Origin of the sequence: Mangrovibacterium marinum, from assembly GCF_003046625.1 — a bacterium.
Lineage (GTDB): Bacteria > Bacteroidota > Bacteroidia > Bacteroidales > Prolixibacteraceae > Mangrovibacterium > Mangrovibacterium marinum.
This window is the reverse complement of sequence record NZ_QAAD01000005.1, coordinates 56,332-114,002: the sequence shown is the minus strand read 5'-3', so window position 1 is coordinate 114,002 and position 57,671 is coordinate 56,332. Positions and strand designations below refer to the sequence as shown.

Sequence of the window (57,671 nt, the reverse complement as noted above, 5' to 3'; positions counted from 1 at the left end):
CGGGCGATCCGGATTTGTTGACCTTGAAAGCAGTGAAAGTATTGCAGAATGCCGACCTGATCTGCGTACCCAATTCGAAAGGCCAGTCCAGTACGGCGCTGGAAATCGTCAGGCCACACCTGTCGCCCAAAGCCAGCACCCTGGCCATGGGCTTTTCCATGTCTCCGGATGTGGAAACACGCCGGGCAGCACGCCGCGAAAATGCGGAGCTAATTCAGGAGCACCTGCGCCAAGGGCAAAATGTAGCTTTTCTCACGCTGGGCGATCCCATGCTCTACAGTACTTACAGCTACATTCTGGATTATTTACCAACCGAATTTCAGGTGGAAACCGTGCCGGGCATCTACTCGTTTTCAGCCATCAGCAGCTTGCTTTCGCAGCCATTGGTGAAGGGCGAAGATAAATTAGCCGTGATTTGCTCTTTTGACGAGGCTTCAAAAACAATCATGCAGTCTACTGAAGCGGTGGTTTGCATGAAAGTTTCAGCCTATCACCAGGAGCTTTACAACTACTTATCGGAGCAAAACGACTACCAATTCACGCTAATGACCGATGCCGGGAAACCAAGCCAGAAATGCTATACCGACATCTCGATTTTACAGGAAAAGGTCCCCTATTTTTCAACGGCCATTCTACTTAAAAACGCAAACGAAGAACAATGTCAGAAGTAATTTTTATCGGTGCAGGGCCGGGCGACCCGGAACTCATCACCATTAAAGGACAAAAGGCGGTGCGCCATGCCGATGTGATTATTTACGCCGGTTCGCTGGTGCCCGAGGCTGTGATTGAAGATCGCAGAGCCGATGCCCAAGTCTTCAACAGTGCCACGATGGACCTGAAAAGCATCATCGAGACCATGCGCGAAGCCACTGAGAATGGCCAAACGGTTGCACGGGTTCATACGGGCGATCCGTCAATCTACGGAAGTATTCGCGAGCAAATTGAAGAACTCGACAAGCTGGGCATTCCGCATCGGGTAATTCCCGGCGTCAGCTCGTTTGTGGCTTCGGCTGCAGCCCTGCAACGCGAATTTACGGTTCCCGGCATTTCGCAAACCGTTATTTGCACCCGCATGGAAGGTCGCACGCCAGTGCCCGATCTCGAGAAAATTGATTTACTGGCGAGCCACCGTGCTTCGATGTCTATTTTTCTGTCGGTCGGCATGATTTCGAAATTGGTGGAAAAACTAACGAAGCACTATCCACTACATACGCCTGTGGCAGTCATTCAGCGTGCCAGTTGGCCCGACCAGAAGATTGTAAAAGGGATGCTGGCCGATATTGCACAAAAGGTAAAGGACGAAAACATCACCAAAACGGCTATGATTTTGGTGGGCGATTTCCTGGGCGATGAGTTTGAGAACTCACTACTCTATGCCTCGCATTTCACGCACGAGTACCGCAAAGGGAATAACGAACATCCCACGAATTAAAGTTCGGCCATGAAGCAGTCTGTCGCCACCATCTCCATCAGCTTACAGGGCAATCAACTAGCCCGGGAAATCAAACAGCATTTTCCGGAAGCCGATTGCTTTACCCTGGACAAATGGAAAGCCGAAGGGTTTCGTCCGATCGAAGGAAAGCTTAGCCAGTTTTGCCAACAACTGTTTCAGAACTACGACAGCCTGATCTTCATTATGGCTACCGGAATTGTTGTGCGCAGCATTGCCCCCTGGATTCAGGACAAAACAAGCGATCCGGCGGTGCTTGTGCTCGACGATGCCGGCAAACACGCCATTAGCCTGTTAAGCGGGCACCTGGGTGGAGCGAATGAATTGACAAACCAACTTGCCAACTTAATTGGCGCACATCCGGTGATCACCACCGCTTCGGATGTTAACCAATTGCCATCGGTAGATTTGTTGGCGCAACAGGCCGGGCTGGTCATTTCTTCGATGGAAGATGCCAAAGTGGTGACCGCTTGCCTGGTGAACCGACAAGCGGTTGAGCTTTGCGATCCGGACAACTGGCTGGGAGCGGTCGAACTTCCGCCTTTTGAAGGTGAACCGGCAGCAAGGATCATCGTCTCCAATAAAACGACGATTCCGGCTGATTTACCCACAGTGCAATTGATTCCCCGGAATATCTATCTGGGTATTGGCTGCAAAAAGGACAGTTCGCCCGAGGAGCTTTGGGCGTTCATTGAACAACAATTGGAGCAGTTGCAACTGGACAAACGAAGTGTAGCAGCCATTTGCTCGATCGAGCTAAAAAGCTCGGAACCGGCCATTCTGGAAGTGGCAAAAAAACTGAACTGCGACACAAAATTTTACGAGGCCGAGGCGCTGCAAACAGTCGAGCATTTGTTTGAAGGCTCCGACTTTGTGAAACAAATTACCGGTGTTCGCTCGGTGAGCAGCCCGGCGGCCTACCTGGCAGGCGGACAAGAAGGAGAATTTCTGCTTCAAAAAGCCCGGCAAACAGGCATGACATTATCTGTATTTGAAACAAAACAATACCAATGCAAGGAAAAATAATACTAGTGGGCACCGGCCCCGGCGATAAGGACTACATTTGTCCGCGAGCCCTGCTGGCGCTTGAACAGAGCGACATCATTGCAGGCTATAAAACGTACATCGAGTTGATTAAAACGCTTTTTCCCGAGAAACAATTTGCTTCGTCGGGCATGAAAAAAGAGGTGGATCGGTGCGTGGAAGTGCTGGAACTGGCTGAAGCCGGAAATGTGGTGAGCCTGATCAGCAGTGGCGACGCCGGGATTTACGGTATGGCCGGAATTATGCTTGAGATTGTCGCCGAACGCCAATCCGAAGTACCGGTCGACATTATTCCGGGAATCAGTGCGGCTACCTCGGCAGCATCTCTGCTCGGAGCACCGCTGATGAACGATTTCGTCACCCTCAGCCTTAGCGACCTGCTAACCCCCTGGGAACTGATTCAAAAGCGGATCCGGGCGGCCGGAGAAGGCGACTTTGCTGTTGCTTTGTACAATCCGCGCAGCAAAACACGCATCAAGCAGCTGGACACAGCCGTTGACATTCTTCTGCAATACCAAAAGCCGGAAACACCGGTGGGCATCGTGAAACAAGCCATGCGCGAAGGCCAGCAGGTGGTTCTGACCACGCTGGGCGAACTTAAAAATGCCGATGTAGACATGCTGACCACCGTGATTATCGGGAACTCGCAAACGCAGGTCATCAACGGAAAAATGGTGACCATTCGGGGATATCGCTTATGATTTGGATTATCGGGGGAACAAGTGATGCCAACAGGCTTGCAGAACGCATTCGCAGCGAAGGCCATCGGGTGCTGATTAGTACCACCACAGCCTACGGCTCGCAACTGGCGGCGCTGCAAAATTTTGAGATCATGGAGCAACAACTGAGCGAAAGCGACATGGAGCAACTACTGACCGATACAGCCATTTCGGTGGTGGTGGATGCCAGTCACCCTTTTGCAGAACTTGTTTCAACCCAGGCCATGGCGGTTTGTGCGCGCATGAAACGACCTTACCTGCGTTTTGAACGGGAGCAAGTTCAAATAGCCGGCGCTCACTATTATCCCGATTACGACGAGCTGATTGAAACTCTGAAACAAACCAGCGGCAACATTCTGCTCACTATTGGTTCGAAGAATGTGCATCGCTTTTGCCCCGAGCTTCTCGACCGGATTGTTGCCCGAGTTTTGCCGGTCAGCAAAAGTCTGGACGAATGTCAGGCCGCCGGACTACTGGCTCACCAGCTAATTGCCATGAAGGGGCGCATGCGTGTGGAAACCAACCGGGCTTTGATGGAGGAATACCTGATTACCCAGCTCGTATGCAAAGAATCGGGCGAAGCGGGCGGACTGCTCGAGAAATGCCAGGCAGCACAGGAATTGGGCATCGCGGCACATATAATAAGCCGTCCCCGACTCCATTATCCGCTTGTTTTTTCTGATCCGGAGGCGCTTGTGCAACAACTGAATGAAACATTGAAAGTATTACGAACATGATAAACGGACACGGTAACAACCTACAAGGAATACAACACCTGCTGAAAGCTGATTTCAGCACCAATGTATTCGATAATCCGCAAACTGACGGCTTGCTGGACTACCTGCAAACGCAGATGCCGACTATTCGCAATTACCCGGATCCTGAGTGCCGGATTTTACGTAAAAAGCTGGCCACTACATTCCATATAAGCCCGGAACAGGTGCTGGTTACCAATGGCTCAACGGAGGCCTTTTACCTGCTGGCCCATGCCTTTCAGCAGCAATGCTCGGCTATTCGCACACCGGCTTTTGCCGAGTACGAAGATGCCTGCACGCTCTACCAACATCAATTGGTATTTGTGGGCGATCTGAATGTGCTCAACAGCAGCACGCCGGCTGATTTGGTGTGGATTGGCAACCCGAATAATCCCGATGGTCGTTATCACAATCCGCAAGAGTTGATTGCTTTCCTGGAACAAAATCCCCAACGCTTGCTGGTGGTTGACGAAGCTTACATCGACCTTTGCGAGGGCGCTGAGAGTGTGGCTCCCCTGGTTAGTCAGTATCCAAATTTGGTGGTGATTAAATCCTTCACCAAGCTGTTTGCCATTCCGGGTATTCGGATTGGGTACCTGCTGGCCCATCCTTCGATTATTCAACGGCTTCAGGCCTGCCATATGCCCTGGGCGGTGAATGCCCTGGCTTTGAAGGCCGGCGAGTATATTCTGGATTTGCCCGAAAAGCCATCTGCTGCACTTCGACAACGGTTGGACGAATCCAAACGCCTGCAAACAGAATTGGCCCGCATTCCGGGATTACGGGTAAGCCCCTCGCCGACGAATTATTTTCTAAGCGAGTTGCAGCAGACAACGGCAGCCGAACTGAAAAAGCAGCTGCTGGAAAAGCACGGCTTCCTGATCCGCGACGCCTCTAATTTCCGCGGGCTCGGGCCCGGTCATTTCCGCATTGCTGCCCAAAACGAAACTATAAATAACGAATTTATCGCTGCTCTCAGAGCGAGCATTAATGTCTTACAACCATGTCTTTCTTACCCATCTCTTTAAATCTGGCCGGCAAACAAATCGGCCTGATTGGCGGCGGCCAGGTAGCTGCTCAAAAATTGAAAAGCCTGGTGCGCTACAGTTCCAACATTCGCGTGATAGCTCCCGAAATTCAGGCTGAAATTGAAGCGATTCCGGCTGTTCAGTGCCTGCACGAAGCCTATCAGCCGCAACACATCGAAGGGCTGTTCCTGGTGTTTGCCTGCACCGATTCGCCCGAAGTAAATGCCCAAATTCAGGCTGATTGCGAGTCGCGGGGCATTTTGTGCAACCGCACCGATGATGCCGAAGTGTCCGATTTTCATTCGTCAGCCCTGGTTGAAACCGACGACTTTGTGGTGGCCATGAACTCGAAACGCAAGGAGGTGAAGAAAACGGTGCTGATGGCTCAGGAGATCGAACATTTTGTGCGCGAGCGCGAGCAACTGCTGCAACAAAAAGAGCAGTTGGCTGGAAAAGTCTTTCTGGTTGGTTTTGGCCCCGGAAACCCCAACCTGCTGAGCCGACGCGGCGAGCAATTGCTCTTTCAGGCCGACATTATTTTTTACGACGACCTGCTCGATCACGAATTCCTGGCGCGCTACCGGGGCGAAAAACACTACGTGGGCAAACGCAGGGGCAACCACAGCAAGGAACAGGACGAAATTAACGAAGTGCTTTACCAGGCTGCCAGCGCCAGGAAAATGGTTGTTCGCCTCAAGGGGGGTGATCCGCTTATTTTCGGTCGCGGCAGCGAAGAGCGTTTCTACCTCGAAGAAAAAGGTATATCGGTTGAAATTGTACCCGGCATCAGTTCGGCCATTGCGGCAGCTTCGCTGGGCAACATACCGCTCACCCACCGGGGCATTGCCTCATCGGTGAGCTTTGGCACGGCGCACGGCAAAAGCAGCTACAAAATTCCCAATTCCGACACGGCCGTTTATTACATGGGTGCCTCGAACATGCACGAAATTGCCACCAACTACCTGGAGCAGGGCTACCCGAATGACTACCCGGTTGGGCTGGTGTACAAAGCCAGCTTCCCCGACCAGGAAGTTACCCGCACCACCATTGGACAACTCAGTCGTGGAGAAGTAGCGGCAAAAAGCCCGGTGATTGGTATTTTCGGCCATACGGTGAATTACCGCGAGCTATTGAAAGCGCAGGAGTAGCCTGTAAACAACAAAGGCTGCCTGAAAAAGACAGTCTTTGTTTAGGCACACCAGCTTGGTTTTCTTGTTTAGGACTTCACGATAATGCCGACTTCTTCGAGTTTTTGACGCTCGGGCCCCGTATAGAACAGGTCGAGACACTCGCGCAAATATTCATTAATGGCCGCAGAGAGCTTGTTTTCCCACGGGCCAGTGCTAAATTTCAATCGCTTTTAAAAACAAAGGGCGATCTCTTTCGCTTCCTGCGGGAAATGATAACTTTGTCGCCGATTGTTACACATCACGATTTATTGTTGCGAAAGAAGCAGCCTGCACCTGGTCCAAGACACGGACAGACTCCTTTTTTCCTGTTTTAGACCCGTTCCATTATGAAGCTCAAAAAGTTTATCCCAGGTTTAGTATCTGCCATTCAAGATGCCGGTTTTGATCAAACGCCCAAAGAAATTCAGGATCTGGCGATCCCCGCAATCCGCTCGGGGGCCGATGTAATTGTGCATGCCCCGGAAGGCACCGGCAAGTCAACAGCACTGGTGATCAGCCTTATCCAACAGCTGAAACAGGCTATGGAGGAAGCGCCCCGGGCCATTGTTGTTGTACCGACCAAAGAAAAGGCTTTTGAGCTGGAAGAACAGTTTAAGACACTCGCCAGGAATACGGACCTACGCACTTTTGTGGTCTTCGACAAGGGTATTCTGCAATATCAGAAAGACATGATTTATGAAGGGTTGGACATCCTGATTGGCACGCCCGCGCGAATCGACGAGCTGCTCAGTGCCACGGGAATTCCCATGGTGAAGGTGAAAATACTGGCTTTCGACGACGCCGAACAGGTTCTTGTTCCCAAATATCAGCACATTGTTTACCGCTTGGCGTATGCGCTGCCCAAGGTGCAGAAAGTGTTGCTGGCCAACGAATGGAGCGAGCGTTTCGAGGAGCTCGAAGAACGGGCCTTGACCAATCCGCTTGTGCTTGAATTGCCGGAGACGGACGAGCAGCAGGATTAGTCACAAGCAGAAGTGCCTCGCCAGCCGCGGCGGTTCTGTGGCCCCGATGCGATTTGGAGGATCAGCGCCTCCATGCGTTTGAAATGGGAACCTTTCCAAAATACTTTCCGGCAGTTTGCACAATAGTAAAACTCGTCGAAACGGGCCAGCGTCGGGGCATCAACCAACGCTGTAAGCTCGGCAGAAGCCTTCAACACCAACGGCTGGTTACAGGTCATACATCGCGAAAAGGGTTTAAACAGGCTTTTCAGGCCAAATCTGGCAACAACTTCAGTTAGCAGAGCATGCTTGTCGGTAGCCCGCAAGTAGTAGCCCCGCCTTACCCGCGTCGAATTGAGCAGCATTCTGTCGCGCGTCAGGATAATCCGCTCCTCATTTAGGGCGATGTGGATGATTTCGTCGTCACCAAAATCGTTGCGGTATAAGGTGTCGAAGCCCAACATGCGCAAATACTTGCTGAGTTTGCCCAGGTGCGCATCTGCGATGAAGCGCATTTCCGGCTCAGGCTTATCCCGACGACCTGTCAGCGGGCTAATGTCAATGGTTTCGAATGTCGGGTAAACCGAAACAAAATCCCCCTCCTTCAGTTTATGCCCCTCGTCAGCCCGATGGCTGTTCACCAGGATCAACTCGATCTCGGCACGGGGAATGCCCAACACCATCATGGCCTCGGACACCACAACCGGGGTTTTCAATTTCAGGCAAAATCAACGGGATCTCCATGGGGCGGGCAAAAAATCATTCAGGCCGGCATAACATCGTACACAGATCTCGATCTCAATTTTTTTACGCGCTGCTTTCATCTTTGGCGTTCATACAATTCGGGTTGAAAGCGGAGCATACTCCTTTCTGTTATACCTTTTGTGCCTGTTTTTGGTTGACATACCTGCCGATTTCTGAAAAATCGTCAACCACGATGAAAGTCGCGGCTGTTCGAATACCGGGTTGTCGTTGTTTTCTAAAGTTGGCGGATTGTCATTTTAGAATGGCCCAACGCATAAGAATGGCGTTCAATCAATGACCAAAAGTCGGGAACCGGTTGGCCTGGTTTTATCAAGGTCGAAATCAAACGAAAAGCTTCCTGCAATCCCGGAGGGATGCTATTTGGGTAGATGAACAACGACAATGGGAAATTCCGTCCCGTACGGGACGGGAGAATCTTCGTATTATCGTTTGTACTACCCAAATTATACCGTTTTGAAGGCTAATTTATGCTCTGAAATAGGACGGTATAATGCCGATAGACTGAAAAAGGAGCATTGGAACGAAGTGATACGATGCGACACTTTTGAAGCTAATCGGTATTGAATGGCTAAAGCCATTGCTGAAAAATGAAAACCCGTCCGGTAGGACAAAAGATCCGCTTTAATGGAGGGTAGAAATAGAAATCGCCATTCAATGCATTCCCGATGCGGTTGGAAACCTGGCCTACCGCAGGCCCGCGCATCACCCGAAGAGATGGAATCCCCCCACTCCTGCAACTTTTGTTGCTTTTTTGCCATCTGTTGATTGATCCATTCAGCTTCAACCCCAAATAATTTTAACGCCCAAAAAATTAATCCTAGTTTTGCAATCTATTCTGTATTGAATACAAACACGATACAGAAAGAACCGACAGGACCGACAACCGCTTTTACCCAAAGACGATTCGCCCCGAAAAAAGCATAAAGGAATTAAGAGAATGATAGAGAAGTATCTGAAGAAAACCGACTTTGAAAATTTTGACGATTTTAAAGCCAACTACGAATTGAACATCCCCCAGGATTTCAATTTTGCGTACGATGTTGTTGATGGCTGGGCCGCAAAAGAGCCCAACAAGCGGGCCTTACTCTGGACAAACGACCAGGGTGAAAGCCGTAGCTATACCTTTAGCGATTTAAAGGAAATTACCGATCGCACAGCTGGTTATTTTGCATCACTCGGCATTGGAAAAGGCGATATGGTGATGGCCATCCTGAAACGTCGTGCCGAGTTCTGGTTCACCATTATTGCGCTGCACAAAATCGGAGCAGTCATTATACCGGCCACTCACCTGCTCACCTCCAAAGACATTATTTACCGCGCCAATGCCGCTTCCATTAAAGCCATTGTTTGCGACGGCGATCCAATCATCATCGATCATGTGAATCAGGCTATGCCCGATTCGCCAACCATTGAAAAGCAAATTTCCATCGGCCCGATAATTCCGGAAGGATGGGACGATTTTCACGCTGGTATCAGCCAGGCACAGCCTTTTGAGCGACCGGCAGAACCAACAGCCAACCACGACCCCATCATTGTTAGCTTTACCTCGGGAACAACGGGCGATCCGAAAATGGTGATGCTCGACAGTGTGTACCCGCTGGCTCACATCGTCACAGCCAAATACTGGCAAAACCTGCACGAAAACAGCATCCACCTGACCATTGCCGATACCGGATGGCTGAAAGCTGTTTGGGGAAAACTTTACGGACAATGGCTGGTCGGAGCCACCGTTTTTGTTTACGATCACGAGAAATTCGCCCCCGCCGACATTCTGGAGGTTTTATCGAAATACCGCGTCACCTCGCTTTGTGCGCCACCAACCATCTTCCGTTTTCTGATTCGCGAAGACATGACCCGCTACGACTTGTCGGCCCTCGAGTGGTGTACCATTGCCGGCGAAGCGTTAAATCCGGAGGTGTACGAGCGTTTTTACCAGTTAACCGGCATTCAGCTGCGCGAAGGTTACGGCCAAAGTGAAACGACGCTTACCGTGTTTACTTCGCCCTGGGTGCAACCCAAACCCGGATCAATGGGCTTGCCCAATCCGCACTACGACATCGATCTGATGACCGCCGAAGGTGTGCCGGCTAAAGCTGGCGAACAGGGGCAGATTGTTATTCGCTACGGCGAAAAATATCCGGCAGGGCTGTTTAACGGCTACTACCGCAACCAGACGCTGACCGACGAAGCAATGTCGGAGGGGATTTACTACACCGGCGACCTGGCCTGGAAAGACGAGGACGGCTATTTCTGGTTCGTCGGCCGGGCCGACGATGTGATCAAGAGCTCGGGCTACCGCATTGGCCCGTTCGAAGTGGAAAGTGCCCTGATGACCCACCCCGATATTGTGGAATGTGCCATCACCGGCATCGCCGATGAGATCCGGGGACAAATTGTGAAAGCCACTGTCGTATTGGCGCACGACCGCAAACACAAAGCCGGCGAACAGCTGGCCAAGGAAATTCAGGACCATGTAAAACAAGTTACGGCTCCTTACAAATATCCGCGTGTCATTGAATTTGTGGAAGAACTTCCCAAAACAATCAGCGGTAAAATTCGCCGTGTGGAAATTCGCGCTCAGGATCTGAGCTAGTCGATATTTAAGCCATTGGCCAACCAATGCCAAACAGGGGAAGTTCAACTCACTTCCCCTGTTTTATTTTCATTCCTTAAAAAAATGAAGCTAAGCCATCCCCTGCTGCATATACACCGATGGCAGTACCCCGTAACGCTTTTGAAAACATTTTGAGAAATACGAAGGGCTTTTAAAGCCGGTGTTTCCGGCAATATCGCTGATACTTTCGCTCTTTCGTTGAATGCGCTTCAAGGCTTTGCGCAGGCGGTAATTCTTAATAAAATTATTGGGAGTATCGCCCAGCAGACTAACAATTTTACGATAAAGCTGCGACTTACTGTACCCCAGGCTTTTCTCCAGATCCTCGACCCGCAGATAGGGATTTTGCCAGGTGTCATCCAAATAATCCAACAGGGGCACCAGGAACTTCTGATCCGAAGGACTGAGGGTCAAAAACAGATCGTGTTCGAGATACACCTCGGGGTTTTCTTCCTCGTACAGGCTTTTCACCTCAGGAGCCACGGCAATATTGCCTTCCGAGATATAGTACAAAGCCCGGGCTTCTTTGCGGGCTGCTTCAAACAAGCCGGCACCACCAGCCAAAGGCAAACCCGCGCTTATTCCTGTCTTTAGTATGACAGCGTTGGATTGCAGAGCCTGACTAATTTGTGCCAGCTGGCTATGAATTTCCAGCGCACACAAAATACACTGCGTCGCGTTGGGAAAAGAGACCAGAATAGAACTGCGTGAAACTTTGACCAAACGACCGTAATAGCCCGGGAAAATATCCCTGAGCATCCCCATGCTGTCTTCAATTCGCACCGGGTTGGGCTTTACCGTACAATCGTCAACCCCGATCACCATCAGCACCCGAAAGGCTGATTGTTGAATCTGGTTCACGGTTTCATCGTCGGTCTCGGGAACTGCCTTTATTCGTCCCAGATAATCCTTCACCTCTGCCGGGTCGACCGGAATAATTTGATCCGGTAAGTCGCCGTGCGCCTCCAGATGCATATCCACAAGCGCTTGCTCGCAGGGTGCATCCACCAGGCAAAAAGCGGTCTTGTACTTGTCATCAAACCAGTGGGTTAATATTTTGCAGTGGTATTTATGCTGAACTTCCAGGTCCAGTTGGTGTAGTTCGGCAAGCTGTGTTGCCGTCACTTTCTCCGAAACATCGTGTCGATCCATGAAGACAGGCATAGTCGTAGTTTTTTGGGTTCACCAAACAATTTTCGGGCGCTGAAATTACAAGCACCGTCTATCCCCATATACATCGATAGGCTGTTTTTGGTTATCATTTGCGAGATAAAACACTCTGGGGCTGAAAATGCTGAGCCGGAAATCAGGAATAATCCGGATTGATCTAAAATGGTCTTTTTGCGAACTTCTGCTTATAATATCAAAAATCATTAATCATGAAAAAATCATTATTACTCATTGCCGGTTTATTGTTTTTTGCAATAGCCTGCAACGAACCGTATGAATACCTGGATGAAGCTCAGGAAAAGTCGGCATCGACAAAAACTTACCAATGGAAAGCAGAAACAGCATGTTTCATGCCTCTAATCTGTGACGGTGAAGAAATTGATATACTGGAGGGAAACCTGATGGCTCACTATCGCTGGCACGTTCAAAAAGGAGAATACAAATGGATCATTCTTAATTTCTCAGGCGAATTAACAAGTGAAGCAACCGGTGAAACCTTTGAAATTTTAGAAGTTGACAAAATTGAGTTCCAAGATGGTGCCTATGGTCAGTACGATCTGATGTGGAACGTTCGGGGAGATAAAGGAAGCCACTACATCGGTTCTGGTTATGTGGATCTTGTCACTTGGGAAGTAATTGCTGAGAAAACGGTATGTCCGCCATCTAACAATTAAAAAAAGTGATGCTCTGAAGGAACGACTTCTTCCTCTTTTGCAGGATTGTTAGTTTGATCCGTATTAAAAACTGAAGCGAACAGTCCGTTACTCGTTAAATCCCGGATAAAATATCCGGGATTTAACGGATTGTTACGACTGTTTTTTTTCCCGAACTTGCCATCATAAACATTTGTTCCCACGTCTAACAAATCATAGAATAGCAGTATTATTATTTTCCCTTAAAAAGAAGGCCCCCCGCCTTCTTTTTTTCTGTGAAAGTCTTACCAGCCAGAGGCGCTAAGTCGCAATGTCAATAACTGGTTTTGATTAGAAGTGGAACGACAACCCAACAACTTTTGAAAACAACGACAACAGGATCTCCGAGAACCATTGGCTTGCATTCCTGTTGGTGATTCTTTTGAATCATGTAGGTTTCTTTTGATCGCAGCCCGGGGACGTTAAACCTCGCCACCGGCTAATTGGCACACTAAAATACGACCATAAAGGGCCGTCGCGACTAACCGGCATCAAGCCTTGTACTTTCAACTTTTCGCTTAACAAGCAGGCTGAAAGGCAATTGCTATTAGCAGAACAAGTCCACCAACTCGTCAGCCTCAACAGGCCCAAAATAATCGCGTAGCGGAATTTGCCCCAGCAGCTGGCGGATGCTTTCGGTTTCGTGTTTCACCCCGTACAGGCGTTCTTCCAGCTCCTCAATCGGTTTCGAGGCAAAGAAATCGCCGAAGATTTTGGCTTTTCGGATCGTACCTCGTTGTACATCCAGGTGTAATTCAATAAAACCGGCCGGCAGCTTAATAGCCTTGTTAAAATCGTAGGCCGGCGACACACCAAAGTTCCAGTCCCACTGGCTGTATTTTTCGGCCGCCAGCTGTTCAATACCTTTAATTTCGGCATCGGTCAGCAGGTGAATACGCACCTGGTCGCCACCTGTTTGCAGCATCTGGTCGATCAAATGCGCTTTAAACAGCTTCAGGTTGCTTCCTTCGGGCAGGTATTCAATCAGGTTGGTCACCCTTGCCCGGTTCGATTTAACCGCTTTATCGCGAAATTTCAATGGATTCACCTTCAGCACTTCACTCAAAACAGCCATCTGCGAGTTCACCAGGATGGTACCATGTTGCACCATCTTGCCTTTTCGCGACAACTTGGCATTGCCGCTGAACTTCTTCCCGTCAACCAGCAAATCGTTGCGTCCCTCCAGGCGGGCCGGTACATCTAGGCTGTTCAGCAAATCGACTACCGGACGGGTGAAGCGCGAGAAATCAGAGAAATCGTCCGTTCCAAGGCGAGTATGAAACGAAAAGTTCAGGTTTCCCAAATCATGATAGACAGCTCCGCCACCCGACAGCCGGCGAACCACCTTAATGCCGTTTTTAGTCACATAATCGAGATTGATCTCGGCCAGGGTGTTCTGAAAACGGCCAACAATAACCGATGGCGCATTGACATACAACAGGAAAATTTCCTCGTCCGGGTAACAGTCCAGTAAATATTCTTCGGATGCAATGTTGAAATAAGCATCCTGCGAGGGAGAATCGATAATGAGCATTATTGTAAATTTTAAGCAAAAATAGTTGAAAATTACGTTTTCGCACTGATGCCTAAACCGAACAGCTGGCAATTTGTTTAGCCGCACCGGTCAAACGCCGATACGATGCTGGGCAGTATGGGCGAATATTCGTAATTTTGTCTTTGGAGGCCAAATCAGCAAAACCCGCCCTCCGCAAAAAAGCAACAACATGATCAGCAATAAAGAATTGGAACTAGCCTGGAATTTCGTGAATTTCACCAACCGCAACATCTTCCTGACGGGAAAAGCCGGAACCGGAAAGACAACTTTTCTGAAGCGGCTGAAAACAATTGCTTACAAACGCGTTGTTGTGGTAGCACCTACCGGTGTAGCGGCCATCAACGCGGGCGGAGTCACCATTCACTCGTTTTTCCAGTTACCTTTCGGTCCTATTTTGCCCGAGCGCGAGGGTGCCAACGAAAGTAAGCAGCTGAACAGTCACAAATTCACGAAACGGAAAATCGATATGATTCGCTCGCTCGACCTGCTGATCATTGATGAAATTAGTATGGTTCGGGCCGACTTGCTGGACGGAATAGACCGCGTATTACGGAAATACCGGAACCGTTTTCAGCCTTTTGGCGGGGTGCAGCTGCTCATGATTGGCGACCTGCAGCAGTTGGCACCGGTGGTTAAAAATGAAGACTGGAACCTGCTGCGACCATACTACAACAGCCTGTTCTTCTTCGGCAGTCAAGCCTTTCAGCAAGCGAATGTTATCAGCATCGAACTAAAGCATATCTTTAGGCAATCGGACGATACCTTCATTCAAATTCTGAATGAAATTCGCGAGGACAAACTCACCCGCCAGTCGCTCGACATTCTGAACAAACGCTATCAGCCCAACTTCAACCCCAAAAAGGAAGATGGCTATATCCACCTGACAACACACAACGCTTCGGCCGACCAGATCAACCAACGCGAAATGGAGAAGCTAAGCACCACCGAGCATACATTTAAGGCGACTGTTGAAGGAATATTTCCGGAACATGCCTTTCCAACCGCCGAGAAACTGAAGCTGAAGATAGGTGCTCAGGTGATGTTTGTTAAGAACGACAGCTCTCCCGAGAAGCTCTTCTTTAACGGAAAGATCGGCACAATTGAGTCTTTCGATGAGGATACAATTTTAGTGCGCTGCCCCGGCGATTATTACCCCATTCCGGTGGAACGCATGCTGTGGAATAACCTGAAATATGAGCTGAACGAGCGCACCAAGGAGCTGGAAGAAAAAATTGAAGGCTCGTTCCTGCAATATCCCTTGCGCCTGGCCTGGTCCATCACCATCCATAAAAGTCAGGGACTCACCTTTGAGCGGGCCATCATTGATGCACAGGCCGCTTTTGCACACGGACAAACCTATGTGGCGCTGAGCCGTTGCAAAAGTATGGAGGGACTGGTGCTGAGCAGTCCGCTGTCGACCGATGCGGTGATTTGCGACCGCGAGGTCAATGGTTTTAACTCGCGAATGGCTGATCAACAACCCGAGCAAAAAGATCTGGAGCAGTCGCAAAAGAACTACCAACTGGCTTTGCTCGAAGAGCTTTTCAACCTGAAAACCTTCGAATATCAGCTGAGGCAAGCGGTAAAAATTCTGCACGAAAATGCAGGCGTCGTGCTGGGAACCATGCCCGAACAGCTTGGCAGCATTAGCCGGCAGTGCACGGAGGAAATGATTCCCTTGTCGGCGAAATTTATGCGCCAGGTTCACCAGCTGGCCGCTCAGGGCGACGATGTAGAGCACAACCAGGAACTTCAGGAACGCATTAAAAAAGCCAGTTCGTACTACTTCAATAAGCTGAAAGCCGAATGGCAAGAGGCACTTCAGGCGGCCAGTTTCGAGACCGACAACCATGCGGTGAAAAAGGACTTGCAGTCGCGGTTACAAAAGATGAATGAAATACTACACGTGAAGCTGGCCTGCTGGGATCTTTGCCAAAACGGGCTGGTGGTGGAAAAGTTTCTGCCCGTACGTGCGAAGGCCTTGCTCACAGCGCCGCAACAAAAGGCAGAACCTTCAAAACGGGAAAGCAATGTACCCAGCCAGCACCCGGCCTTGTTCCGCAAGTTGCAGCAATGGCGCAACGAGCTGGCAGCCGAGAGAGACATTCCAGCCTACATGATTCTCACCCAGAAGGCGCTGGTAGGTATCACCGACGATCTTCCGGGAAACAGTACCGCCCTGCTAAAGGTGAAAGGCATTGGAAAAAAAACGGTCAAGCAATACGGGTCGGCCATCCTTAAGTTGATCGCCGACTATGCCCGCGACAGCCAACTGAAAATTGAAGTGCAAACACAACTGGAACCGGAAACGACCAAGCCCAAGCAGCCCTCACACGAAATTAGCTATCAGCTTTTCAAAGAAGGCAAAAGCATTGGCATGATCGCTACGGAGCGAGATATGGCCGTGAGCACCATCGAGGGGCATCTGGCACGCCACATCGAAACCGGCGAGCTTGAGCTAAGCCAATTGGTGGATCCGGAGAAGATCAATAAAATTGAGAACTACCTGACGGAACATCCCGACAGCAGCTTAAATGATGTGCGAAGCGCAATGGATAATGCATTCAGTTTTGGTGAAATACGTATGGTGCAGGCCTGGCTAAAACAAGCACAATAAAACCAACTAACACAATAAACTACAAGCTGATCATGCTATCTACCTCCAGTTTTTTATCGTTGCTATTTTTATCAGTCTGCATTCCTTTTTTCAGCCTCGGGCAAGACCGTACCGAAGCCTGGCAAGCCGACTTGGAGCAGTACCAAAGGCAGTTGGAAACGCATCATATTAACCTTTACAATCGGATCGGTAAAAGTGATTTTAGTGCAGAATTGGCAACGATACAGCAAGCCGTTGCTCATACAACGGACTGGCAAATCAAGCTTGATCTGATGCGCTTAACCCGTAAGATTGGAGACGGACACACGGCTGTTTCGCTGCAAAACGAAAGGCTGCATTACTTTCCTCTTGGCCTGCGAAACATCAGCAACGGATGGCGAATTGTGAAAACAAGCGTCGAATACGAGGACTTACTGGGCAAAACGCTTGTTGCCATCAATGGGCATCCGATTGACGAAGTAGCCGCAAAGCTGGCGCCGCTGGTACAGTTTGTTGAAAACCCCTATTCCGTGTTATTCCGGATCGGCGATTATCTGCCCATCAGCGAGCTGCTGCATAATCTGCACATCATTGAAAACCCGACGAAGGCTACTTTTACCGTGTCGGACGATTCGGGGACGAAAACAACCCGGGAATTAGCTGCAATTAACCAGTCGGAATACACTACAGCAGCGTACTTTAAAGAACTAAAAATCCGGATTCCTGAATTAGGTCCTGTGATTGAGTGGGTAGACCAGAAAATTGCCTGGGCACAAGTTCGCGACACCAAAGCGCTGTACATCGACTTCAGCGGATATCCCGATTTTGAGGCGATGCAAAAAGTTGGTGAACAGTTCTACGCTCTAATTGACCAGAATCAGTTCCGGCAGCTAATCATTGACCTGAGGGGGAACACCGGCGGCGACTTATATGTGGGGCTTTTCCTGGCCTACGCGCTCAATCTGGCCGATCCTATCGACTGGGATCATGGTGTTTACCTGCTGACCGACCAATACACCTACTCGGCTGCGGCGAGCAATGCCGCGCTTTTTCGGCAATTGCTTAATGCAAAAGTCGTCGGAATGCCTACGGGTTCCAATCCGGCGGGATACCAGGACCTGGGCGAGTTTACCTTAGATCATTCGAACGTGCGCATCACCTACTCTAAACGCCACTTCCGGTTACAACAGCAAGAAAATGAAGCCTTGCTGCCGGATGTGATGATTCCGCACGAATGGCAAGCCTACAAAGCGGGCCGTGATGTGATGCTGGAGTGGATTCTGAAAGACATCCGAAGCCAAAGTAGCCTGGAAGTCAAGTAGAATCGCAAAAGGATTAGCCAGGCCATCAGATCATATCCTGTTGTTGCTTATTGTTGTCGTTATAATCAAATAGTTCCTGCTCTTTGATTTGCTCATATACGCTGGCTGGCAAAAAGTTGGCCAGCCGCTCATCGCCATTGCGAATCAGTTCCCGCAGATGCTCCGAGGTCTGCTTTATGAGGTCGACCGATTGAATTTTCAGGATTAAAATCTTCTTGGTTTCATTCAGGTATTGCCACAGCAACTTGTTTGAACCGCTAAAATGATCGTCGTCCGGATAAACGACCTCACCACTCTTGGTATCGATAAAGGGGAACAGATAGAGTTTCACATTTTCATGGAACAGCTTACCGACCGATTCGAGCAAGCCTCCCCGCAAATCGCTGTACAGCGAGCCATCCAGGATCATGTCGAATGTTGGCATCCCCATGATAATCCGCAGCTTAATCATCTTAAACTGCCCGAAATAATTCACCAGCTCGAAATAGCGCGAAAAGTTCGAAACCATCACACTTTGTCCAACCATATTCAGCAAGTCAACCCGCTGCAGAAAGTCAGTCTCATCCACCTTGCGGTCGTGCATCAGGTTATTCAGCGAGATCTCACAAAATGCAATGGTATTGTCCGGCCGGTAATCTTCGTCGCGCATAAACACCTGCAGGCTTTCCTCCAGAAACTCAATCACCAGTTTATTCACTGGTCGAAAGTAGCCGCGCATCAGCAACACATTCTTTTTATACAACATATCGCCCGGCTGTTGAACGTTCCCATCAGTATCAAACATAATAGCCGGCGTCATGTTGTTGGACACCAACATCAGGTTCAAAATACGGTTATCAACCCACTGCAAGTCCGGTCCTTCAACAAACACATAATCAACCTCAACGCGTTCAACCCCCAGATTATCGAGTAGTTTGAGAAGGATTTTCCGCGGGTCCTCCCAATCGAACAAAGCACCGTGGATCAGATTGATGCCCAATGTACCCAAGCTATATTGCTGCAGCAGCGTATCGTTTTCGTGCAGTTTTACATGAATAAATAGTTTATTGGGCTTATACCGATCGGTTCCTTCAATGGCTATTCCGAGCCAGCCATTCCCCTGGTTGGTTTTGGTATAGTTCAGTGTTTCAACCGTATTGGCGAAAGCAAAAAACTTCTGATCAATTTTATCGTCCAGTATCTTCAACAACTCCTGATACTCATAATCCACCATTTTTTTCACCCGATCCTCGGCCACATAACGCGATGGTTGCCCCTGGTTATAAAAATGGTCGCTAAAGCTCTTGTCGTAGGCTGAAATGGTTTTGGCAACCGTTTGGGAAGCTCCCCCTGCCTGAAAAAGATGACGGGCGGTTTCCTGTCCACCGCCAATTTCGGCAACAGAGCCGTAATAATTTGAATCGATATTGATGTGTACAGACTTCTCTTTTGTACTTAACGTTTTCGCCATAGGTTGAATGGTTTTTTGCGATTTTTTCACGCCCGAAAGGGTGAATTTCATCCTACTTAACAGGTATCACATCATTTTGTTGTTTTCGAAAGCAAATAAATTGACCGCTATTTCCCGGTGCCCCTAAGTTGGTTTGTCAAGGGTATTGCTTTTTCTTTTTGCGGCCGGGGAAAACATTCAGGATCCAGCTCTCGCGAATGGCCTGTGCTGCTTTTTCAATCTCGTCGATGCCATCATTCAGATTGACGATGGTTGAATCAATTTGAAGAATGACAGTGCTATCGGTGGCCAAAGCCTGAACAATACCATTGCCGGTATTTAGCTTATCGGCAAACAACTGAAGCATTAAGAACAGATTGGCGGCTTCCCGGGCTACCGAGTCAAAGTTATCGAGCAGCTCCACGGCATTGGTTGTAATCAGGCTGTCGTTCAACAAGCGTCCCAGGTCGCCATTACCGTTGGCAGCCTTGCGGATAAGCTCGTCGGCACTTTTCGCGACCACAATCAGCTGCTCGCTCACGGCTTTAATTTGCGGGGTAACCGGATTCTGATTCAGCAAAATGGCCAGATCGCCATCCCCGGTATTAATTTTCTCGGTAATTTCGGTCAGGTTTTCCGACACAATGCGGGTATTTTCAATCACCTTTTTAGCATCCTGCAATAAATCATCAATCGTGAGGGCCCGCATGGAAACCAGCACATCGTTTTCCTCAATCTGCCCCGATTCCGGAGTACCCGGATGAATCAACAACAGTTTGCTTCCCATGATCCCCTCCTGGCCAATCTCCACCTTCGAATCCTTGCGAATAAACTCCCGCACTTTCTTATCAATCGACATGGTCACCAACACCGTGGTATCAGTTACGATCCGCACTCCCGAAACCGTTCCGACATTGACCCCCGCATAGCGTATTTTGTTGCCCTCAATCAATCCTGCAGCGTCGTGCAGGTAGCTTGTGACCGTAATTTTGTCGGTAAACAGGTTTTGCTTAACCCCCAGGTAGTAAATGGCCATCACAAAAATCAGCAATCCACTGCTGACCAGTAATCCCAATTTGGTTGTTTTATGTTTTGCGTTCATCATGAGCGAGTTTTTTATTAGTGAAAATAGCCCCGGATCTCGGGATCGGTACTTTGGTACAGATCAGCCCAGCTCCCCTGGGTATAGAAACGACCATTGGCAATAATTTTCAGATGGTTAGCTGTCATTTTTACGCATTTCATATCGTGCGTAATGATCAGCGACGAAGTGTTGTATTTCTCCTGAACATTCAAAATTAACTCACTAATTTCTCCGGCAGTAACCGGATCAAGCCCCGTAGTCGGTTCATCGTAAACAATAATCTCGGGCTTAAAAATCAGGGTTCGAGCTACCGCAACCCTCTTCTTCATGCCGCCCGACAGCTCCGCAGGCATTTTATGAATGGCTTCGAGCAAGCCCACATTGCGCAACGATTCCTCAACCAGCGCATCTAAATCGGCCTGGCTCATCTCCTCCTTGGTGCGCCGTACCTGAAACTCCAGATTCTCCTGAACCGTCATGGAATCATAGAGCGCCCCTCCCTGGAAGATATAACCGATGCGTTTGCGCACCTCGTCCAGCTCCATAGCGTCCAGCTCAAGCATATTTTGGCCCAGTACCCGAATTTCACCTTCATCCGGATCAATCAGGCGGACAATACACTTGGCCAGCACGGATTTACCCACTCCTGACTTGCCCAAAATAGCCATATTCATTCCTTTTTCGAGCTTCAGGCTAATATCATCGAGCACCCGTGTGGTGCGAAATGTTTTTACCAAATGTCTGACTTCAATAACCGGTTCCATTGCCATATCGGATTAAATACCATAAATCAGATTTGAAAGCTGCACGGCAATCAAATCTATCAGAAAAATTGCCAGCGACGAACTAACGACGGCCGCATTGGCCGACATGCCCACCGCTTCGGTTCCCTGCCCCGTGGTGTAGCCCTTGTATGAGCCAATAAGACCAATGAAAAAACCAAAGAAAAAGGTTTTGATTGTTGCCGGAATAATATCGTAAAACCGAAGCGAATCGAAGGCTTGCGAGAAGAACAACACAACAGACATGGGCTCGTACATGTTGATGGACAAATAAGAACCGAGCATACCAATTGCATCGGCGATAAACGCCAGGATGGGCACCAGGCAAGTGGTTGCAATTACCCGGGTGGCTACCACAAAGTTCAGGGGTTTAGTGCCGGAAACTTCCATGGCATCCAACTGCTCGGTAACTTTCATGGCCCCCAGCTCGGCACCAATGCCCGAGCTAATCTTACCGGCACAAAGCAGCGCTGTAATCACCGGCCCGATCTCGCGAATAAAGGAGACGGAAACCATCCCCGGCAAAAGGGCCCCTGCGCCAAAATCCATCAGCACCGGGCGCGACTGCAAGGTAAGTACCATACCCATTATGAAGGCAGTAATGGCCACTAAAGGAAGCGTTTTGACACCGATAAAATAACCTTGCTTGACCAACTCGCGATACTCGAACGGTGCCCGGAAAAACTGCTGCCCTACATTGCGGGCAAACAGAACCAAACCGCCAATTTCGGAAAAGAAATTATTCAGGGACTCATTGGTTCTGAGGATTTTCATATTCTTGCCGTTTAGTGTTTCTGTTTAGCCTAAACATATTTACGGCAAAAAATCGCTCAGCGTTCCATTATAATACAAACACAGATGAAGGACAAATAGCTTTTTATCAAACAAAACACTCATTAGCAAGCCCTAAGGCCACATAATAAGTTACAAATTAATAAATTTTATGTACGCGCACTGAATAAAAGACAGTGTGCCCACAAACAGCCCGCTCATCGGTGATTTCCGGAGTGGTACACCCACTTCCCTTGTTCCCGCTTAAAGAGCGAATTTTCGTGAATTTCCTGCATTTTTCCCGCTTCCAGGTACAAGGCCCGAAACTCGACATAACCAGCGCTGTCGGGGGCTTCGCCGCCTTGTGTGCCTGAAATTACCAAGCCCATCCATTGTACCGACTTTGCCCAGGCTTCGATGCTTTTGCGCTCTTTTACCGGGCGGGTTTGGCTGTGATGACTGCGCATCAGATAGGCACCATCGGCCATCGTAAAAGCGGTGTAGCGCGAACGCATCAGCTCCAGAGCCGTCTCGGCGTCGCGTTTGCCTGAAATGATTGAGATACAGCATTCGTTTTTTGCTCGCTGAGAGCCGCAAGGACATAAATTATTCATTGGATTGCTGGTTTTGCAGATTATTAGCTTGTTCGATGGCGCATCGCAAAGGACAATTGTCAGGCACCGGCTGACCTGTTCGGTAGCCATGCAATAACCGCACCGACTGCTGCGCCAATTCCCTGCGAACAGCCCGTCGTTCGCCTTTTACACGAGCAATTCTCATTTTTTCGTACGCCGTAGTTTGATGGCGCATCCAGGCAATAACAGCTTTGGCTGCCCGCTCTTCCAGCGGAATCATTTGCGTGCGCGCAACGGTTCCGCTACCAACCGGCACAGCATGTTCGGTAATTGCCATGGCCATGCGTTCTGCCAAATCATCATAGCGATCATGAAAGTTCAGGTACCGGATAACGGCGTTTAAAAAATCGTCTTCGTACTGTTCCTGCTTTTGTTCGCGACGCTTTAGGTCGGCCGCCCGTTTGCGCTGGTAACCGTCGGTTTTGCGGACAGCTGCAACAGTTTGCTGTGCCTGCACAATGGTCTCCGCGGGCGCCCAAACGCCTTTCGAGATTGTTTTGCGCCCCTTTTTATATTGCACACGCCAGTATTTACCCTGTGCCGTTACTTTACGGGTTATTCCTGAATCGCCTGCCGGCAAAAAGCTCCAGCCGGAAGGCGGTGTTACCGGCATACCATATTCGTTTAGCAGCTGCCCTTTTTTACCGGGGCTTACGATTTGTATGAGCTCGTCTTTTCGAATCATTTTTCTTTTCTTTTTACACCACGCACGGCCTGTTCGGTCCAGGGATCATCAGGCCAGGCATGTTTGGGATAGCGGCGCTTCAGTTCCTTCTTCACTTCAAAATACGTATTGTCCCAAAAGCTGCGAAGATCCGATGTCACCTGCACGGGCTTGAATCCGGGCGACAGCAGATGCATCAACACCCCGAGCTTTCCGCCGTTCAATTTTGGGGTATCGGCGAGGCCAAACACCTCCTGCAAGCGCACGGCCAACACTGGCGGTGCTCCGTTGGGCTGATACTGCAATTTAATGGCCGATCCGCTTGGCACTTTAATGCGTGCCGGAGCCAGTTCGTTTAAGGCGCTTTGCAATTCGGGGCTTAAACTATATTGAAGGACATTCAACAGATCAATCTTCTTCAGATCGTCGGCCTTGCGTATATTTTGCAGGTATGGCGCCAACCACTCCCCGTTTGTATGCAGTAATTCCTGTGTTGAAACATCGGGCCAGCCTTGCCCGGGATTCCATTTGCGCAGGCTTAGCACCCGGTTTTGCCACTGGGTAACTTCGTCGTTGAAATTCAGCAGATGTTCGCCGTCCTTTTTGATAGCATCGGAAATAGCCTGTTGCAGCAATTCCGGATCCGGATCGGGCAAGGGTTTCGATTGTAGTACAATGCTGCCTATGCGCAGCTCGGCAACCGCATTGATTGTTCCCCTTTTGCTGTCCCAGTTAATCACTTCCCGGTTCTTCACCAAGGGGGCCAGATCGGTAGGATTTAGGGGCGATGCCAGGAAAATTGTCCCCATCCCCTCGCGGGCATTCAAGTGCGCAACAGCCAGCCACGATTCGTAGGCCAAATCATCTTTATGCCCGGCCATGGCGATGCTGCCGTTGGCCAGCTGAAATTGTGCGTTATTTCCCACCCGGGCACAGGCAATGCGCTCTGGATAAGCATAGACTAGCAGCAAGCCCGTTTCGTAAGGATCAACCGGATCGTTGCTAACTTTACAGCCGATGATTTGCCGGTACGATTCAGCAACCTTGTCAATCCGCTTCATCTTTTTCGACAGACGATTGTCGCTCCGTTGTTTGCGCAGCGCTTCAATCCGAAGATTGATATCAATTCCGGCATCGCGCCCCAGCGGATCGCGTTCTTCCAGCAGGGCAGCCAAATCGGTGGCCAGAGCGAGGTTACCTTCCTTTTTAGCCATCACCAGCATGTGCGCTATACGCGGATGACAGGGCAGGCGATGTAACTCTTTTCCAAGGGCCGTTATTTTACCATTTTCGAGGGCATCGAGGCTGTGTAAAAGCTCCGAAGCTTGCGCGATGGCTCCTCGGGGCGGCGGGCTCAACCACGAGAGCTGATTAGGGTCGCTAATTCCCCACTGTGCCAGGTCGAGCAGCAGATCAGCCAAATCGGCCTCCATAATTTCGGGCGTACGGTGCTCAGCCAGCTGCTCGTGCGATGCTTTCGACCACATCCGATAACAGACGCCCGGTCCGAGCCGGCCGGCTCGTCCGGCACGCTGATCGGCCGAATCTTTCGAGATACTGACCGTCTCCAGACGAGACAATCCAGAACGCGGATCGAAGCGTGAGGTGCGCGAATAACCACAGTCGACAACCACCTTCACGCCTTCGATGGTCAAGCTGGTCTCAGCGATTGACGTCGCCAGTATTACTTTGCGAACACCCCGTGAACTGGGGAATATAGCCGCCAATTGTTTGTTTTTCGGAAGCATTCCGTACAGGGGATGAATCTCTACAGGAAGCTTTGCCTCCTTGAGTAAAGTTTCACATTTCCGGATTTCCGCTTCGCCCGGAAGGAAGGTCAGAATATCGCCCTCCTGATTGCGGACAGCTTTCAATATTGTTTGAGCCGCCAGCTCGGGCAGCATGCGCAGGTCGCTTTCACCGGTGTAAATCAGCTCGACCGGAAACTGCCGTCCCTGACTTTGTACAACCGATGCCTGCAGAAGTTCCGACAACTGCGGCAAATTCAGCGTAGCCGACATCACCACAATGCGCAAATCGGGACGCAGGATTTGCTGTGCTTCCCGACAAAGAGCCAGTGCCACATCTGCAAAAATGCTGCGCTCGTGAAATTCATCGAAAATGACGGCGCCAACACCTTCCAGCGAGTTATCGCTGTGGAGCATGCGCGTCAGAATTCCTTCGGTGACCACTTCAATACGCGTGTTTTTCCCAACGCGGTTCTCAAAACGAATGCGGTAGCCCACGGTCTGCCCCACTTCTTCACCCAGCAGCGAGGCCATACGTTCGGCAATACTGCGGGCTGCCAGCCGCCGGGGCTCCAGCATAATGATTTTCTGCCCGTCCAAGGCCTTCAATTGCAACAAATCGAGCGGTACCAGGGTACTCTTTCCCGCCCCCGGGGGAGCATTAACAATCAAGGTGTTTTCGGTGTACAGCTTCTCGCGAATCTCGTCGAGGATCGCCACAACAGGCAGATCGATATCTTTGGTGTTAAACGTCAAAATAAATTGAATTTGATTGAGTGTCTGCATCCAGTGCGAAAGCAGACTGCAAAAATAGAAAAACTGTTTTTCAACGAAAGACCTAATATCCGGAGTTTTTCTCATCTTTAAAGCACATCAGAAAATTGCCAAACGCTTAAACCAATTCAACTTTTAAAGTGTTGAAACAAACGAATTATAAAAAAATACAATGCCACATCGCTTATACAAACAATTTCTGGAGAACAATAAAAAATGGGTCACTAAAAAGTTGCAGGAAGATCCGGGTTATTTTGAAAGGCTCGCTCAAGGCCAAAAGCCACCGCTTTTATGGATTGGCTGTGCCGATAGCCGGGTTCCGGCCAACCAGATTGTTGGTGCCGAACCAGGCGAGGTATTCGTACACCGCAACATTGCCAATATGGTTGTGCATTCGGACATGAATATGCTGAGTGTGCTCGACTATGCTGTGAATGTTTTGAAAATTCAACACATCATTGTTTGCGGCCATTACGGTTGCGGCGGCATTCAGGCTGCTATGGGCAATACCTCGTATGGGTTGATCGACAACTGGATTCGCCACATTAAAGATGTGTACCGTTTTCACCGGGTGGAGCTCGATGCTATTGAAGATGAGCAAGCCCGCTTTGATGCATTTGTTGAGTTGAACGTTAAGGAACAAGTTCTGGCCCTGGCGCGTACCTCGATTGTACAAGCAGCCTGGAATAACAAACAAGATCTGATTGTTCACGGCTGGGTGTACGGCGTGGGCAACGGCATTGTAAAAGATCTGGAGGTTAATATCTGCAGTAACGAACAATTGGAAAAAGCATTTCAACTCGATTTTTAGACAACAAACCGTTGCGGCGCAAAATCAGGGAAATCGATATGGGTTTCCTTTTTTATTCCTCAACACAAACGTAAACAACACTAACCCGTATAAAACAGCGAAGCCACGACCAGCCGGTTCAAATTCCCCGGGAACTTTTTCGCTTTGGTCGGGCAAGGTGTTTTAAGCGAATTTTTCAACAAATAACCCGCTAAAAAGTGTTCAATTTTTCACCCAAATACTATGAAAAACATTGTCATCATCAAGGGAAGTGTAAGGCCCAACAACTACACATCAATGGCTGTAGAAGTGCTGATTAATGAGATTAATAAAAATCACACCGTCTCGTACCAGCTAATCGATCCGAAAGATTTTAAGTTGCCCTTTCCCGGTCTGGGCGAGCATTCGGTTGATGCAGTGCGGCTAAATGCCATTGTGAAAACAGCGACAGGAATCATCTTTGCCACCCCCGAGTATCATGGTTCCTTCAGCAGTGTGACCAAACTCATCATCGAAAATTTGGGATTTCCATCGGCCCTGGCCGGCAAACCTATTGCCCTGCTTGGCGTTGCTGCCGGAGACATTGGTGCGGTGAAATCGCTCGAAAGCCTGAGAAGCGTCTGCTCGCATGTTGGGGGCATTGTGCTGCCGGGCCCCGTATCGGTTGCCCATGTACACGAAGCTTTCGATGACGAAGGACACTGTATTGACAAGAAGGTCGATAAACGAATCCGCTCTTTATTTCTGAACCTGATTGACTACATCGACACCTTTATATGTCCGAATATCAATTTGGAAGACCTGGTGCGAAACGAAGATCTAAATTAATGGGCCATGGAAGGATTGAAAGATCAAAAATGTGAAGCCTGCCGTCTGGGAGCTCCCCGGGTAACCGCCGATGAAATGAACTCGCTGCGAACACAAATACCGGGCTGGAGTGTGATTGAAGAAGACGGGATTCAGAAACTGCAACGCTCGTTCGCCTTCTGCAACTTTATGGATGCGCTAAACTTTTCGCATCGCGTGGGAATAGCTGCCGACTACGAAAATCATCATCCGCGCATTACCACCGAATGGGGCGAAGTAACCGTCACCTGGTGGACTCATAAAATAAAAGGACTGCACCGCAATGATTTTATTATGGCGGCTAAAACCGATGCTCTCGCCGGCTAAGCAATTCAGAAAAACACGACAGTTCATCGTCCTATTTATCCAACAGAAAAAGCGTTTCCAATGAAGTACTACATCGCAAAAATGACCAGTTACACATTTACCGAAGCTGTAAGCAAAGTGAGCAAAGAGTTAGAAAAAGAAGGTTTTGGTGTGCTTAGCGAAATTAACATCGACGAGAAACTCAAAGCAAAGCTGGGCGTCGATTTTAACCGCTACCGGATTCTGGGCGCCTGCAACCCGCCCAATGCCTACAAAGCCTTGCAGGCAGAACCCCACATTGGCCTGATGCTGCCCTGCAACGTGATTGTACGGCAAGTGACCGACCAACAGGTTGAAGTGGCCGCTGTTGATCCGCTTGCCTCGATGCTAGCCATTCAAAATGATGAACTGGCACCGATCGCACAAGAGATTAAAGCCCGTCTCGAACGGGTAATCCACGCGGTATAGCTGTCTGTTAGTTCGTTATTGATGGTCGTCAAATTGACCACAGTCTATCGTTCGGCAAAATCCGACCTGACAAAATAGGATTCCCTCGGGCGGCAATTATTGCTGTATGGCTATTTTTCGGCATAAATAAACGTGAAATCACTATTTTTGCAAAAAACAATGCCATGAACTATACTGAGATTATCATCAAAATTCGTCAAATTGTACGCTCCATAAACCTCGAGTCCAAGAAAGTACAAAGTGATTTTGGTGTCAGTATCCCGCAAGTGTTATGTCTCGAATTCCTAAAGCAATCGCCCAACTACCAGGCTTCACAAAAAGACATCCGTGATCACTTAAAGCTTAATTCCAGCACCGTAACCGGCATCATCTCGCGCCTGGAATCGAAAAGTCTGCTGGCCCGTCTGCCCAAAACCGGCGATAAACGGATTACATACATCACCCTGACCTCACAGGGCGATGAACTGCTGAAAAAAACGCCCGACCTGTTGCAGCAGCGCCTGGCCCTTAAACTGTCGAAGCTAACCGTCGACGACCTCTCCCGCATTAACGAATCGCTCGACCTGCTAACCCGCATGCTGAACATTCAGGATGTTAACGCATCACCCTTACTGACTGCCGAAGAGGAAATAAAACACGAATAAGATCGCAGCCCGGAGCCCCCCCCGAATTACAGGAGAATCAACCGGAAAGAAAGTTGAGGATTTTGGGTGTCTGTTTATCCGGTTGCCCGGGTCGTCACAAGTTGTCGGCTTGTCATCCAAAACATCATCAAATCCTCTTGATCATCCGGCGGCCTGTTGTCCGCGCATTGGCCGACTCTCACCCAAAATAAAAACAAGTCATTCAGTCGCTAACTGCCCGATGCCGCATCCTTCAGCATTACACAAAATTGGTTTCTACACAAACTATTGAAATATCCAGCTAAAATACATTTTGAAACTTTATCTCACAGAACCTAAATAGTCAGCAATTTGTTACCAGGTATGACAGAACACACCATACCTCACTGCAATGCGCTGTTTATCTGAAACTTAAAAAAACACAACTATGTTACCTTTCTTTTAAATCCCGGTTGTACATTTGTCAAACCAATTGAAATGCTCTAATTTTGTCGCACAGAATCTTTCATGTGTTATATCAACACACATTAATCATCAAATTATTTCTATGGTTTTAAGAAGAATGAAAAGGGCGTTGCGTCAAGCAGCGGTATTTACACTATTTTTGTTTATTACATTCCAAGGGCAGGCACAACAGGAAAACAACTTTAAGGTTGGTGGTGCTGTGCGCTTTAATATTTTCGCCAAAAGCTGGGTCGACGGCAAAACGCAACCCGAGTTTACCTGGGACACCTGGAGGCTAAATGTTGACGGCTCTCAAGGAGGGATTGATTTTAGCTTCGAGTATCGTTTCTACCCCACTTTCGGCACACATTTTATCCACCACGGATGGTTGGGCTACGGACTAACCGACGATCTGTATATGAAACTGGGAGTTGTACAGGTTCCATTCGGAATCACCAAATATGCCTCGCACTCCTGGTGGTTTCAGGGACAATACTACTTTGGACTCGAGGACGACTACGACACGGGGATTAAGTTTGACTACAAGGGAATCGACAAGCTGGATTTGAGCTTTGCTTACTTCCGCCAGGCAGAGCCCGAAGGCCCCACGGCCGGCGGCGAGGTAACCTATGGCAATGCCGGACCGGGACGCTACTCGTACGACATTACCCCGGGATTTGGTGGTATTGACAACGATCAGGTTGATGCACATATTCGCGAGCTGAATCAATTTAACCTGAGAGCTGCTTACCACTTTACGGAGAAACTCGAATTTGGCGCCTCGGCACAGGTCGGCGGGATTTACAACAGTGTTTTGGACGAATCGGAAACCAGCACTGCCTTTGCCTTGCATTTGGTTGCCGACTGGGGAAAAGGATGGAATTTCAAAGGATCATTCATCAACTATAATTACAAAGCCAAATCCGACGATGGCCGCCTACTGGACATTGTGCAAATGGGCGCCTACGGAACACCTTACGATGTGGCGGCCAAAGCCAATGCTTATGCCGTTGGTATTGCCAAAAGCTTTGACGTTGATTTGGGACCTGTTAAAAACATTCAGGCATACGTTGACTACACCTATATGGATAAAACCAACGACGACTATGCCGATGTGCATCATTTAATTCCGGGCATCCTGATTTCTGCAGGACCGGTCTATACTTACATCGATTATGCCATGGGCAAAAACCAACCTTGGCTAACAGCCAACTTCGGCGAAGGAATGGGTGTTGGCGATGCCGATGCCGACTGGCAAAAACGATTCAACATTAATATTGGATACTATTTCTAATCTATGGAAAAAATTAGAATTGAAAATCTGTCGCTGGTTTTCGGGAAAGCCAAAAGTAAAGCTCTAAAGCTACTCGAAAATGGCAAAAATAAGGCCGAAATCCTGGATGCCACCGGCTGCACCGTTGCAGTGCAACACGCAAACCTGAGCATCAACGAAGGCGAAATATTCGTAATCATGGGCCTTTCCGGAAGTGGAAAGTCAACCCTGCTGCGTTGTTTAAACCGGCTGATTAATCCGACAACCGGAAAAATCTTTATCAACAACCAGGAGATTACCAACATGAAAGAGCGCGAGCTGCTTAACATCCGCCGCAAAGAGCTAGCCATGGTTTTTCAGCATTTTGGACTGCTCCCCCACCGCACCGTGCTCAGTAATGTTGCCTTTGGGCAAGAGCTGCAGGCTGTGCCCAAGGCAGAACGCGAAGCACAAGCCATGGAGACCATCGAACTGGTCGGACTAAAAGGCTACGAACAACAAAAGGTGAGCGAACTTTCGGGAGGTATGCAGCAGCGTGTTGGCCTGGCACGAGGCCTGGCCAACAAACCCGAGGTTCTGTTGATGGACGAAGCTTTCTCGGCCCTGGACCCACTTATCCGCTCGCAGATGCAGGATGAGCTGCTGATCCTGCAGGAGAAAATGAAGAAGACCATTGTCTTTATTACCCACGACTTGGATGAAGCCATTAAACTGGGCGACCGAATAGCCATTATGAAGGATGGCGAGATTGTTCAAATCGGCACATCGGAAGAGATCATCACCAATCCGGCTAACGACTACATCAAGTCTTTCGTCGAGAATGTTGATCGCAGTAAAATTGTCACTGCCGGATCAATCATGTTTGCCAAGCCCAAAGTAGCGCGCCTGAAGAAGGACGGCCCTGCCGGAGTTTTGCGCATCATGCGCGAAAGCGGAACCGAGCATCTGCCGGTAGTTCGTAACAACCGGACGTTCCTGGGCTATGTGAAACTGGAAGACGTGCTCGGCTTGAAAAATGAAGGCGCCAAAACAATTGACGGCATCATCCGGGAAGATGTGATGAGCATCACAGCCGACACAACCATCGAGAATATGCTACCGCTGCTGAGCAAGACCAACTTGCCGATCCCTGTGGTGAACGAAGAAAACCACCTGCTCGGGGTTGTCTCGCCCACCTCGATTATTGCCGAAAGTACCGGCATGGCAAAGACAGAAATTCATGAAATAATCCAAAAAGCTATCGAGTTATGATCATAGGCCAATATATTGAAGATGCTATTAACTGGATGACGGCCAATTTTACCGGCTTTTTCGACGCCATTAACACAGGCATGTCGTCGCTGATCTCCGTCATTGAATCCTTTTGGCTTTGGCTACCGTTCTACCTGACCATCGGCCTGTTTGCTGCCTTGGCCTGGTGGAAAGCCGGTAAATCGAACGCCATATTAACCGTGGCGGGACTGCTGTTTATCTATTTTGCAGGTTTTTGGGACGAAACCATGCAGACCTTTGCCCTGGTGTTGGCTTCCGCTTTTATTGCACTGCTATTTGGTATTCCTTTAGGAATATGGAGTGCAAAAAACGAGACGGCACAAAAAATCATTCGTCCGGTGTTGGACTTCATGCAAACCATGCCCGCTTTCGTTTACCTCATTCCGGCCGTTTTATTCTTCGGACTGGGAACCGTTCCCGGAGCATTTGCAACCATCATTTTTGCGATGCCTCCGGTAGTTCGCTTAACCTCGCTGGGAATCAAACAGGTTCCCGAAGAGATTGTTGAAGCAACAAAAGCCTTCGGAGCAACTCCCCGCCAACTGCTGCTGAAAGTTCAGCTACCGCTAGCCATGCCAACCATCCTGGCAGGTGTTAACCAAACCATGATGATGGCACTGTCGATGGTGGTTATAGCCAGCATGATCGGAGCCAAAGGGCTGGGCGAAATTGTCCTTCAAGGCATCAGCCAGCTTCGCATTGGACTCGGATTCGAGAGTGGTTTGGCAGTGGTTCTGTTAGCCATCATCCTCGACCGGATTACACAAAATTTAGGAAAATCATCAAAAAAGAAATAAACATGAAAAAACAATCATTATTCGCTGCCCTTATTGCGGCCACCCTTTTGTTCCATGCCTGCTCGGGCGGCAAAAAAAGCACCGACGATAAAAAGCAGGTAACCATCGCCATGGTGAACTGGATTGAATGTATTGCCAATACCAACCTGGCAAAAGCTGTGTTGGAAGAAAAAGGCTACGAAGTAAAGCTGGTTAACGCCGATGTAGCTCCCGTGTTTGCAGCTGTAGCAAAAGGCAATGCCGACCTGTTTCTGGAAGTGTGGGAACCCATTACCCACAAACCATATATCGAGAAATTTGGCGACCAGGTGGAGCATATCGGTACAATCTACTCGGAAGGACTTCTGGGACTCGTTGTTCCCCAATACGTAACAATCAATTCAATTGATGAGTTGAACAGCGTAAAAGACCAATTCGAAGGAAAAATTATCGGTATCAATCCCGGCGCCGGAATCATGAATATCACCGAAGATGTGATTAAAAACTATGAACTGGATTATGAGCTGGTTGCTTCGAGCGAAGCTGGTATGCTGGCTTCCCTGAAAAAGGCTTACGACAAACAAGAATGGGTGGTTGTTACCGGCTGGAAACCACACACGATGTTTGCCCGCTACGACCTGAAAATCCTGAGCGATCCGAAAAAAACAATGGGTGAAGCCGAAACCATCTCAACCATTGCCACCAAAGGTTGGGCTGCAAAGAATCCGGAACTGGCCACTTTCTTCAAAAACTTTAAGATGACCGACGATCTGTTGGGATCACTCATGTTAGCCGTTGAAAGCAATCCGGGCCAGGAGGCGGAAGCTGCCAAACAATGGTATCACGAACATCGCGAACTGGTTGATAGCTGGTTCAAATAAGCCAAACATATTCGCACTTCATAAACGCAGATAAGCAGCTTGCTTTCTGCGTTTTTTTATGACCTTTCTTCCTGCTGCCCGCACGCCAAACTCAGCAGCCTAACCATTGCACTCTTGAAATATAGAATGAATCTAAACTAACTCCCATTTTTCAATCAGGATTTCCAAGCACCGCGATAATGAACTAGCAACCAGAAAAATGCACACTCAGCGCATCATTTTTCAGGAATCATTCCCCCATCTCCGGAAACCTAAAATGAATTTATCATTAAGAATTATTTAAATGATCCGCCTTGCAGATCTGTTTTTTCATTTATTTTTGGACTTTGAAAGCAAAAACAAGTCTAAACACGGTTGAAAAATCGGTTTTGAGAAAATGAGGAGACAGATGTTGAGGTTGAAAGCTATTTTCAAAAAATTTTTTTGGCGTGATTCCGTGTTCGTTAACGGACTGACAGGCACCGGTAAAAGCCAAGCCACCGAAGGGCAACATACCCATTACCCGGTCACCCTGTCGACCGCCAATGTTGCCACCTTCCATCTCTGTAATCAAGGAATTAACACCATAAAAGGATCGATATTGCTTTTTTTCGCTCTTTTTCCGTTAACGTTTACAGTAAATCGTTTTACGGATCCGATAGCCGATTGTAGTTAGACAAAACTTGTGTCGGCTGTTGATCAGCCCAATGACAGTTCCGCATAACCCTAAACAAAAAAATATGAAAGAATCAACACGAACACTTCTCGCGACAATCCTATGTTTTGTCCTAACGACATTATCCGCGCAGGCACAAACCATCCCTGCTTTTCCCGGAGCCGAAGGTGGCGGAATGTATACTTCCGGCGGGCGCGGCGGAAAGGTATTATACGTTACAAACCTGAGCGATGATGGCAAAAAAGGATCGCTGCGCTGGGCCGCTACCCGCAAATATCCCAGAACGGTGGTTTTTAAGGTTTCGGGCACCATTGAGCTTCGCAAAAAACTATTGATCCGAAGCGACAGCCTGACCATTGCCGGACAAACAGCTCCGGGAGAGGGCATCACCCTCAAAGGCTATCCAACGAAAATTGACGCCGACAACATCATCATTCGCTATATCCGTTTTCGGATGGGCGACGAAAACGATGTGCAGTCCGATGCTCTTGAAGGGCAGTTTCATCAAAACATCATCATCGACCATTGCAGCATTAGCTGGAGCACTGACGAGTGCGCCTCCTTTTACGGCAACAGCAACTTTACCATGCAGTGGTGCATTCTCTCCGAAAGCTTAAATCACTCGGTGCATAAAAAGGGAGATCATGGTTATGGTGCAATTTGGGGTGGCAAAAATGCCTCGTTCCACCACAACCTGCTGGCACATCACAACAGCCGCAATCCTCGCTTCGACCATCCCGGGGTGTACGACTCGCCCGAGCAAATGCAAGCCTTCCGCGGATCGGTGGAGTTTGTGAATAATGTAATTTATAACTGGCGCAACCATGCCAGCTATGGTGGCGAAGCCGGGCAGTTCAATGTAATTAATAATTACTACAAACCGGGAGCCGCATCGAAACGTACCGGCCAATTTTTGCAACCCTACGCATCGGATCATGGTTACGGCTCGTTCTATGTTGCCGGCAACCAGCTTGAAGGGCAAAAAGCGATATGCAAAGACAACACGCTGGGCATCGACATGAAAGATGGTGGCACATTTACGACTATTGCAGCAGCCCAACCTTTTGATGTTTCGGGTAAATTGAAAATTGACAAAGCTCCCAAGGCCTTTCGCAAAGTATTGGCTCGAGCCGGTGCTTCGCTACAGCGCGACCAGGTAGATAAACGCATTGTCCGCGAAACAGCCAATGGCACAACAAGCTATAGCGGAAGTATCGAAAATATAGCCGGAATAATCGACAGCCAGCAGGATGTTGGCGGCTGGCCCGAGCTTAACACAGGCCAGGCTCCAACCGACAGCGACCAAGACGGCATCCCCGATGCCTGGGAACTGAAACATAAACTGGATCCCAATAATGCGGCAGATAGCCAGCAAAAAACAAAATCGGGCTATACCATGCTCGAGCTATACATCAATCAAGTCTGTAACCAATAAAAACACCTTGCTTATGATTTAAACCAAAACGAAAATTAGACACAAACAAAAAAGAAGAGAAATCAACTATTAATTCAACACAATCAACTAAAAACGAACCAGCAAAACCATTGGAAAGGTAGATCAGAAAATAGCTAATGGTTTGGGCTGTTCCTTAAAAATTATCCTATGAATAAAAAGCTATTTAGTTTTTTACTGATGTGTTTGGTGTCGGTGAGCCTGTTTGCTCAGACGACCAAAGTCACCGGGGTTGTCTACGACAATCAGGGAGAGACTTTACCCGGAGCATCAGTTATTGTAAAAGGCACGACAATTGGTGCCTCAACCGACTTTGACGGGAACTTCACGCTGAATGTACCGGATGCCAAAAGCAAAACACTTCAGATTAGCAGTATTGGTTTCGAGCCCTATGAACTGTCCCTGGCAAAGCAAACCGAAGGAATAAAAATTACGCTGAAAGCATCCGTACAGATGGTTGAAGAAATTGTAGCCGTGGGATACGGAACCATGAAGAAAAAGGACCTGACAGGATCTGTCGCACAGGTTGGATCCGATGCCCTGCGTAACATTCCGGTCAGTTCAGCCTCCGAAGCAATCACCGGCCGTATGGCGGGGGTACAGGTTGTAACAACCGAAGGATCACCCGATGCCGAAGTCAAAATCCGGGTTCGCGGTGGCGGCTCCATCTCACAGGACAACTCTCCGTTGTACATTGTCGACGGTTTCCCGGTGAGCACCATCAGCAACATCCCGCCGACCGACATTCAGGATATCACGGTTCTGAAAGATGCTTCATCAACGGCGATTTACGGTGCCCGTGGTGCCAACGGTGTTATTTTAATCACCACCAAAAGCGGAAAGGAAGGCCGTGTTAACGTGAGCTTCAACTCGTACTTTGGCGTTCGCCAGCGGATTAAATCGCTACCGGTTCTGAGCCCCTACGAGTATGTTTTATATCAATATGAAATCGACCAATCTTCAACTTTTGAAGGTTACTACGGTGTTTACGATGACCTGGACATCTACAAATCGGTAAAAGGTGTTGACTGGCAGGACAAAGTATTTGGCCGCACAGCAACACAGCAATACTATAACTTAGGAATCAGTGGCGGATCGAAAAATACCACCTTCAACCTGAGTTTAACCCGTTCGGATGAGGAAGCAATCATGTTAACCTCCGGGTTCGAGCGCAACAACCTCAACTTTAAACTAAAAACCCATATTGCCGACAACCTCAGCTTCGACTTTAACACCCGGATGTCGCACAATGTTATTAATGGTGCAGGTACATCGTCCGACAAATCAGGCGCCAACACCAAACTGCGCAATGCGGTAAAATATGCCCCGACCAAGGGGTTGCGCGAGTTTTCGCAGGGCGATGTTGCCAACGACGACCTGAACAGTCCGGAATCGTCCAGTTTGCTGTACGACCCGGTTGAATCGGTTTTGGACGAGTATAAAAAGCAATTCCGTCTGCGGATGAACTTCAACGCAGCGCTGAACTGGGAAATAGCAGAACCTTTAACATTCCGTACCGAATGGGGCTATGCGTTCACACAAAACCGTACCGACTATGTGTGGGGCGAAGCAACCAGCACTGCCAAGAACTATGCCGGACAACCGGTGGGACGGGTGTACAACTACGATGGTGAAAACTGGCGTTTTGCAAACACGCTGACATACAGCAAAAACAACATCCTCCCCGATCAGGATCTGACGGTTCTTCTGGGACAGGAAATGTCGTCGGACTGGGGCAAGTCGGTAACCAACGAATCTCGCTTCTTCCCTGCCGGAATGGCTGCCGAAGATGTATTGGCCATGTTTAATCTGGGAACAGCCATTCCGACCGTTACCAGTATTGGTGCGAAAAACAACCTGAACTCTTTCTTTACACGGGTTAATTATTCGATTGCCGACAAGTATTTGCTGACTGCAACAATGCGTGCCGATGGTTCCAGTAAATTTGCCAAAGGCAACCGCTGGGGCTACTTCCCCTCGTTGGCCTTTGCCTGGCGTTTGAGCGAAGAAGGCTTTATGGGAAACACCAAAGACTGGCTGTATAACCTAAAAGTGCGTGCCAGCTACGGTAGCTCGGGCAACAACCGAATTGACAGTGGCCTGTGGCGGACTAGTTATACCACCTCGAATGATAACAAACCATACTTCCCGAACGAGAGTGAAGCTTCGCAGCTGATCCCGGCCACGGCTTTGGCAAACGAAGATTTAAAATGGGAAACCACACATACCGCAAACCTTGGTTTCGACTATGGTTTGTTCGACGGAAAATTAAACGGATCAATCGATCTGTATTATAACCGGACTGTCGATCTGCTGATTGATCAGCCGGTTCCGGAAAGTACCGGTTACAGCACACAGATGATGAATATCGGACAAACATCGAACCGCGGGGTTGAGTTTGTCCTGGATGCGGTTTTAGTCGATCGGAAAGACTTTAGCCTGAATGCCTCCTTCAACATTACCTTTAACCGAAACCGGGTCGACAAGTTCCGCAACGGAGAGCTGGACTACAAAACATACTCGTCGGGCTGGAACGGCTCTGCCGCGCCAACATCTGACTACATCATCCGCGAAGGTGAAGAAGTTGGTCAAATGTACGGCTATGTAACCGAAGGCATGTACTCGTTCGACGACTTCACCTTCAACCAGGCCACCAACTCGTGGGATCTGAATGAATTTTATGCCGATGGAGAAACACGTATTGCCGACAACAGCAGCATTACTTCTGCCGGTGCCTATTTTGGCCCGGGGGCATTGAAACTGAAAGACCTGGATGGCAACGGTGTTATCGATGAAAACGATAAAACAGTTTTGGGTTCAGCACAACCCATCCACACCGGCGGGTTCAACCTAACTGCGAGATACAAAAACTGGGATGCTTCAGCCTTCCTGAACTGGTCGTATGGCAATGAAGTGTACAATGCCAACAAACTGGACTATTCAAGCCAGCTGATGTCGCGTAAATATCAGAACCTGATTAGCGGCATGGATCTGGCTCATCGCTTCACAACCATCGATCCGGAAACCGGATTAAACATTTACAGCGGCCAGGATGCCAACCCGGCCTTGTTGCAGGAAATCAACCAGGGCAAATCGATGTGGATGCCTTTGCACACCACAACCATGTTGCACTCCTATGCTGTTGAAGATGGTTCGTTCCTTCGCCTGAACAACGTTACAGTTGGTTATACCATGCCGTTCAACTGGAAACAAGGTGAAAACAAAGGAAGCCTGCGCATGTACTTTACAGGCTACAACCTGGCTCTCTGGACAAACTACAGCGGATTCGATCCCGAAGTAGATACCCGCAGAAGTACACCACTGACTCCGGGAGTCGACTACTCGGCCTATCCGCGTAGCCGTCAGTATGTGGTTGGTGTAAACTTAACATTCTAATTTTTCGAGCAATGATTAAAAATAACATATTAACTGCCTTATTCATTCTTCTGACTCTGGGCTTTGTGGCATGCAGCGACGATTTTCTGGACCAAACCTCAGACTCGGAATATACCAGCGACGTGGTATTTTCAACGCCGGCTTATACCAACTCGGCCATCATGGGGATTTACAACATTATGACCTATGATGAAATGTACTCTTCACGTTTGTCGTTAATGTACTCGACAAACTCGGATGTCGAAGTGGTGGGTGCTGATCAAAACTCATACAACCAGCAGGGAAACCGCGGAATTAGTAATTACTACGCACAACCCAGCTGGGCCGGTCACCTGGACAGAACCTGGAAAGCCTGTTATAAAGGTATTGAGCGGGCCAACCAGGCTATTGCCGCGATCCCCAAAAGCGCCGCTTACAGTAGTGCCGACACACAAAGTGATATGCAAAACTATTATGGCGAAGCATTAACCCTGCGTGCTTTGTACTATTTCGAGCTGGTGCGCCACTGGGGCGATGTTCCCTTTAAGCTGGATCCAACCCAATCGGATGGTTCGAACTTTTACCCGGCTGTTGCCGACCGCGATACCATCCTGGACCAGATGATTGTTGACCTGACAACAGCGGCCGACCTGATGGACTGGGGATCGACCCCCGAACGGGTGAGCAAAGGTTTTGCTCTCGGACTGAAAGCCCGTATTGCACTGTGGAGAGGTGGTTATTCAATCCGCAACAAGGAAGGCTTCCCCACCGAACGCAGCGCCGACTACCTGGACTATTACCAAATTGCACGCGATGCTTGTTTCCAGGTGATGACCGAAGGGCCGCACAGCCTGTATAACAACTACGGACAAATCTGGAAGGACCTTTGCCAGCTGCAACCCAATACCAATGCCTACGAAAACCTGTTCGAAGTGGCCATGGGGATTACACGCAGTAGTGAAGTTGGTTATTCAATCGGGGTGCGTTTCCGCCAGAATACCAAATACGGCTACGGCAACAATGCCAATGTTTACTCAACAACCCCATACTACTTCTACCAATTTGATCCGGCCGATACGCGTCGCGACTACAACGTAGCCTGCTACGAGTACCGCCCCACTCCCGAGTCGGAAGGAACAGATGCCGAAGAAGATAAAGAGATCTTTGTGAGCAACCCCTTCTCGTGGACCATTGGCAAGTACGACCAACGCTGGATGAGCGACCAGTTTAAGGAGATCAACAAGCCGGCAACATCCAAAATCGGATCGGGTATCAACTGGGTGATCATGCGCTATTCCGATATTTTGCTCATGTTTGCCGAAGCGGAAAACGAGCTGAATGGCGGCCCGACCCAAGAGGCCGTTAACGCCTTAAAAGAAGTCCGTAGCCGTGCATTCAGTGCTGCCGACCAAACAGTAAAAGTGGATAATTACCTGGCTGCCCACAACGATCACGACTCCTTCTTTGAGGCCGTTGCCAACGAGCGGATGTTCGAGTTTGGTGGCGAGGGAATCCGCAAGTACGACCTGATCCGTTGGAACCTGCTAAGCTCGAAAATTGAAGAGCAACGCCAGGCCTTCAATGCCATGTACACCACCGGTGAATTTGTGAACCAGTCGGGCGTAACAATTCAGGTTCCGCAAGCCATCTACATTCAATACAACGACGATGACGAAACCATCAACCTGTCGGCCGTAAACTTCTACGAAGACAAAGGCACCGACTTAATTGACGGTTACGAAGAACCTGTTAAGTGGATGTGGGGACTGGACGAAACCAGCAGCTCGCGCCAAAAGCAACTGCAAATGATCGATCGCTTCAGTTCCGGCCTGAACGCGGTTGTTCCCAACCGTCACCTCTTCCCCATTTATCAGGAAGTGGTAAACCAGTCGAACGGAACAATCACCAATTCATACGGATATAATTAATCAAATCATTCCCGGAGCTTCAACACCGTTTGAAGCTCCCTCACAAAACGATTTTAAGAATGAATATCAATAGCAAAATAAATCTTCGTATCCTTTTTGCCTTCGTTGCTGGATTGCTCGTGTTGAGCGCCTGTACCGACAAAAACGATTGGGATACCGACAGCGACTACGAGCGGATGTTTCGTCCAGCCAAGTTAGATGCCACCGGCGTTACCGTGCATACAGCAGAGATCAGCTTCGTGGCCATTCCCGACGCTGCTTACTACCAGTTTGAACTCAGTCAGGACAGCTTGCTGTTCGAGAATATTATTTCAACATTCGACACTACAGCCTACAAGTTTACCCTCGAAGGCTTGGAAAGCAATACCAAATACTCGCTTCGTGTGAAATCAGTCGCAGCCGAAGCCGGAAAAACCGAGTCGGGCTGGAATGCCATCTATTTCAAGACCCGGGCCGAGCAAATTATGGAAGAGGTATCCAGTGGCGATATCCTGAGCTCGTCGGTTACAGTTCGCTGGGAAGCCGGAGCGACGGTAACCAACCTGCTGGTAAATGATGCCGATGGCGTTGAAATTGACAATGTAACAATTAGCGCTGAACAACTCGAAGCAGGCGAAATGCTGTTAACCGGCCTGAGCCCCGAAACCAGCTATGAAGTCTTGCTGATGAATGGCGAAAAACAACGTGGATCAGCCAGCTTCACCACCTTCCCGGAAACACCCGAAGCCGATTACTACATCCGTCTACAAGCCGGAGACACGCTTAATTTCGAAGTATTGGACGGCTTGGCAGTATCGTCTGTTACTGTTACCTTCCCTGCCGGAGCGCGCGTGAGCAACCAGGAAACGGTGCAACTGCCCGAAGGTATTTCGTTTAACTTCTTCGGTTTGCCGGGCGACTCGAAAGCCATTTTGAATGTTCCCCAACTGAACCTGGGAGCCAATCACGACTATGTGAAATTCACCAACCTGGATATCTCGGGATTGATTTATCAGCCCGACGGATCGACAAACGGTGCATCCAACGCCTACTTCATCAACCAGGCCAGCGCCACCAACACCACAACGCTGGAGTTCTCGAACTGTCTGCTGCACGACTTCAAGAATACCCTGTTGCGGATGAAAGACTCGGATGACAAGTATATCGAAAATCTGAATATTGACAACTGCGTGGCCTATAACGTGCCCGACTCGTACTATTTTATCAACGTCTCGGCTTCGAACCACGTAATCAATAACATCAGCCTGACCAATTCAACTTTTTATAATATCGGACGCTTATTCCTGCATAACAAATCGAACAACAACAGCGTGCTCATTGCCGACTGTACATTCGACTATGTGTTAGGCAGCGGAAGATATTTCTTCGACTTTAGTTCAAGTTTCGGCCCGGCCGATGGCTTTACCATGCGCAACTGTATCCTGGGCTCTACACAGGACGAAGGAGCTAAAGGAATTCGTTTGAACGGTACCCCGACAGTGACCAACTGTTACGCCACAAACGATTTTGTATTGGGCGGTGCATCCATCAACGGACTGAACGACTATCCGGGTGCTTCAACCGACTTGTTTGCGGATCCGACAACCGGCGATTTCTCGATTGCCGACGAATCATTCGACGGAAAAGCATCGGCCGGTGACCCACGCTGGTATTTTCAATAGTTGCCGAATATTCAATGTTCGATAACAGAACCCTGTCATTCGGACAATGAAATAGAAAAAAAAGAGCTGCTCCACCCGGGCAGCTCTTTTTTTTTCCTGAAAGTCGCTGAATGCAAAAAAGCCAACGCTCCAAGCCGTGTTGAGGCCTCGCGCCTACTGCTTCGTAAGCCATGAACAAACGTTCGCGCCTTCAGTGACGCAGAAATGTGTCGGCCTGTTTTATGGCGATGCGTCGATTGACCCAAAACCAGCCGGTGAATCGCATTTTCGGTAAACAAGCCTTCGCTTGAACTGTTCTATTCCTCGAAAAACAGAGAACAATGCGAACAATTCAACAAATTCATCAGCCGGTTTACGATCCCATTGGCAATCTGATTACTTACCGGGTCATTCCAACACCGTCGATCAGCTACCTCGATCCGTTTTTGTTTCTAAACCACCACGGGCCACAACTTTACCCGCCCCAAAATCAAGGCTTGCCTTTTGGACCACATCCGCACCGCGGCATGGAAACCGTAACCTTCATTTTAGACGGCGACATCGCCCATTTCGACAGCGGCGGCCATAAAAGTGTGATTGATGCCGGTGGGGTACAGTGGATGACGGCAGGCAAAGGACTTATTCATTCCGAAGTATCGTCTGATCAATTTAAGCAAACCGGCGGCCCGCTCGAAATTCTGCAGCTCTGGGTCAACCTTCCGGCAAAAGCCAAGATGTGCCCTCCTTACTACCGAGGCCTGCAAAAGGACGACATACCCACCATCAGTTCCGATGACAGACTGACAACAGTTAAGCTGATTTCGGGCGAATATAGGGGCCAAAAAGGCCCCTTTGAGTCGGGAATTGGCTTGCAACTGCAAACAATCGATTTGAAACAAAAAGCCCGGTGGGATTACACAATTCCACTTGACGAAAACATCTTTTGCTACCTTATTCGCGGAAAACTGAAGGTGAACGGACAAATCGTTCAGCAGCGAAGTTTGCTTGAATTTAAAAACGATTCGGAGCTCATTCGGATTGAAGCGTTGGAAAACAGTGTGCTGCTACTCGGACACGCCCAACCACTAAACGAGCCGGTTGTTTCGCAGGGCCCCTTTGTGATGAACACCGAACAAGAAATCAGACAGGCCTACGAAGATTACCAACTGGGAAAATTCGGCAGATGGACGCACTAAGCCGCAAACATCCCGAACACTTGTATGTTTTACAATAGGGCGGAAAACCATCGCACGAAACCATTTTTACACTAAATTGAAATAGCTCATTTTTAAGAGAACTGATATGAAAAAGATAATTCGCGATATTTTTGAGCAATTCCGATTGATCGATGCTTTCAGGGTCGATTTTAAAAGAGAGTTTACACAGGCATTTTATCAGTTAACCAAACAGCTGTACCAGCTTAAGCGTACGCCCGAATTGGACGAGTACATCGACCTGATGGCTGAAGAAGCGCTTCGATTTACCGAGGACGTGATCGAAAAAGACCGCCATTATGCCGAGTACCGGCTGGTTGACGAATTGAAGCTGATGAATGCTGTGCTTGCCAAAAATAAAATTCCCCGCACCAATAAAGCCGAGGCACAACAGGTTCGTTTTCAGCTCAACGAACTAATTTTAAAACATTATCCGGCCTTATACGAATTATCATCCTTTGGCTATCGCCTGCTCGATCGGAATGTCAATTTCTTTACCGCCCGATTTGTTCGGGCCATGTCTGATGAAATAAAACACAAAAAGATCGCCGGATAATAGTCGGCGATCATTCCAAGTCGCGTTCGGATCGAAGCTACTTAACGTGTATATTCCAATACTTTAAACTCGGTTCGTCGGTTTAACGCACGCCCCTCGTCGGTTGTGTTATCCGCTACCGGAACCGTAAAGCCATAGCCCTTGTAGGCCAGCCGGCTCGCGCTGATCCCCGCCCCGATCAAATAATCGTATACTGCCTTCGCCCGGTTTTCCGACAGTAACTGGTTATAGGCCGCCGTGCCCACGCCATCGGTATGGCCGCCAATTTCAACCGAGACATTCGGGTTTTGGCGCATAAACTCCAGCAGCTTCTTCAACTCCACTTGCGACTGACTCTCCAAGGCATAAGAATCCGTTTTGAAGAAAATGTTCCGCAATACTGTTTTGCCTCCCGGAGTAATGGGCTCCAGGCCGATTTCCAACTCCACCGGATTTTCCAGTTTATGAACTTCTTTCAACGCAAAATTGGCCGAGTAAAACAGATAGCCAGGCATGGTCACGTTAAAAGCATATTCTTCGCCCAAAGGCAGGCAAATCATAAAATCGCCCTTAGGCGGCGAAGCTTCAGTTTTTGTAATCAGGCTATTATTGCCCAGATCAATCAGCTCAACCCGGGCAGACAAAGGCATTCCGGATGATTTGTCATAAACAACACCCGCAACATAGGACACTGCATCGGGTTGAATGGCCTCGTACAGTTTGAAGCGGTAAATATCCAGTCCCTTCGACTTTTCGCGGTTCGACGAATAATAAGCATAAGTTCCCGAGGCATCCACCACCAATCCTTTTTCTTCGTTTACCGTGTTGATGGGATAGCCCAGGTTTTGGGGACTTGTCCAACTGGCATCGGTTTTCATTTTGGCCACAAAAAGGTCTTTATCGCCCAGCCCCGGCCAGGTATCGGAGGCAAAATAGAGGCTTTTACCGTCGGAGTGAATGAATGGCGACACTTCATTGCCGACTGTATTGATGGAATCACCGAGGTTTTCGGGTTCATCCCAAATCGGTCGGCCATCGGCTCTGAAACCCTCCAGCCGGCACCGCCAGATGTCCCTTCCCCCCTTTCCACCTTCGCGGGTGCTCACAAAATACAAATATTCGCCGTTGGCCGATATCGAAGGTTGCGACTCCCAGGCTCCGGTGTTCACCGGGGAGCCGGCATTTTGAGGCGCTGTCCACTGTCCGTTTTGCAGGCGCGAAAAGTACAAATCGCAGCCACCATAGCTGTCGGGTCGGTGACAGGCTGTGAAAAAAAGCAAGCGGCCATCGGCCGAAATGCTTTGCGCGCCTTCGTTGTCGGCTGTATTTACAGTGGCCAGCGGATGGGCCTTGCGCCAAGCTCCCTCCTGCCAGTCCGACTGGTAAAAATCTTCCTGAAAGCGCGGTGATAAAGGGGATGTTCTATTCTCAACAGGAAGCAAACGGGTAAATACCAGCTTTTTACCATCAATGGTCAACGAAGGCCAGTACTCATTCATCGGGGTGTTCACCGAGTCGCCCAGGTTCACAGCAGCAAAAGGCACTTCCTGCGCCACAAGCTGAGCAGCATAGTCGCAAGCAGCAATTTTCCGGTGTACTTCCGACTCCAGCCGGGCGGCCCGTCCCGTGTCCAAAAACCGCTGATAAGCCCGGCTCGCCAAGCAATACTCCCCTTGCTGATAGCGGGCATTCCCCAGTAAAAAGAACACCCGTGGATACTTTTCGTCATCGATATCCAAAGCCTTTTCCAAAGCATTCACGCGGGCATCAAGCGAGTCTGTTTCACCATACGCATCGGCCTGTAACAGCACGGGCTCAATCCAGTTTGGCTCCTGCCTAACGACATACTTCAGCCGTTCAAGAACCTGCTGGAAATCGGAATTCCGGTACAAACTCTTGGCCTCGTCGAAATATTTCAGCGCCTTTTTGCTTTGCGAATGTCCCCCCAAAGGCAGGACAAACAGCAAGATCAGCAGTAAGAAATTCAACAGACCCGATCGGCGATTCATTGTCGTCGGATAAGCGAGGGGCTTTTTAGTCATAACAGTTACGATTCGTGGGTTAAACAAATATAGAGAAGAGCACTGGCTTTTAGACATTCTGCCGCGAAAAGTTGAACAGAAATACAGAATCGCGGAGATTTCATACATTTGAGCTCTAAAAACAGGAAACAGTGACAGACGCCCGGCCAACTCTATTTCATTTTAACCCAACCTGCGAAATTGCCATTGCCAACGGTTCGCCCTACTTCACACCGTCCAATTTACTTCGTCAGTTCGAGGATGATCTGGCTCCGTTAATGCTGCACTTTGCCAAAGCAAACGACCTTGTGGTCGCTCCCACTCCGCCCGAACAGTGGATAGAACGCATGCACGAGGCCGGCTTTACAATTCCCCGTTTTGCAAGCATCGACCAACTGAAAGCCGAACGATTGGCGGATGACACGCTAAAGCTCGAATGCTGGGGCAACAGCCCCGCCGAAAGTCATCGGTTTCAGTTTTTGGAAGCCGGAAACCGGCCGTGGAAGGACAGCTACCGGACTGTTTTCGAGCGGAAGACTGCTGTTGGCTTTCTGCACCAGCTACTGCAAGCCGAAGTGCTGCCCTCTTGCATCGACCGACAAATAGCGCCGCATATCGTTCGCTCGGAAGCTGAAATAGCGCGCTTGCTGAACAGTTCAGCACCACTGGTGCTGAAAACACCACTAAGCTCGAGCGGCCGGGGGCTGGCCGTCCTGCGACGCAACAAGCTCAACGAGTCGAACCGACAATGGATCAAAGGTAATCTGGAGCAACAGGGCTATCTAACCGCCGAACCCTGGCTCGATAAGCAATTGGATTTGTCGCTGCAATTTCGGATTGAGAGCGCGGGAAAAGTTCGTTACCTGACTCCCAGTTTTTTCGAAACCAATTCGAACGGGCAATATTCGGGACACTTCCTGAATTTCAGCGACTGGGCCCGGATTCCCGGAGGTCAGGAATCGCTGAGAAAACTATCGTCGCTAATGCATAGAGAGCTGGAAAACTCGGTTTACAGCAAAAACTACAGCGGTCCGCTGGGCATCGATCTGATCAGCTATCGCGATGAAAATGGCCAGCTAATGATTCACCCCTGTCTGGAGATCAATCCGCGCTATACAATGGGCTATCTGAGTACAAAACTCGAGGCCAAAATTCATCCCGAAGCCAAAGGCCATTTCAAGATTCATTTTGCCCCCCAGGGGACTATGGTGCAAGTGGTTGAACAGAAGCGGGAAGCCAATCCGCTTCAGATGTTGGACGGCCGTCCTCGGAAAGGCTTTTTGGAACTGACTCCGGTCAATTCATCAAGCAAATTTTGTGCGTACCTGACCTTATTTTAGGTGCTTCTGAATGGCGTTCATCAAGGTGCTCAGACGCACCGGTTTGGCTATAAAATCATCACAGCCGGCTTCGTAACTCCGCGACTCTTCACCGGACAGGATAAACGCACTTTGCACGATAACCGGAACCAGCGGGTTCATGTTTTTTATCAGGCGGGTCGCCTCAAAACCATCCATCTCGGGCATATTCAAATCCATTAAAACCAGCGAAATGCCTGGTACTGTTTTAAAGATATCGACAGCCTCTGCTCCGTTTTTCGCCCAGTAACTAACAGCGTTACATTGCTTTAAAGCCTTTTGGTAATAATACCTACTGGTATCATTATCCTCAACAATGAGTATTTTCTTTCCTTGTAAATCCATTTCAGTAGGTACCATGCGTTATAAGCGATAATTTAGACTTCCTTAAAATTTAGATTTCTTTTGATGACTGTATCCAGGTCGGTAGGTTTAAAGGGTTTTCCCAGATGATCATTCATCCCGCTTTTGAGAAACAGCTTAATTTCATCGCTAAACTTATTGGCAGTCATTGCAATGATGGGAATCCCCGTTTCAACACCATTCTGCTTTTCAATTCGTCTGATTTCCTGTGTGGCTTCCACCCCGTCCAGACCAGGCATGTGCACATCCATCAAAATGAGGTCGAAACCGCCCTTTTTATATAACTGTACAGCTTCCAGCCCGTTGGTAGCCAGGGTCACCCGATGCCCCAGACGCTTTACACAAAGCATGGCTACTTTGGCATTAATATCGTTGTCTTCGGCCAGCAGCACATTTAAACAAATTTCGGGGCGAAGCACAAAGGCTTTGGGGCTGTCGGGTCGTTTGCCCGAAACAACCGGATCGAAAACAGCAGTAAACCAAAACAGCGAACCTTTTCCCAACTCACTTTCAACGCCAATTTCGCCTTTCATCAGGTGGGTCAGTCGTTTACAGATGGCTAAGCCCAAGCCCGTTCCGCCAAACTTACGGGTTGTGGAGCTATCGGCCTGGGTAAATGTTTTAAACAACTTCTTTTGGTTCTCCTCCGAAATGCCGATACCCGAATCTTCAATCTCGAAGCGTACTTTGTAACTATTGTTGCTAATTCCCTCCAGACTGACCTGTAGCCGCACGAATCCTTTCTCGGTAAATTTGAAGGCATTATTCAATAAATTAATCAGGATTTGTTTTAAGCGTAGCGGATCACCCATAATTAAAACCGGCACAGAGTCGCTGACGGACACCGAGAAATCAAATTCGCTTTGTTTAATTTTATAGGCCAGCAGTTTTTTCACGTTGTCAATCTCGTCGCGAATATTGAAGGCAATATGTTCGAATTTGATCTGCCCGGCCTCAATCTTCGAGAAATCAAGAATATCGTTGATAATCATGAGCAAGGTATCGCTCGATATTTCAATGATGTCCAGATACTCCAGTTGCTCCTTATCCAGCTTGGTTTGCCGCAAAATATCAACCATCCCGACAATGCCGTTCAGTGGTGTGCGAATTTCGTGCGACATATTAGCCAAAAACAACGACTTGGCACTGGCTGCTTTTTCGGCTATTTCCTTCGACGCTTTAAGCTCTTCCTGTACGCGTTTTAAGGCCAGATGAAGCTCCAAACGAATAATCAGCTCTTCGTATTTAAATGGCTTTTGAACAAAATCGAATTCACCGGGGCGAAACAGATGCAACAAGCGATCTTCGTATTTTGCGGGTGTTAGAAAAATAAGCGGAACCCCCGGGGTTTGAACAGCTTTATGCAGCTTCTTACTGATTTCAATACCATTCTGATCCGTAATTTCAACATCCATAATGATCAAATCAAACTTCTCCCGGGTTGATTTTAAGACCGATGCCTGGCTGGTGTTCATCCAAACGGGCAGATAGCCCCTGCCGATCAATACCGACCGCAAATGGTCTGTATTTTCCATCGTATCGGAGACAATTAAAATTTTCGGTGAGTGCTTGTCTGATGCCATTCGTTAATAATTAGTTAGCGCACATACTGATGATCAAGTTAAAACAATAACCGATTATTTCGGGAACCATCAATTCTTGTTTCAGTACAAATTAATCTTTTTTTAATTCATACCTCTACCTTTCTGCATTTATTTTTCAAGAAATTATTAACGCTAATGTACGGAAATAGGCTCGTTTGCTTACTATTAAGCCCATTTTTAGTTTATTGCCAATCACAAATCAGGAGTTATTGACCGCCTAAAACGAGCAACTGCTCCCCCCGACTTTACATCGCGAAAAGCAGTCTGTCAAGCATTTTTCGTTTTTACTGACGACGATTGAACATTCATCTGAGCTGATCAGCAGTGGCGCTCACCGCTTTATGAACTGAAAGTCTGTCGCCTCGGTGTGTGACGATTTTCGAAAAAGAGAGTTCCGAATACCGGACTCCGGCTAATCGTTCTGAACCTTGCGTTTAATGCTACATCCCAGCGGTTTTGTTTCGGGCACTGCAATTGCATCGCCGGCAGCTACGCTCTGAATGGCATCTTTCAGATAGCTTTCTTTGACATCGGAGGCCGACTTGTAATTATCATCGATCGCTCCTTTATAAACCAGTTTAAAGTTGGTATCGAAGAAGAAAACATGCGGCGTTGTCTGTCCGCCCCACGCGTTGGCAAGCAAACTTTCCCGATCAATCAGGTAAGGCAGCTTATAGCCTTTCTCCTGGGCGTGCTTCTTCATGGCCTCCAACGAGTCGTCGCCCTCGCGCTTCATATAATTGGAATTCACGAGCACCACACCGATCTTATTTTGTTTCGCCAGATCAAAAATTTCGTTGTACCGATCTTCCCAGGCCACAACAAAAGGACAGGTATTGCACGAAAAAATGACGACCAAACCGTTGTCGAGCTTCAAATCCTGCAGCGAGGCATAATCGTCGGTAATTCCAAGCATTTTCACCTCGGTGTGTGTCGCCTGCTCTCCGATGTTGAGTTGTTTGTTCGCAGCCATGGTCATCGCGGCCGCTAACAGGAAAAAGGCAATCGTGGATAAAAGTTTCATAAATTTTCTGAATTGGTTATGCAAGATGGAACAATCCGCTTTTCAACATTGTTTATCGGCATAGATTCAGAAATACTAAATAAATTGAAATGCTACGAGATATTCGAAAAAACTACCGGCACGATTTTCTGGACGAAAGCAAGCTGACCGGTCATCCGCTTCAACTTTTTCAGCGCTGGCTTGACGAGGCCATTCAGCACGAAGAAGAGCCCACAGCCATGACCCTCTCAACGGTGGTCGACGGGCAGCCCGATTCGCGAATTGTGCTACTGAAACAGGCCGACGAGGCTGGTCTGGTGTTTTTCACCAATTACCACAGCCATAAAGGTGCGCAACTGGAACAAAATAATCAGGTTGCCGTGAATTTTTTCTGGCCCCGGCTGGAGCGCCAGGTTCGGGTGAAAGGCCGGGTTGAAAAGCTTCCGGACAGCCGTTCTGCCGAATACTTCAAGTCGCGCCCGCGCGACAGCCAGCTTGGGGCCTGGGCATCGCCGCAAAGCCGCGAAATTAGCTCGCGCGAAGAACTGGATGAGCGTTTTGCACAGTTCGATAAGCATTTTGAAAACCTGGAAATTGAAAAGCCACCACACTGGGGAGGTTACCTTGTGAAACCAGCGGTTGTGGAGTTTTGGCAGGGACGCCCCAACCGGCTTCACGATCGCTTTTGCTACAAACTCGAGGCAAAACAATGGACTGTACAACGCCTGGCTCCCTGATTTGGAAGGTTCCTTCAGCTTTTAAATCTTATCCCGATTGTTGTATATTCGCATAAATTTAATTGATAACATGATTCCAAAATTGAACTTTCCGGGTGAAAATTTCCTGCTGATGGCAGGCCCCTGCGTGATTGAAGGCAATGATATGGCATTCGAAATTGCCGAAAAAATACTTGAGATAACCAATAAGCTTCATATTCCATTCGTCTTCAAAGGCTCGTACCGTAAGGCCAACCGCAGCCGCATTGACTCGTTTCAGGGCATTGGCGACGAAAAAGCGTTGAGCATTCTGCAAGCTGTTGGCGAAAAATTCAACATCCCTACGGTTACCGACATTCACTCGGCAGCCGAGGCAGCCATCGCTGCACAATATGTTGATGTACTGCAAATTCCGGCCTTCCTGTGTCGCCAAACCGACTTACTGATTGCTGCTGCGGAAACCGGAAAAGTCGTCAACATTAAAAAAGGACAATTCCTATCGGCCGAAGCCATGCAGTTTGCCGTGAATAAAGTGAAGGACTGTGGCAACAACCAGGTGATGCTGACTGAACGGGGAACCACTTTCGGCTATCAGGATCTGGTGGTTGACTACCGCGGTATTCCGGTGATGAAGGCAAACGGCTGTCCGGTGATCATGGACATCACTCACTCGCTGCAACAGCCCAACCAGAGCAGTGGTGTAACCGGTGGAAAACCGGAACTGATTGAAACCATTGCCCGTGCAGCCATTGCCGTTGGTGCCGATGGTATTTTCATCGAAACGCATCCGAACCCGGCTGTTGCCAAGTCGGACGGCGCCAATATGCTTCGTCTGGATTTACTGGAAGGACTGTTAACCAAGCTGGTTAAACTGAAACAAACTGTCGATTCCCTTTAAACTGTTTATACCGATTAGCAATTGAATTGAGGCGTCAATTCATTTCACTCTTTAAGCCTCTTCAATTGACTATCGGCATTTGTCCTTCTGATTTCAGCGTTTCGCTTACGACTCAGTCTGAAAAACAATTGTATTAGCTTCGCGGCTTGCACGACCACTCGTTGTTGCAAGCCACGGAGCTCACTCCATAGCCCGTCACACTGCTGCGAAAGCAGTGGGGACAACTCCAAAGGCAGCAGGTCGAGTCCGATACCGGTTTAGTGAAAGAATAAATAAGCCATTGCAATAGCGGCTACAATACCCACAAAATCGGCAAACAAGCCGCAAACCAAGGCATGGCGGGTTTTCTTAATGCCTACCGATCCGAAATAAACGGCAATAATATAGAAGGTTGTATCGGTTGCGCCCTGCACAGTGCTGGCTACACGCCCAACAAACGAGTCGGCTCCGTAAGTTGTCATGGCATCCACCATCATTCCACGGGCTCCGCTGCCACTCAGGGGCTTCATCAAGGCCGTTGGCAGGGCTTCAACAAAATCGGTATTTACGCCCATCCCGGTGAGCATCCACGAAATGCCGTCGATAAACCAAGTCATGGCTCCCGAAGTACGAAACACACCGATTGCAACCAGGATGGCCACCAAATAAGGAATGATTTTGATGGCTACTTTGAAACCATCTTTGGCGCCATCGATAAACGATTCGTACACGTTGATGCGGGCACGAAGGCCCAGCAAAATGAAAGAGATGATGACCGTAAAAAGGATCAGGTTACTGGCAACACTCGAGATCAGGGTAATCTGATCCTGCGGGATGGATGAAAAATACCAGATCAATCCGGCAATAATGGCCGTTAATCCGCCCAAATAGGCTAAAATAACCTTATCCAGCAGGTTTATTTTTTGATAGTAGGCCACGGCCAGCAAACCGGCCAGGGTTGAAAAGAAGGTAGCCAGCATGATGGGGATAAAAATATCGCTGGGGTTTACCGCCCCCAGTTGAGCACGGTACACCATAATGCTAATGGGCAGCAAGGTCAGGCCCGAGGTATTGAGCACCAGGAACATGATCTGGGCATTGCTTGCGGTGTCTTTCTTCAAATTTGTGGCCTGCATCTCCTGCATGGCTTTCAGGCCCATGGGCGTTGCCGCGTTGTCGAGATTGAGCATATTGGCGGCAATGTTCATCATAATCGACGCATTGGCCGGGTGATTTTCGTCCAGTTCGGGAAACAGCTTGCGGAAAAACGGGCCAATGAGTTTTGAAAACACGCGAACTACGCCACCATCCTCGCCCACTTTCATAATGCCCATCCAAAGCGCCAACACGCCGGTTAGTCCCAACGAAATTTCGAAACCTGTTTTGGCCATCTCCATGGTTGAGTTCATCATTGCCGTAAAAACTTCGGTATCGCCCATAAAAATGAGCTTGGCCAAACCAACAACAAAAGCAATCAGAAAGAAGAATATCCAGATATAATTTAGAGCCATAACCGGGGTGAAATAAGAGTTTGTGGCGTGAAGCTACAAAAAAATGCCCAAACATATCGCGCTTGCCGGGGGCTGCAAACCAATCCCTGCGGTATGCCGCGTTCCCCAAACGAAAAGAAGGCTGCCCGTAAAGAGCAACCTTCCTGCTTTTCAAGAAAAAAGTAATTATTGAATCGTAACAACAATGGGATTACTCCATTTCTCAGCCTCAGAAGAAAGGTAGGCTTTAAAATTGGCCATCTCTTTCCACTCTGGATTCTCCAGCCCCCACACGGCAGCAAAATAGTGCCTGGCCGGATTATCGTTCGAAATTTTTTGTGCTACATAGTAGGTTTCCGAAATGACATTGCTAAAGCCCTTTTCCGGAACAGTCGGATACTGATCGAAATAGTTCACATCGGTTGAACGAGCAACCGTGGTCACTTCATCCGCTTTCAGTACAACAGCCATTCCCAGCTCATCCTTATTTTCCGATTGCTGATCCAGGGTGGCGATCGCATCGTAGTCGGCATTCGCTTTGAAATGCTCCGGCTCGGTGGTCAAATAGCTGGTAACAATACCGGTCACCAACTGCTTTTGGCCTTCGAAACCGGACACCGTCACATCCGACTGAAACCAGTATTTGCCCGGGAAAACCGAAATACGCTCAACAGCCGCAAGGTTCTGATCAGCCACCTTCCAGCCCCCGTATTTCAGCTCGCAAACCGAACGTACAGGGCCTTCCGTGATTTTCTGATATTCGTAAGTCTCCGTTGATCCTAAACGATACAGCGAATCATTTTCGAGCATGGCCAAACCGCCCGATCCCAGCGAATTGCCGCAGTGCAGTACATCCATTCCCCAATCGGCCAATTGGTGATAGCTCCCCATGGCCGGCGTATGAATTTTATCGATGATCAAGCCCGGTTTCAGTTTACCAAACAAGTCTTTCACATTACGGCAATCAAAATAGGTTCTGAACCCCATCTTGTCGTTTTCCCAGCTCACGCTTTCGCCCTGAGCAATAATTTTAAAGGGCTCGCTCGCCGATGGTGCCCTGTAATAGTCAACCTCTTTGTAAGTACCATCCTCCTGTTCAATTCCCAAACGCATATTGGTGCGTTTCTCAAACCGAGGATAAGCATCCGCCGGCACATAAGCCAGCTGCAAAGTCAACTTTTCGTTGGGTTGAAAATTAACCAGGAAGGCCAGCTCGTCCCAAGTACCATCGCCATCCAAATCGTCAACCTGCGATGCCAGGGTATCGTTTCCGTTTAAAACCAAGGGAAGCATTCCGGCTTCGGGTGCCGGAAACGAACTGTCGATCTGTTGTCGGTCCAACACCAATAGCTCGTCGGTACGGGATCTATCGATTGGATTTTCAACAACCAACTGCTTCTCTTTGGCACACGATCCGAACAGCAGTGTTGTGGCGGCTAATGCAATGAGCAGATTTCTTTTCATGCCCACCAATTAGATATCGTTTTCGCCTTTTACATAGCCGAAGTTGGCCAAAATACCACCATCAACGTACAGCACGTGGCCGTTCACAAAATCGGCCGCTTTCGACGCCAGGAACAGAGCCGCGTTACCAATATCTTCGGGTTCTCCCCAGCGGGCTGCCGGTGTACGCATCATCACCAAATCGTTAAACGGGTGACCACCTTCACGAATCGGCGCCGTTTGCGATGTAGCAATATAACCAGGCCCGATACCATTGATTTGCAAATTGTATTTTGCCCACTCGCAGCACATGTTTGCCGTCAACAGTTTCAATCCACCTTTTGCTGATGCATAAGCTGAAACAGAATTACGTCCGTAAACGCTCATCATCGAACACATGTTGATGATCTTACCAAAACGTTTCTCAATCATTTTGGGAGCAACACGCTTGGCCACAATCAACGGAGCAACCAAATCAACATCAATTACTTGTTTATAATCGGCAACCGGCATATCCAAAATAGGAACACGCTTAATGATACCCGCATTATTCACCAGAATGTCGATTGAGCCAACCGCGTTTTCAATGGCTGTAATCCCTCTGTCGACATCTTCTTCGTTGGTCACATCAAATTTAACCGTGAAAGCATCAATTCCGGCTGCTTTATATTCTTCTTTTGCCTGAGCAAGTTTCTCTTCCGAAAGGTCGTTCACACAAATTTTTGCACCGGCCTGACCCAATGTTTTGGCAATTGCCATACCGATACCATGCGTACCACCGGTAACCAATGCTACTTTACCCGACAAATCAAATAATTCGTTCATGATTTAAACTTAATTAGATAGTTTGATTTTATGTTTTTGATTATCTCAATTCTGTTGGCTTAATCACATCCATATCGGTGTAATCCAGGTTTTCGCCGGCCATACCCCAAATAAAGATGTAGTTGCTTGTTCCGGCAGCCGAGTGAATCGACCAGGTTGGCGAAATCACCGCTTGCTCGTTCTGCATCCAGATGTGACGTGTTTCTGATGGTTCGCCCATGAAGTGGCAAACAGCCTGCCCTTCCGGTACGTTAAAGTAGAAATAAACTTCGTTACGGCGGCTGTGTGTATGTGCCGGCATGGTATTCCAAACGCTACCCGGCTTCAACTCGGTCATCCCCATTTGCAACTGACAGGTTTCAACAACAGTATTGATCAACAACTGATTGATATTGCGTTCGTTTGATGTTTCAAGCGCCCCTAAATGCAATACATTGGCGTCGCCCATTGTCACATGTTTTGTTGGATATTCCTTGTGTGCCGGAGCGGAGTTGAAATAGAAACGAGCCGGAGCTGAAGCATCTTTCGAGCTGAAAACAACCTCTTTGGCACCACGACCAATATATAAAGCATCTTTAAACGCTAACACATATTCTTTTCCGTCAACCGTAACCGAACCGGTATTGCCAACATTAATAATACCCACTTCGCGGCGTTTACAGAAATATTCGGATTTCAACGCATCAACGGTTTCCAGCGTCAAAGGCTCGGCACCGGGAACTGCACCCCCGGTAATATAGCGTTCGATATGAGAGTATACCATGTGAATATTACCCTCTTCCATCAATTTTTCAACCAGAAATTCTTTCCGGATGCGATCCGTATCATAAGTTTTAAAATCCTGAGGATTGTATGCATAACGCTCTTCAAAAATAATAGCCATAGTGTTTTATTTAATTGGTTTCAAATTCAATATTTCAAAAATATATCGAAAAACCGGCAGCCAAACTTTATACTGAAAGGTATCAGTTAGCCGTCAGCCAACTCTTCCGACGTTCTGATTTCATGGGCAAATATAAAATTAAAATCAAAAAGATGCAATCGATTGCGCAAAAAGTTGTAATTTAGCCCCTGTAAAAAAATTATTCGCATCTTTGCCGCGAAATATTCAATATGGATCAGAAGTCTTCAATAACAATACACGACATAGCACGAGAATTAAACATCTCGGCATCAACAGTTTCCAGAGCACTAAACGATAACCCCCGAATTAGCAAGGCGACCAAAGAAAAGATAAAAGCCAAAGCGCTGGAAATGGGCTATCAGCCCAATACGATTGCATCGAACCTGCGCAATCAGAAAACAAACACCATCGGGATCGTTGTGCCTCTGATTAACCGGCACTTCTTCTCGAGCTTTATCAGTGGTGTTGAAGATGTCGCCTTCGCAGCGGGCTACAATGTCATTATCTCGCAATCGAACGATCTGCTGGAAAAAGAAAAGCAAATTGTACATTCCCTGTTTTCGAACCGTGTTGACGGGTTGATTGCTTCGTTAAGTATGCAAACCGACGAATTTGATCACTTTCAGCTTTTCTCGAAAAAGGAAATCCCTATTGTCTTTTTCGACCGGGTTGTTCCGGAGCTGGAAGCGCACAAAATTGTCGTGGATGATTTTATGGTTGGATTTAAGGCAACCGAACATCTGATTCAACAAGGCTACAAGCGAATTGCCCATCTGGCCGGACCGACCGTGCTGCACACCTACCGCGACCGCATGGCCGGCTACCGCGCAGCCCTGGAGAAAAACAACATGCCCATTGAC

At 48.6% G+C, this 57,671-nt stretch carries 50 protein-coding genes (2 of these 50 only partly in view); 31 read left to right on the top strand and 19 right to left on the bottom strand.

The features are described 5' to 3' along the window. The 8 genes from cobI to C8N47_RS06185 all read left to right on the top strand — a co-directional run. Nucleotides 1-671, top strand: the 3' portion of a protein-coding gene (cobI, locus tag C8N47_RS06220; RefSeq protein WP_107821676.1) for a precorrin-2 C(20)-methyltransferase. Its footprint begins 43 nt before the window's first position; the window shows 671 of its 714 coding nt (coding positions 44-714); its start codon lies off the left edge, out of view; it ends in the stop codon at nucleotides 669-671. Then, complete coding sequence (cobM, locus tag C8N47_RS06215) at nucleotides 659-1,432, top strand: precorrin-4 C(11)-methyltransferase (protein WP_107821675.1); 774 nt, start codon at nucleotides 659-661, stop codon at nucleotides 1,430-1,432. Before cobI ends, cobM begins: the two co-directional genes overlap by 13 nt. 9 nt (nucleotides 1,433-1,441) lie before the next feature. After that, a complete protein-coding gene (gene cbiG / locus C8N47_RS06210; protein WP_107821674.1) occupies nucleotides 1,442-2,476 on the top strand; it encodes a cobalt-precorrin 5A hydrolase in 1,035 nt (344 codons plus the stop codon). Beyond that, nucleotides 2,461-3,195: a precorrin-3B C(17)-methyltransferase gene (gene cobJ, locus C8N47_RS06205; RefSeq protein ID WP_107821673.1), complete on the top strand. Its 735-nt coding sequence runs from the start codon at nucleotides 2,461-2,463 to the stop codon at nucleotides 3,193-3,195. Before cbiG ends, cobJ begins: the two co-directional genes overlap by 16 nt. Beyond that, nucleotides 3,192-3,950, top strand: a complete 759-nt coding sequence (cobK, locus tag C8N47_RS06200; protein ID WP_107821672.1) for a precorrin-6A reductase — start codon at nucleotides 3,192-3,194, stop codon at nucleotides 3,948-3,950. The genes cobJ and cobK overlap by 4 nt, the downstream gene beginning before the upstream one ends. Further along, nucleotides 3,947-4,996 (top strand): threonine-phosphate decarboxylase, encoded by a 1,050-nt coding sequence (locus C8N47_RS06195; RefSeq protein WP_107821671.1) that lies wholly within the window; start codon nucleotides 3,947-3,949, stop codon nucleotides 4,994-4,996. The genes cobK and C8N47_RS06195 overlap by 4 nt, the downstream gene beginning before the upstream one ends. Then, on the top strand, nucleotides 4,972-6,144 hold the full coding sequence (gene cobA, locus C8N47_RS06190) for a uroporphyrinogen-III C-methyltransferase (protein WP_107821670.1): 1,173 nt from the start codon (nucleotides 4,972-4,974) through the stop codon (nucleotides 6,142-6,144). The genes C8N47_RS06195 and cobA overlap by 25 nt, the downstream gene beginning before the upstream one ends. A gap of 368 nt (nucleotides 6,145-6,512) precedes the next feature. Further along, nucleotides 6,513-7,148, top strand: coding sequence for a DEAD/DEAH box helicase (locus tag C8N47_RS06185; RefSeq protein ID WP_107821669.1), 636 nt, complete (start codon nucleotides 6,513-6,515; stop codon nucleotides 7,146-7,148). Here the strand turns inward: C8N47_RS06185 and C8N47_RS06180 are convergent. Continuing rightward, nucleotides 7,145-7,843, bottom strand: a complete 699-nt coding sequence (locus C8N47_RS06180) for a Mut7-C RNAse domain-containing protein (RefSeq protein ID WP_107821668.1) — start codon at nucleotides 7,841-7,843, stop codon at nucleotides 7,145-7,147. The genes C8N47_RS06185 and C8N47_RS06180 overlap by 4 nt on opposite strands. A gap of 986 nt (nucleotides 7,844-8,829) precedes the next feature. On the opposite strand from C8N47_RS06180, the gene C8N47_RS06175 reads away from it, so the two are divergent. Further along, nucleotides 8,830-10,485: an AMP-binding protein gene (locus C8N47_RS06175; RefSeq protein ID WP_107821667.1), complete on the top strand. Its 1,656-nt coding sequence runs from the start codon at nucleotides 8,830-8,832 to the stop codon at nucleotides 10,483-10,485. A 90-nt stretch (nucleotides 10,486-10,575) separates the two neighbouring features. On the opposite strand, the gene C8N47_RS06170 is transcribed toward C8N47_RS06175, so the two are convergent. Further along, on the bottom strand, nucleotides 10,576-11,670 hold the full coding sequence (locus C8N47_RS06170) for a nickel-binding protein (RefSeq protein ID WP_107821666.1): 1,095 nt from the start codon (nucleotides 11,668-11,670) through the stop codon (nucleotides 10,576-10,578). A gap of 215 nt (nucleotides 11,671-11,885) precedes the next feature. Here C8N47_RS06170 and C8N47_RS06165 point away from each other — a divergent pair, with 215 nt between their 5' ends. Continuing rightward, complete coding sequence (locus tag C8N47_RS06165; RefSeq protein WP_107821665.1) at nucleotides 11,886-12,350, top strand: hypothetical protein; 465 nt, start codon at nucleotides 11,886-11,888, stop codon at nucleotides 12,348-12,350. 565 nt (nucleotides 12,351-12,915) lie between these two features. On the opposite strand, the gene lplA is transcribed toward C8N47_RS06165, so the two are convergent. Continuing rightward, a complete protein-coding gene (gene lplA / locus C8N47_RS06155) occupies nucleotides 12,916-13,902 on the bottom strand; it encodes a lipoate--protein ligase (RefSeq protein ID WP_107821663.1) in 987 nt (328 codons plus the stop codon). Between the two features lie 190 nt (nucleotides 13,903-14,092). Between lplA and C8N47_RS06150 the strand changes: the two genes are divergently transcribed. Beyond that, nucleotides 14,093-16,540, top strand: coding sequence for a helix-turn-helix domain-containing protein (locus C8N47_RS06150; RefSeq protein WP_146161443.1), 2,448 nt, complete (start codon nucleotides 14,093-14,095; stop codon nucleotides 16,538-16,540). Between the two features lie 32 nt (nucleotides 16,541-16,572). Continuing rightward, on the top strand, nucleotides 16,573-17,841 hold the full coding sequence (locus C8N47_RS06145) for a S41 family peptidase (protein WP_107821661.1): 1,269 nt from the start codon (nucleotides 16,573-16,575) through the stop codon (nucleotides 17,839-17,841). A gap of 25 nt (nucleotides 17,842-17,866) precedes the next feature. Here C8N47_RS06145 and C8N47_RS06140 read toward each other — a convergent pair whose 3' ends face one another. From C8N47_RS06140 to hrpB, 7 genes are all read right to left on the bottom strand, one after another. After that, the gene (locus tag C8N47_RS06140; RefSeq protein ID WP_146161442.1) at nucleotides 17,867-19,291 is read right to left on the bottom strand and encodes a TonB-dependent receptor; all 1,425 of its coding nucleotides are present in this window, start codon (nucleotides 19,289-19,291) and stop codon (nucleotides 17,867-17,869) included. A 136-nt stretch (nucleotides 19,292-19,427) separates the two neighbouring features. Next, entirely contained in the window at nucleotides 19,428-20,375 is a 948-nt protein-coding gene (locus C8N47_RS06135; RefSeq protein ID WP_107821659.1) for an MlaD family protein, read from the bottom strand. A gap of 14 nt (nucleotides 20,376-20,389) precedes the next feature. Beyond that, nucleotides 20,390-21,118, bottom strand: coding sequence for an ABC transporter ATP-binding protein (locus C8N47_RS06130; RefSeq protein WP_211316062.1), 729 nt, complete (start codon nucleotides 21,116-21,118; stop codon nucleotides 20,390-20,392). 12 nt (nucleotides 21,119-21,130) lie between these two features. Further along, complete coding sequence (locus C8N47_RS06125; protein WP_107821657.1) at nucleotides 21,131-21,910, bottom strand: MlaE family ABC transporter permease; 780 nt, start codon at nucleotides 21,908-21,910, stop codon at nucleotides 21,131-21,133. A 215-nt stretch (nucleotides 21,911-22,125) separates the two neighbouring features. Next, nucleotides 22,126-22,521, bottom strand: coding sequence for a YchJ family protein (locus C8N47_RS06120; protein ID WP_107821656.1), 396 nt, complete (start codon nucleotides 22,519-22,521; stop codon nucleotides 22,126-22,128). After that, nucleotides 22,514-23,227 (bottom strand): DUF2293 domain-containing protein, encoded by a 714-nt coding sequence (locus tag C8N47_RS06115; protein ID WP_107821655.1) that lies wholly within the window; start codon nucleotides 23,225-23,227, stop codon nucleotides 22,514-22,516. The genes C8N47_RS06120 and C8N47_RS06115 overlap by 8 nt, the downstream gene beginning before the upstream one ends. Continuing rightward, on the bottom strand, nucleotides 23,224-25,710 hold the full coding sequence (gene hrpB / locus C8N47_RS06110; protein ID WP_245915678.1) for an ATP-dependent helicase HrpB: 2,487 nt from the start codon (nucleotides 25,708-25,710) through the stop codon (nucleotides 23,224-23,226). Before hrpB ends, C8N47_RS06115 begins: the two co-directional genes overlap by 4 nt. A gap of 190 nt (nucleotides 25,711-25,900) precedes the next feature. Between hrpB and can the strand changes: the two genes are divergently transcribed. From can to C8N47_RS06065, 9 genes are all read left to right on the top strand, one after another. Then, entirely contained in the window at nucleotides 25,901-26,539 is a 639-nt protein-coding gene (gene can / locus C8N47_RS06105; RefSeq protein WP_107821653.1) for a carbonate dehydratase, read from the top strand. A 222-nt stretch (nucleotides 26,540-26,761) separates the two neighbouring features. Further along, nucleotides 26,762-27,346, top strand: a complete 585-nt coding sequence (locus C8N47_RS06100) for an NADPH-dependent FMN reductase (protein ID WP_107821652.1) — start codon at nucleotides 26,762-26,764, stop codon at nucleotides 27,344-27,346. 6 nt (nucleotides 27,347-27,352) lie between these two features. After that, on the top strand, nucleotides 27,353-27,691 hold the full coding sequence (locus C8N47_RS06095) for a 4a-hydroxytetrahydrobiopterin dehydratase (RefSeq protein ID WP_107821651.1): 339 nt from the start codon (nucleotides 27,353-27,355) through the stop codon (nucleotides 27,689-27,691). Nucleotides 27,692-27,751: 60 nt separating this feature from the next. Continuing rightward, nucleotides 27,752-28,138, top strand: coding sequence for a DUF302 domain-containing protein (locus C8N47_RS06090; RefSeq protein ID WP_107821650.1), 387 nt, complete (start codon nucleotides 27,752-27,754; stop codon nucleotides 28,136-28,138). A 164-nt stretch (nucleotides 28,139-28,302) separates the two neighbouring features. After that, complete coding sequence (locus C8N47_RS06085; protein ID WP_107821649.1) at nucleotides 28,303-28,782, top strand: MarR family winged helix-turn-helix transcriptional regulator; 480 nt, start codon at nucleotides 28,303-28,305, stop codon at nucleotides 28,780-28,782. Nucleotides 28,783-29,308: 526 nt separating this feature from the next. Further along, a complete protein-coding gene (locus tag C8N47_RS06080; protein ID WP_211316061.1) occupies nucleotides 29,309-30,499 on the top strand; it encodes a hypothetical protein in 1,191 nt (396 codons plus the stop codon). Between the two features lie 3 nt (nucleotides 30,500-30,502). After that, nucleotides 30,503-31,729 (top strand): quaternary amine ABC transporter ATP-binding protein, encoded by a 1,227-nt coding sequence (locus tag C8N47_RS06075; protein ID WP_107821647.1) that lies wholly within the window; start codon nucleotides 30,503-30,505, stop codon nucleotides 31,727-31,729. Next, nucleotides 31,726-32,547, top strand: a complete 822-nt coding sequence (locus C8N47_RS06070; RefSeq protein WP_107821646.1) for an ABC transporter permease — start codon at nucleotides 31,726-31,728, stop codon at nucleotides 32,545-32,547. Before C8N47_RS06075 ends, C8N47_RS06070 begins: the two co-directional genes overlap by 4 nt. A 2-nt stretch (nucleotides 32,548-32,549) precedes the next feature. Further along, nucleotides 32,550-33,407, top strand: coding sequence for a glycine betaine ABC transporter substrate-binding protein (locus C8N47_RS06065; RefSeq protein ID WP_107821645.1), 858 nt, complete (start codon nucleotides 32,550-32,552; stop codon nucleotides 33,405-33,407). Nucleotides 33,408-33,720: 313 nt separating this feature from the next. Here C8N47_RS06065 and C8N47_RS06060 read toward each other — a convergent pair whose 3' ends face one another. Beyond that, complete coding sequence (locus C8N47_RS06060) at nucleotides 33,721-33,948, bottom strand: hypothetical protein (protein WP_107821644.1); 228 nt, start codon at nucleotides 33,946-33,948, stop codon at nucleotides 33,721-33,723. A gap of 178 nt (nucleotides 33,949-34,126) precedes the next feature. Between C8N47_RS06060 and C8N47_RS06055 the strand changes: the two genes are divergently transcribed. The 6 genes from C8N47_RS06055 (at nucleotide 34,127) to C8N47_RS06030 (ending at nucleotide 44,228) form a co-directional block, all read left to right on the top strand. Then, a complete protein-coding gene (locus C8N47_RS06055; RefSeq protein ID WP_107821821.1) occupies nucleotides 34,127-35,497 on the top strand; it encodes a pectate lyase in 1,371 nt (456 codons plus the stop codon). A 168-nt stretch (nucleotides 35,498-35,665) separates the two neighbouring features. Continuing rightward, on the top strand, nucleotides 35,666-38,911 hold the full coding sequence (locus C8N47_RS06050) for a SusC/RagA family TonB-linked outer membrane protein (RefSeq protein ID WP_107821643.1): 3,246 nt from the start codon (nucleotides 35,666-35,668) through the stop codon (nucleotides 38,909-38,911). Nucleotides 38,912-38,922: 11 nt separating this feature from the next. Next, nucleotides 38,923-40,818: a RagB/SusD family nutrient uptake outer membrane protein gene (locus C8N47_RS06045; RefSeq protein ID WP_107821642.1), complete on the top strand. Its 1,896-nt coding sequence runs from the start codon at nucleotides 38,923-38,925 to the stop codon at nucleotides 40,816-40,818. Between the two features lie 59 nt (nucleotides 40,819-40,877). Beyond that, complete coding sequence (locus C8N47_RS06040; protein WP_107821641.1) at nucleotides 40,878-42,479, top strand: DUF5123 domain-containing protein; 1,602 nt, start codon at nucleotides 40,878-40,880, stop codon at nucleotides 42,477-42,479. Nucleotides 42,480-42,799: 320 nt separating this feature from the next. Beyond that, nucleotides 42,800-43,654 carry a pirin family protein gene (locus tag C8N47_RS06035; protein ID WP_107821640.1) on the top strand — a complete coding sequence of 285 codons (855 nt, stop codon included), beginning with the start codon at nucleotides 42,800-42,802 and terminating at the stop codon, nucleotides 43,652-43,654. A gap of 106 nt (nucleotides 43,655-43,760) precedes the next feature. Beyond that, the gene (locus C8N47_RS06030) at nucleotides 43,761-44,228 is read left to right on the top strand and encodes a hypothetical protein (protein WP_107821639.1); all 468 of its coding nucleotides are present in this window, start codon (nucleotides 43,761-43,763) and stop codon (nucleotides 44,226-44,228) included. Between the two features lie 41 nt (nucleotides 44,229-44,269). Here the strand turns inward: C8N47_RS06030 and C8N47_RS06025 are convergent, their stop codons facing one another. After that, complete coding sequence (locus tag C8N47_RS06025; RefSeq protein ID WP_170111308.1) at nucleotides 44,270-46,249, bottom strand: OmpA family protein; 1,980 nt, start codon at nucleotides 46,247-46,249, stop codon at nucleotides 44,270-44,272. Between the two features lie 131 nt (nucleotides 46,250-46,380). On the opposite strand from C8N47_RS06025, the gene C8N47_RS06020 reads away from it, so the two are divergent. Further along, nucleotides 46,381-47,568 carry a hypothetical protein gene (locus C8N47_RS06020; RefSeq protein ID WP_107821637.1) on the top strand — a complete coding sequence of 396 codons (1,188 nt, stop codon included), beginning with the start codon at nucleotides 46,381-46,383 and terminating at the stop codon, nucleotides 47,566-47,568. Here C8N47_RS06020 and C8N47_RS06015 read toward each other — a convergent pair. The 3 genes from C8N47_RS06015 to C8N47_RS06005 all read right to left on the bottom strand — a co-directional run bounded on the left by C8N47_RS06015 (nucleotide 47,560) and on the right by C8N47_RS06005 (nucleotide 50,577). After that, nucleotides 47,560-47,946 (bottom strand): response regulator, encoded by a 387-nt coding sequence (locus tag C8N47_RS06015; protein ID WP_107821636.1) that lies wholly within the window; start codon nucleotides 47,944-47,946, stop codon nucleotides 47,560-47,562. The genes C8N47_RS06020 and C8N47_RS06015 overlap by 9 nt on opposite strands. A 17-nt stretch (nucleotides 47,947-47,963) precedes the next feature. Then, nucleotides 47,964-49,532 carry a response regulator gene (locus tag C8N47_RS06010; protein ID WP_107821635.1) on the bottom strand — a complete coding sequence of 523 codons (1,569 nt, stop codon included), beginning with the start codon at nucleotides 49,530-49,532 and terminating at the stop codon, nucleotides 47,964-47,966. Nucleotides 49,533-49,965: 433 nt separating this feature from the next. After that, the gene (locus tag C8N47_RS06005) at nucleotides 49,966-50,577 is read right to left on the bottom strand and encodes a thioredoxin family protein (protein ID WP_107821634.1); all 612 of its coding nucleotides are present in this window, start codon (nucleotides 50,575-50,577) and stop codon (nucleotides 49,966-49,968) included. Between the two features lie 89 nt (nucleotides 50,578-50,666). On the opposite strand from C8N47_RS06005, the gene pdxH reads away from it, so the two are divergent. Both pdxH and kdsA read left to right on the top strand, forming a co-directional pair. Further along, nucleotides 50,667-51,293 carry a pyridoxamine 5'-phosphate oxidase gene (pdxH, locus tag C8N47_RS06000; RefSeq protein ID WP_107821633.1) on the top strand — a complete coding sequence of 209 codons (627 nt, stop codon included), beginning with the start codon at nucleotides 50,667-50,669 and terminating at the stop codon, nucleotides 51,291-51,293. A 70-nt stretch (nucleotides 51,294-51,363) separates the two neighbouring features. Beyond that, nucleotides 51,364-52,170, top strand: a complete 807-nt coding sequence (gene kdsA, locus C8N47_RS05995; protein ID WP_107821632.1) for a 3-deoxy-8-phosphooctulonate synthase — start codon at nucleotides 51,364-51,366, stop codon at nucleotides 52,168-52,170. Nucleotides 52,171-52,427: 257 nt separating this feature from the next. On the opposite strand, the gene C8N47_RS05990 is transcribed toward kdsA, so the two are convergent. The 4 genes from C8N47_RS05990 to kduI form a co-directional block, all read right to left on the bottom strand. Then, a complete protein-coding gene (locus C8N47_RS05990; RefSeq protein ID WP_107821631.1) occupies nucleotides 52,428-53,660 on the bottom strand; it encodes a nucleoside recognition domain-containing protein in 1,233 nt (410 codons plus the stop codon). 165 nt (nucleotides 53,661-53,825) lie between these two features. Then, a complete protein-coding gene (locus C8N47_RS05985; protein WP_146161441.1) occupies nucleotides 53,826-55,103 on the bottom strand; it encodes a DUF4861 domain-containing protein in 1,278 nt (425 codons plus the stop codon). 9 nt (nucleotides 55,104-55,112) lie between these two features. Beyond that, nucleotides 55,113-55,907: a gluconate 5-dehydrogenase gene (locus C8N47_RS05980; protein WP_107821629.1), complete on the bottom strand. Its 795-nt coding sequence runs from the start codon at nucleotides 55,905-55,907 to the stop codon at nucleotides 55,113-55,115. Nucleotides 55,908-55,947: 40 nt separating this feature from the next. Next, nucleotides 55,948-56,790 (bottom strand): 5-dehydro-4-deoxy-D-glucuronate isomerase, encoded by an 843-nt coding sequence (kduI, locus tag C8N47_RS05975; RefSeq protein ID WP_107821628.1) that lies wholly within the window; start codon nucleotides 56,788-56,790, stop codon nucleotides 55,948-55,950. A gap of 230 nt (nucleotides 56,791-57,020) precedes the next feature. Between kduI and C8N47_RS05970 the strand changes: the two genes are divergently transcribed. Further along, a protein-coding gene (locus tag C8N47_RS05970) for a LacI family DNA-binding transcriptional regulator (protein WP_107821627.1) crosses the window boundary here: on the top strand, nucleotides 57,021-57,671 show its 5' portion. 378 nt of this gene lie beyond the right edge of the window; 651 of the gene's 1,029 nt are visible here — the first part of the coding sequence; its start codon is at nucleotides 57,021-57,023; the stop codon falls past the right edge of the window.

Bases quoted from the DNA above. Each gene is read 5' to 3' on its own strand.
- cobM (WP_107821675.1), top strand. From the start codon at position 659: ATGTCAGAAGTAATTTTTATCGGTGCAGGGCCGGGCGACCCGGAACTC.
- cbiG (WP_107821674.1), top strand. From the start codon at position 1,442: ATGAAGCAGTCTGTCGCCACCATCTCCATCAGCTTACAGGGCAATCAA.
- cobJ (WP_107821673.1), top strand. From the start codon at position 2,461: ATGCAAGGAAAAATAATACTAGTGGGCACCGGCCCCGGCGATAAGGAC.
- cobK (WP_107821672.1), top strand. From the start codon at position 3,192: ATGATTTGGATTATCGGGGGAACAAGTGATGCCAACAGGCTTGCAGAA.
- C8N47_RS06195 (WP_107821671.1), top strand. From the start codon at position 3,947: ATGATAAACGGACACGGTAACAACCTACAAGGAATACAACACCTGCTG.
- cobA (WP_107821670.1), top strand. From the start codon at position 4,972: ATGTCTTTCTTACCCATCTCTTTAAATCTGGCCGGCAAACAAATCGGC.
- C8N47_RS06185 (WP_107821669.1), top strand. From the start codon at position 6,513: ATGAAGCTCAAAAAGTTTATCCCAGGTTTAGTATCTGCCATTCAAGAT.
- C8N47_RS06175 (WP_107821667.1), top strand. From the start codon at position 8,830: ATGATAGAGAAGTATCTGAAGAAAACCGACTTTGAAAATTTTGACGAT.
- C8N47_RS06170 (WP_107821666.1), bottom strand. From the start codon at position 11,670: ATGCCTGTCTTCATGGATCGACACGATGTTTCGGAGAAAGTGACGGCA.
- C8N47_RS06165 (WP_107821665.1), top strand. From the start codon at position 11,886: ATGAAAAAATCATTATTACTCATTGCCGGTTTATTGTTTTTTGCAATA.
- lplA (WP_107821663.1), bottom strand. From the start codon at position 13,902: ATGCTCATTATCGATTCTCCCTCGCAGGATGCTTATTTCAACATTGCA.
- C8N47_RS06150 (WP_146161443.1), top strand. From the start codon at position 14,093: ATGATCAGCAATAAAGAATTGGAACTAGCCTGGAATTTCGTGAATTTC.
- C8N47_RS06145 (WP_107821661.1), top strand. From the start codon at position 16,573: ATGCTATCTACCTCCAGTTTTTTATCGTTGCTATTTTTATCAGTCTGC.
- C8N47_RS06140 (WP_146161442.1), bottom strand. From the start codon at position 19,291: ATGGCGAAAACGTTAAGTACAAAAGAGAAGTCTGTACACATCAATATC.
- C8N47_RS06135 (WP_107821659.1), bottom strand. From the start codon at position 20,375: ATGATGAACGCAAAACATAAAACAACCAAATTGGGATTACTGGTCAGC.
- C8N47_RS06130 (WP_211316062.1), bottom strand. From the start codon at position 21,118: ATGGAACCGGTTATTGAAGTCAGACATTTGGTAAAAACATTTCGCACC.
- C8N47_RS06125 (WP_107821657.1), bottom strand. From the start codon at position 21,910: ATGAAAATCCTCAGAACCAATGAGTCCCTGAATAATTTCTTTTCCGAA.
- C8N47_RS06120 (WP_107821656.1), bottom strand. From the start codon at position 22,521: ATGAATAATTTATGTCCTTGCGGCTCTCAGCGAGCAAAAAACGAATGC.
- C8N47_RS06115 (WP_107821655.1), bottom strand. From the start codon at position 23,227: ATGATTCGAAAAGACGAGCTCATACAAATCGTAAGCCCCGGTAAAAAA.
- can (WP_107821653.1), top strand. From the start codon at position 25,901: ATGCCACATCGCTTATACAAACAATTTCTGGAGAACAATAAAAAATGG.
- C8N47_RS06100 (WP_107821652.1), top strand. From the start codon at position 26,762: ATGAAAAACATTGTCATCATCAAGGGAAGTGTAAGGCCCAACAACTAC.
- C8N47_RS06095 (WP_107821651.1), top strand. From the start codon at position 27,353: ATGGAAGGATTGAAAGATCAAAAATGTGAAGCCTGCCGTCTGGGAGCT.
- C8N47_RS06090 (WP_107821650.1), top strand. From the start codon at position 27,752: ATGAAGTACTACATCGCAAAAATGACCAGTTACACATTTACCGAAGCT.
- C8N47_RS06085 (WP_107821649.1), top strand. From the start codon at position 28,303: ATGAACTATACTGAGATTATCATCAAAATTCGTCAAATTGTACGCTCC.
- C8N47_RS06080 (WP_211316061.1), top strand. From the start codon at position 29,309: ATGGTTTTAAGAAGAATGAAAAGGGCGTTGCGTCAAGCAGCGGTATTT.
- C8N47_RS06075 (WP_107821647.1), top strand. From the start codon at position 30,503: ATGGAAAAAATTAGAATTGAAAATCTGTCGCTGGTTTTCGGGAAAGCC.
- C8N47_RS06070 (WP_107821646.1), top strand. From the start codon at position 31,726: ATGATCATAGGCCAATATATTGAAGATGCTATTAACTGGATGACGGCC.
- C8N47_RS06065 (WP_107821645.1), top strand. From the start codon at position 32,550: ATGAAAAAACAATCATTATTCGCTGCCCTTATTGCGGCCACCCTTTTG.
- C8N47_RS06060 (WP_107821644.1), bottom strand. From the start codon at position 33,948: ATGGAAGGTGGCAACATTGGCGGTCGACAGGGTGACCGGGTAATGGGT.
- C8N47_RS06055 (WP_107821821.1), top strand. From the start codon at position 34,127: ATGAAAGAATCAACACGAACACTTCTCGCGACAATCCTATGTTTTGTC.
- C8N47_RS06050 (WP_107821643.1), top strand. From the start codon at position 35,666: ATGAATAAAAAGCTATTTAGTTTTTTACTGATGTGTTTGGTGTCGGTG.
- C8N47_RS06045 (WP_107821642.1), top strand. From the start codon at position 38,923: ATGATTAAAAATAACATATTAACTGCCTTATTCATTCTTCTGACTCTG.
- C8N47_RS06040 (WP_107821641.1), top strand. From the start codon at position 40,878: ATGAATATCAATAGCAAAATAAATCTTCGTATCCTTTTTGCCTTCGTT.
- C8N47_RS06035 (WP_107821640.1), top strand. From the start codon at position 42,800: ATGCGAACAATTCAACAAATTCATCAGCCGGTTTACGATCCCATTGGC.
- C8N47_RS06030 (WP_107821639.1), top strand. From the start codon at position 43,761: ATGAAAAAGATAATTCGCGATATTTTTGAGCAATTCCGATTGATCGAT.
- C8N47_RS06025 (WP_170111308.1), bottom strand. From the start codon at position 46,249: ATGACTAAAAAGCCCCTCGCTTATCCGACGACAATGAATCGCCGATCG.
- C8N47_RS06015 (WP_107821636.1), bottom strand. From the start codon at position 47,946: ATGGTACCTACTGAAATGGATTTACAAGGAAAGAAAATACTCATTGTT.
- C8N47_RS06010 (WP_107821635.1), bottom strand. From the start codon at position 49,532: ATGGCATCAGACAAGCACTCACCGAAAATTTTAATTGTCTCCGATACG.
- C8N47_RS06005 (WP_107821634.1), bottom strand. From the start codon at position 50,577: ATGAAACTTTTATCCACGATTGCCTTTTTCCTGTTAGCGGCCGCGATG.
- pdxH (WP_107821633.1), top strand. From the start codon at position 50,667: ATGCTACGAGATATTCGAAAAAACTACCGGCACGATTTTCTGGACGAA.
- kdsA (WP_107821632.1), top strand. From the start codon at position 51,364: ATGATTCCAAAATTGAACTTTCCGGGTGAAAATTTCCTGCTGATGGCA.
- C8N47_RS05990 (WP_107821631.1), bottom strand. From the start codon at position 53,660: ATGGCTCTAAATTATATCTGGATATTCTTCTTTCTGATTGCTTTTGTT.
- C8N47_RS05985 (WP_146161441.1), bottom strand. From the start codon at position 55,103: ATGAAAAGAAATCTGCTCATTGCATTAGCCGCCACAACACTGCTGTTC.
- C8N47_RS05980 (WP_107821629.1), bottom strand. From the start codon at position 55,907: ATGAACGAATTATTTGATTTGTCGGGTAAAGTAGCATTGGTTACCGGT.
- kduI (WP_107821628.1), bottom strand. From the start codon at position 56,790: ATGGCTATTATTTTTGAAGAGCGTTATGCATACAATCCTCAGGATTTT.